The sequence below is a fragment of the Curtobacterium sp. UCD-KPL2560 genome, from assembly GCF_001705035.1.
In the GTDB taxonomy this organism is placed as follows: Bacteria; Actinomycetota; Actinomycetes; order Actinomycetales; family Microbacteriaceae; genus Curtobacterium.
Window position 1 is genome coordinate 1 of record NZ_MCIG01000011.1, and the last position, 57,671, is coordinate 57,671.

At 71.7% G+C, this 57,671-nt stretch carries 48 protein-coding genes (1 of these 48 running past the window's edge); 42 read left to right on the top strand and 6 right to left on the bottom strand.

Features of this window, described 5'->3' with window-relative positions:
* Together BEP24_RS04805 and BEP24_RS04810 are read right to left on the bottom strand one after the other, a co-directional pair.
* Window positions 1–1,022: protein kinase (locus BEP24_RS04805; RefSeq protein WP_141693352.1), on the bottom strand; the 1,022-nt coding region annotated here is incomplete at its 3' end.
* Window positions 1,023–1,151: 129 nt separating this feature from the next.
* A complete protein-coding gene (locus BEP24_RS04810; protein WP_253181571.1) occupies window positions 1,152–2,453 on the bottom strand; it encodes a LysM peptidoglycan-binding domain-containing protein in 1,302 nt (433 codons plus the stop codon).
* A gap of 171 nt (window positions 2,454–2,624) precedes the next feature.
* Here BEP24_RS04810 and BEP24_RS04815 point away from each other — a divergent pair, with 171 nt between their 5' ends.
* Window positions 2,625–2,981: an Rv2175c family DNA-binding protein gene (locus tag BEP24_RS04815; RefSeq protein ID WP_253181572.1), complete on the top strand. Its 357-nt coding sequence runs from the start codon at window positions 2,625–2,627 to the stop codon at window positions 2,979–2,981.
* 169 nt (window positions 2,982–3,150) lie between these two features.
* Here BEP24_RS04815 and BEP24_RS04820 read toward each other — a convergent pair whose 3' ends face one another.
* On the bottom strand, window positions 3,151–4,269 hold the full coding sequence (locus tag BEP24_RS04820; RefSeq protein ID WP_065960844.1) for a polyprenyl synthetase family protein: 1,119 nt from the start codon (window positions 4,267–4,269) through the stop codon (window positions 3,151–3,153).
* A 192-nt stretch (window positions 4,270–4,461) separates the two neighbouring features.
* On the opposite strand from BEP24_RS04820, the gene BEP24_RS04825 reads away from it, so the two are divergent.
* From BEP24_RS04825 to BEP24_RS04945, 25 genes are all read left to right on the top strand, one after another.
* Window positions 4,462–4,863: a DUF3040 domain-containing protein gene (locus BEP24_RS04825; RefSeq protein ID WP_065960846.1), complete on the top strand. Its 402-nt coding sequence runs from the start codon at window positions 4,462–4,464 to the stop codon at window positions 4,861–4,863.
* Between the two features lie 359 nt (window positions 4,864–5,222).
* Entirely contained in the window at window positions 5,223–5,654 is a 432-nt protein-coding gene (gene mraZ / locus BEP24_RS04830) for a division/cell wall cluster transcriptional repressor MraZ (protein WP_065960850.1), read from the top strand.
* 107 nt (window positions 5,655–5,761) lie between these two features.
* On the top strand, window positions 5,762–6,718 hold the full coding sequence (gene rsmH, locus BEP24_RS04835) for a 16S rRNA (cytosine(1402)-N(4))-methyltransferase RsmH (RefSeq protein ID WP_065960933.1): 957 nt from the start codon (window positions 5,762–5,764) through the stop codon (window positions 6,716–6,718).
* Between the two features lies 1 nt (window position 6,719).
* Entirely contained in the window at window positions 6,720–7,433 is a 714-nt protein-coding gene (locus BEP24_RS17410; protein ID WP_065960852.1) for a hypothetical protein, read from the top strand.
* Window positions 7,434–7,505: 72 nt separating this feature from the next.
* Window positions 7,506–9,275 (top strand): penicillin-binding protein 2, encoded by a 1,770-nt coding sequence (locus tag BEP24_RS04845; protein ID WP_083230083.1) that lies wholly within the window; start codon window positions 7,506–7,508, stop codon window positions 9,273–9,275.
* 14 nt (window positions 9,276–9,289) lie between these two features.
* Complete coding sequence (locus BEP24_RS04850) at window positions 9,290–10,918, top strand: UDP-N-acetylmuramoyl-L-alanyl-D-glutamate--2,6-diaminopimelate ligase (RefSeq protein WP_065960937.1); 1,629 nt, start codon at window positions 9,290–9,292, stop codon at window positions 10,916–10,918.
* Window positions 10,915–12,411 carry a UDP-N-acetylmuramoyl-tripeptide--D-alanyl-D-alanine ligase gene (murF, locus tag BEP24_RS04855; RefSeq protein WP_065960854.1) on the top strand — a complete coding sequence of 499 codons (1,497 nt, stop codon included), beginning with the start codon at window positions 10,915–10,917 and terminating at the stop codon, window positions 12,409–12,411. Before BEP24_RS04850 ends, murF begins: the two co-directional genes overlap by 4 nt.
* Window positions 12,408–13,511: a phospho-N-acetylmuramoyl-pentapeptide-transferase gene (gene mraY / locus BEP24_RS04860; RefSeq protein ID WP_065960856.1), complete on the top strand. Its 1,104-nt coding sequence runs from the start codon at window positions 12,408–12,410 to the stop codon at window positions 13,509–13,511. The genes murF and mraY overlap by 4 nt, the downstream gene beginning before the upstream one ends.
* Entirely contained in the window at window positions 13,504–15,030 is a 1,527-nt protein-coding gene (murD, locus tag BEP24_RS04865) for a UDP-N-acetylmuramoyl-L-alanine--D-glutamate ligase (RefSeq protein WP_065960860.1), read from the top strand. Before mraY ends, murD begins: the two co-directional genes overlap by 8 nt.
* Window positions 14,999–16,354 carry a putative lipid II flippase FtsW gene (ftsW, locus tag BEP24_RS04870; RefSeq protein WP_083230084.1) on the top strand — a complete coding sequence of 452 codons (1,356 nt, stop codon included), beginning with the start codon at window positions 14,999–15,001 and terminating at the stop codon, window positions 16,352–16,354. The genes murD and ftsW overlap by 32 nt, the downstream gene beginning before the upstream one ends.
* Entirely contained in the window at window positions 16,351–17,454 is a 1,104-nt protein-coding gene (locus BEP24_RS04875) for a UDP-N-acetylglucosamine--N-acetylmuramyl-(pentapeptide) pyrophosphoryl-undecaprenol N-acetylglucosamine transferase (RefSeq protein WP_065960862.1), read from the top strand. Before ftsW ends, BEP24_RS04875 begins: the two co-directional genes overlap by 4 nt.
* A complete protein-coding gene (gene murC / locus BEP24_RS04880; protein ID WP_065960864.1) occupies window positions 17,451–18,854 on the top strand; it encodes a UDP-N-acetylmuramate--L-alanine ligase in 1,404 nt (467 codons plus the stop codon). Before BEP24_RS04875 ends, murC begins: the two co-directional genes overlap by 4 nt.
* Entirely contained in the window at window positions 18,851–20,155 is a 1,305-nt protein-coding gene (locus BEP24_RS16880) for an FtsQ-type POTRA domain-containing protein (protein WP_139197485.1), read from the top strand. Before murC ends, BEP24_RS16880 begins: the two co-directional genes overlap by 4 nt.
* 284 nt (window positions 20,156–20,439) lie before the next feature.
* The gene (gene ftsZ, locus BEP24_RS04890; RefSeq protein WP_065960866.1) at window positions 20,440–21,603 is read left to right on the top strand and encodes a cell division protein FtsZ; all 1,164 of its coding nucleotides are present in this window, start codon (window positions 20,440–20,442) and stop codon (window positions 21,601–21,603) included.
* Between the two features lie 6 nt (window positions 21,604–21,609).
* A complete protein-coding gene (locus BEP24_RS04895) occupies window positions 21,610–22,371 on the top strand; it encodes a YggS family pyridoxal phosphate-dependent enzyme (RefSeq protein ID WP_083230085.1) in 762 nt (253 codons plus the stop codon).
* Window positions 22,372–22,414: 43 nt separating this feature from the next.
* Entirely contained in the window at window positions 22,415–22,981 is a 567-nt protein-coding gene (sepF, locus tag BEP24_RS04900; RefSeq protein ID WP_065960868.1) for a cell division protein SepF, read from the top strand.
* 73 nt (window positions 22,982–23,054) lie between these two features.
* Window positions 23,055–23,351 carry a YggT family protein gene (locus BEP24_RS04905; protein WP_253181573.1) on the top strand — a complete coding sequence of 99 codons (297 nt, stop codon included), beginning with the start codon at window positions 23,055–23,057 and terminating at the stop codon, window positions 23,349–23,351.
* 182 nt (window positions 23,352–23,533) lie between these two features.
* Window positions 23,534–24,226 carry a DivIVA domain-containing protein gene (locus BEP24_RS04910; protein WP_065960870.1) on the top strand — a complete coding sequence of 231 codons (693 nt, stop codon included), beginning with the start codon at window positions 23,534–23,536 and terminating at the stop codon, window positions 24,224–24,226.
* Between the two features lie 2 nt (window positions 24,227–24,228).
* The gene (gene lspA / locus BEP24_RS04915; RefSeq protein ID WP_253181574.1) at window positions 24,229–24,978 is read left to right on the top strand and encodes a signal peptidase II; all 750 of its coding nucleotides are present in this window, start codon (window positions 24,229–24,231) and stop codon (window positions 24,976–24,978) included.
* A complete protein-coding gene (locus BEP24_RS04920; RefSeq protein WP_065960878.1) occupies window positions 24,975–25,907 on the top strand; it encodes an RluA family pseudouridine synthase in 933 nt (310 codons plus the stop codon). Before lspA ends, BEP24_RS04920 begins: the two co-directional genes overlap by 4 nt.
* Before the next feature lie 645 nt (window positions 25,908–26,552).
* The gene (gene dnaE / locus BEP24_RS04925; protein ID WP_083230087.1) at window positions 26,553–30,086 is read left to right on the top strand and encodes a DNA polymerase III subunit alpha; all 3,534 of its coding nucleotides are present in this window, start codon (window positions 26,553–26,555) and stop codon (window positions 30,084–30,086) included.
* Between the two features lie 7 nt (window positions 30,087–30,093).
* Window positions 30,094–31,164, top strand: a complete 1,071-nt coding sequence (locus BEP24_RS16415) for a hypothetical protein (RefSeq protein ID WP_141693353.1) — start codon at window positions 30,094–30,096, stop codon at window positions 31,162–31,164.
* A complete protein-coding gene (hisD, locus tag BEP24_RS04935) occupies window positions 31,161–32,471 on the top strand; it encodes a histidinol dehydrogenase (RefSeq protein WP_065960880.1) in 1,311 nt (436 codons plus the stop codon). The genes BEP24_RS16415 and hisD overlap by 4 nt, the downstream gene beginning before the upstream one ends.
* A 32-nt stretch (window positions 32,472–32,503) precedes the next feature.
* Complete coding sequence (gene nrdR, locus BEP24_RS04940; RefSeq protein WP_083230089.1) at window positions 32,504–33,088, top strand: transcriptional regulator NrdR; 585 nt, start codon at window positions 32,504–32,506, stop codon at window positions 33,086–33,088.
* Window positions 33,085–34,161, top strand: coding sequence for a quinone-dependent dihydroorotate dehydrogenase (locus BEP24_RS04945; RefSeq protein ID WP_065960885.1), 1,077 nt, complete (start codon window positions 33,085–33,087; stop codon window positions 34,159–34,161). Before nrdR ends, BEP24_RS04945 begins: the two co-directional genes overlap by 4 nt.
* Before the next feature lie 908 nt (window positions 34,162–35,069).
* Here the strand turns inward: BEP24_RS04945 and BEP24_RS04950 are convergent.
* A complete protein-coding gene (locus BEP24_RS04950) occupies window positions 35,070–35,645 on the bottom strand; it encodes a DUF3043 domain-containing protein (protein ID WP_065960894.1) in 576 nt (191 codons plus the stop codon).
* A gap of 52 nt (window positions 35,646–35,697) precedes the next feature.
* Between BEP24_RS04950 and BEP24_RS04955 the strand changes: the two genes are divergently transcribed.
* The 6 genes from BEP24_RS04955 (at window position 35,698) to BEP24_RS04980 (ending at window position 42,833) form a co-directional block, all read left to right on the top strand.
* Entirely contained in the window at window positions 35,698–37,242 is a 1,545-nt protein-coding gene (locus BEP24_RS04955; protein ID WP_141693355.1) for a dipeptidase, read from the top strand.
* A 228-nt stretch (window positions 37,243–37,470) separates the two neighbouring features.
* Complete coding sequence (locus BEP24_RS04960) at window positions 37,471–37,845, top strand: iron-sulfur cluster assembly accessory protein (RefSeq protein WP_065960895.1); 375 nt, start codon at window positions 37,471–37,473, stop codon at window positions 37,843–37,845.
* 326 nt (window positions 37,846–38,171) lie between these two features.
* Entirely contained in the window at window positions 38,172–39,074 is a 903-nt protein-coding gene (coxB, locus tag BEP24_RS04965; RefSeq protein WP_065960903.1) for a cytochrome c oxidase subunit II, read from the top strand.
* Window positions 39,075–39,085: 11 nt separating this feature from the next.
* A complete protein-coding gene (gene ctaD, locus BEP24_RS04970; protein ID WP_065960904.1) occupies window positions 39,086–40,822 on the top strand; it encodes a cytochrome c oxidase subunit I in 1,737 nt (578 codons plus the stop codon).
* Window positions 40,823–40,826: 4 nt separating this feature from the next.
* Window positions 40,827–41,243, top strand: coding sequence for a cytochrome c oxidase subunit 4 (locus tag BEP24_RS04975; RefSeq protein WP_065960907.1), 417 nt, complete (start codon window positions 40,827–40,829; stop codon window positions 41,241–41,243).
* A 216-nt stretch (window positions 41,244–41,459) separates the two neighbouring features.
* The gene (locus tag BEP24_RS04980; RefSeq protein ID WP_065960909.1) at window positions 41,460–42,833 is read left to right on the top strand and encodes a glucose-6-phosphate dehydrogenase; all 1,374 of its coding nucleotides are present in this window, start codon (window positions 41,460–41,462) and stop codon (window positions 42,831–42,833) included.
* Between the two features lie 69 nt (window positions 42,834–42,902).
* Here BEP24_RS04980 and BEP24_RS04985 read toward each other — a convergent pair whose 3' ends face one another.
* A complete protein-coding gene (locus BEP24_RS04985) occupies window positions 42,903–44,792 on the bottom strand; it encodes a glycoside hydrolase family 15 protein (RefSeq protein WP_083230090.1) in 1,890 nt (629 codons plus the stop codon).
* A 175-nt stretch (window positions 44,793–44,967) separates the two neighbouring features.
* Window positions 44,968–46,032 carry a phosphatase domain-containing protein gene (locus BEP24_RS04990; RefSeq protein WP_065960911.1) on the bottom strand — a complete coding sequence of 355 codons (1,065 nt, stop codon included), beginning with the start codon at window positions 46,030–46,032 and terminating at the stop codon, window positions 44,968–44,970.
* Between the two features lie 190 nt (window positions 46,033–46,222).
* Between BEP24_RS04990 and BEP24_RS04995 the strand changes: the two genes are divergently transcribed.
* The 10 genes from BEP24_RS04995 to leuS all read left to right on the top strand — a co-directional run.
* Window positions 46,223–46,870 (top strand): TetR/AcrR family transcriptional regulator, encoded by a 648-nt coding sequence (locus BEP24_RS04995; protein WP_065960913.1) that lies wholly within the window; start codon window positions 46,223–46,225, stop codon window positions 46,868–46,870.
* 273 nt (window positions 46,871–47,143) lie between these two features.
* Entirely contained in the window at window positions 47,144–48,058 is a 915-nt protein-coding gene (locus tag BEP24_RS05000; RefSeq protein ID WP_065960916.1) for an ATP-binding cassette domain-containing protein, read from the top strand.
* Complete coding sequence (locus BEP24_RS05005; protein WP_065960919.1) at window positions 48,055–48,780, top strand: ABC transporter permease subunit; 726 nt, start codon at window positions 48,055–48,057, stop codon at window positions 48,778–48,780. The genes BEP24_RS05000 and BEP24_RS05005 overlap by 4 nt, the downstream gene beginning before the upstream one ends.
* A complete protein-coding gene (locus tag BEP24_RS05010; RefSeq protein WP_065960921.1) occupies window positions 48,777–49,517 on the top strand; it encodes an ABC transporter permease in 741 nt (246 codons plus the stop codon). Before BEP24_RS05005 ends, BEP24_RS05010 begins: the two co-directional genes overlap by 4 nt.
* Window positions 49,514–50,449: an ABC transporter substrate-binding protein gene (locus BEP24_RS05015; protein WP_065960922.1), complete on the top strand. Its 936-nt coding sequence runs from the start codon at window positions 49,514–49,516 to the stop codon at window positions 50,447–50,449. The genes BEP24_RS05010 and BEP24_RS05015 overlap by 4 nt, the downstream gene beginning before the upstream one ends.
* A gap of 274 nt (window positions 50,450–50,723) precedes the next feature.
* Window positions 50,724–52,136: a cytochrome ubiquinol oxidase subunit I gene (locus BEP24_RS05020; protein WP_065960924.1), complete on the top strand. Its 1,413-nt coding sequence runs from the start codon at window positions 50,724–50,726 to the stop codon at window positions 52,134–52,136.
* 19 nt (window positions 52,137–52,155) lie between these two features.
* Entirely contained in the window at window positions 52,156–53,160 is a 1,005-nt protein-coding gene (gene cydB / locus BEP24_RS05025; RefSeq protein ID WP_065960925.1) for a cytochrome d ubiquinol oxidase subunit II, read from the top strand.
* Between the two features lie 13 nt (window positions 53,161–53,173).
* The gene (gene cydD, locus BEP24_RS05030) at window positions 53,174–54,862 is read left to right on the top strand and encodes a thiol reductant ABC exporter subunit CydD (protein WP_065960926.1); all 1,689 of its coding nucleotides are present in this window, start codon (window positions 53,174–53,176) and stop codon (window positions 54,860–54,862) included.
* The gene (cydC, locus tag BEP24_RS05035) at window positions 54,859–56,568 is read left to right on the top strand and encodes a thiol reductant ABC exporter subunit CydC (RefSeq protein WP_065960927.1); all 1,710 of its coding nucleotides are present in this window, start codon (window positions 54,859–54,861) and stop codon (window positions 56,566–56,568) included. The genes cydD and cydC overlap by 4 nt, the downstream gene beginning before the upstream one ends.
* A gap of 227 nt (window positions 56,569–56,795) precedes the next feature.
* On the top strand, window positions 56,796–57,671 hold the 5' end (the start) of the coding sequence (gene leuS / locus BEP24_RS05040) for a leucine--tRNA ligase (protein WP_065960948.1). 1,686 nt of this gene lie beyond the right edge of the window; only the first 876 of its 2,562 coding nucleotides appear in the window; it begins with the start codon at window positions 56,796–56,798; its stop codon lies beyond the right edge, outside the window.

The following is a 57,671-nucleotide window of genomic DNA, read 5'->3' on the forward strand; positions in this document are numbered from 1 at the left end:
GGAGCACCGCGACGGACCGGGGCGGACGGGGCGGACGGGGCGTCGGCGGTGGCGCGGGGGATGACGCTCGTCGCGTCGCCCGAGTCCGGCGCGGAGCCGATCGAGGACGGCGAGACGGCACCGGCCGGGAGGATCGCGGTCGCGTTCTCGGGGCGCAGCACGGCCGTGCGGTACTGCCCGGTCGCGCGCTGCTGGACGCCCGACATGTGGTCGAGCATCTCGCGGGCGTCGCGCGGTCGGTCCTCGGGGTCGCGGGCCGTCGACCAGGCCACGAGGTCGTCGAGCTCCGGCGGGATCCCGGGCGTCGACGCGCTCGGGGCCGGCACGGTGTCGTTGGCGTGCTGGTAGGCGATCTGCATCGGCTGGTCGCCCTTGTAGGGCTGCTCGCCGGTGAGCATCTCGTAGAGCATGATGCCGAGCGCGTAGATGTCGCTGCGCGAGTCGGCGGACCCGCGGGTGACGAGCTCGGGGGAGAGGTAGGCGATGGTGCCGAGGAGCGCCGCGCCGGTCGCGGTGTTCGCGGTCGTCGCACGGGCGAGCCCGAAGTCGCCGAGCTTGATGCGCCCGTCGTCGGCGAGCAGGACGTTCTCGGGCTTGAGGTCGCGGTGCACGATCCCGGCGCGGTGCGCCGAGGCGAGACCGGCGAGGACGGCCCGGAGGATGTCGGTCGCCTGCTCGGGCGTGAGCGCGTGGTGCTCCTGCAGGAGGTCCCGGAGCGTGATGCCCGGGATGTACTCCATGACGATGTACGCGGTGTCGTCCTCGGCACCCTGGTCGTAGACGCCGACGAGGTTCGGGTGGGAGAGCCGGGCGGCCGACCGGGCCTCCTGGATGAAGCGCTCCCGGAACGCCTGGTCGTCGGCGAGGTGTCCGTGCATGATCTTGATCGCGACCCGGCGCTCGAGCCGGACGTCGGTCGCGAGGTACACCGTGGCCATGCCGCCGCGGGCGATCCGCGAGCGCACGCGGTACCGCTGGTCGATCATGCGACCGATCATGGGGTCCGTGGCGTTGGTGGTCATCGGCGGCATTCTACGAAGCCGTCCTGGTCGGGCCCGCGCTGACGCACCGGTCGTTACCCGATCTCGATCTCGAGGATGAGTCGGGTCGGCCGACCGACCGGCTGCGCGTGTCCGCTACGGACGTCGGGGTCAGAGCGTGGCCAGGAGCGACTTCGCGGTCTGTTCCCACTTCGCGTACTCGCCCGGGTACGCGGAGACCTGCACGGCCTGCGCTGCGTCGGTCAGGGCCATGCCCGACCAGTTCGGGATCGCGAGCAGGCCGCGGGTCTTGCCCGGGTTGCCCTTGAAGAAGAGGCGCGTGGCCGAAGCCGGGTCCTGCAGCGTGGCCTTGTCGCCCCAGCCCTGGCTCGGACGCTGCTGGAAGAGGCCGACCGAGTCGCGGTCGCCGTTCGGCAGGTTGCGCAGGCTCGACTCCTGGAGCGCGGCGGCGAGGGCGATGACGATCCCGCGCTCCGGCACCCCCATGGACCGACCGACCGAGACGATCGTGGCCGCGTTCGCGCGCTGCTCGGCGGAGAGCGCGACCCCGTTGACGCTGGACTGGACGGGGCCGGCGACGGCGACGGTCGTCGGCGCGGACGCCGTCACGGTGGACGCCGGGAGCACGAGGGTCTTGCCCGCGTAGATCGTGCTCGTGTAGGTCAGGCCGTTCGCCGACAGGAGCGCCTTCACCGACACCCCGTTCGCCGTGGCGATCGCGGCGATGGTGTCGCCGGTCCGGATCTGGACGCTGCCGGCCCGCGCCGGAGCGCTCGCGGCGGCCGGTGCTGCGGTCGCCGCCGGAGCCGGGGTGGCCGAGACCGGCGCCGGGGCGGACGCGCCCGGGACGGTCAGGGTCTGGCCGGGGTAGATCGTGGAGCGCTGCGACAGGTTGTTCGCGCTGAGCAGCGCCGAGGTGGAGACCCCCACGCGCGCGGCGATCGCGGACACCGTGTCGCCCTGCTTGACGTGGTAGCTGCCCGTGGCGCTCGCGGTCACGGTGGACGCCGGGCGGGCCGGCGCTGCTGCCGGGGCCGCGGGCTGCGACGCCAGGTGCAGGGTCTGGCCCGGGTGGATGATCGTGTTCCAGCCGAGGCCGTTGCGCACGAGGACGTCCTGCGCGGACAGCCCGAAGCGGGACGCGATGCCGGAGATGGTGTCGCCCTGGCGGACCGTGTACGTGGTCGGCGCCGCCGACACCGACGCGACCGTGGAGACGGTGGCCTGGCCGGGGCGCGCGACCGCGGTGCCGAAGACCGGGCGGTCCCCGACGTTGCGGTCCTGGTCGACCTGCCGCTTCTTCGCGGCGTCGTCGTCGTGTCGGGGCTCGGCGTGGGCGATCGGACCGGTGAGGCCGGCCGTCACCGCGATCGTGCCCGCGAGGACGATGGGCATGGTGGCGAACCGGGCGGATCGTGCGCGCCGGGCGACTTCGTCTGCAGCGTTGTCCACGGGTTTCTCCTGTCTGGGGTGAGCCGTCCTCGCGCGTGCGAGCACTCACAGGTGACTCCACGCTGGCATGGCGTGATTCCCAAGTCAACCAGAGAGTCGAGTGGGGTGCATGTGACTCGTGTGACGAACGAGACCGACGGCACCGGGCGTCTCCTCTGGCACGATGGGTCCGTGAGTGCTGCACCGATCGACGACACGACCCTCTCCGAGCGCTGGCTGACGGTCCCCGACCTGGTGGACATGCTGAGCACCAGCCCGGGGCGCATCCACCGCCTGTTCGAGCAGAAGACTCTGCTCGCCGCCCGGGTCGGTGGTGTCCTCCGGGTCCCGAGCGAGTTCCTGGACGGCCGCGAGCCCCTGCCCGAGCTGCGCGGGACGCTCGTCGTCCTCGGCGACAACGGCTTCACCGACGACGAGGCCGTGCGCTGGATGCTGTCCGAGGAGCCCGCCCTGGGGACCTCGCCGATCGCGGCGCTGCGCGCCGGCCGCAAGGCCGAGGTGCGCCGCGTCGCCCAGTCGCTGCTCTGAGGGACAGTCGCTGCTCTGACGGGCAGTCGCTGCCCTGACGGGCAGTCGCTGCTCTGACGGGCAGTCGCTGCCCTGACGGACCGACCGAAGACGGACGGGAGGCGCGTGGCGACCTCGCCACGCGCCTCCCGTCCGTCGGTGGGTCGCGTCCCGGGCCGCGCGTGCGTCGCTAGGCGACCCGGCGGCTGACCGTGTCGGCCAGCGCGAGGAGCTGGTCGCGCGCGGACGGCGTGAGCGGGGTCGCCTCGAGCGCGGTCTTCGCGCGGTGCACGTGCCGTTCGATCGAACGCTCGACCGCGGCGACCGCGCCGGACTCGGTGAGCGTCGCGCGGAGCATCTGCACCTGCGCCTCGTCGAGCTCCGGGTCGCCGAGGAGCTCGTCGAGGAGCTGCCGTGGGCCGGAGGACAGCGCCTTGCGGGCCGAGGCGATGAGGACGGTGCGCTTGCCCTCGCGGAGGTCGTCGCCCGCGGGCTTGCCGGTCACCTCGGGGTCACCGAAGACGCCGAGCAGGTCGTCCCGCAGCTGGTACGCGACGCCGAGGGGGAGGCCGAACGAGCGGAGGCCGTCGAGCTGGGCCTCGGACGCACCGGCGACCAGGGCGCCGATCACGAGCGGGGCCTCGATCGAGTACTTCGCCGACTTGAAGACGATGACGCGTTGGGCGCGGACGAGGTGCTCGGACTCGTCGATCGACGGCCAGGCGGTCTCCTCGTGGACGTCGAGGTACTGACCGGCCGTGACGTCGAGCCGCATCGCGTGGAACTCCCGCCGCACGATCCGGGCACGGGCGGGGTCGAGCAGGGCCAGGCCCTCGTCGAAGACCGCGTCGCTCAGGGAGAGCAGCAGGTCGCCGAGCAGGAGCGCGGAGTTCGTGCCGTAGAGGGAACGGTCACCGGCCCAGCCGGACTCGGCGTGCAGTGACTCGAACCGGCGGTGCGCCGCGGGGCGCCCGCGACGGGTGTCGGAGCGGTCCATGATGTCGTCGTGCACGAGGGCTGCGGCGTGGAAGACCTCGAGCGCGGCGGCGACGGTGACGATCGCCTCGGCGGTGGTCTGCCGGGACCCCTCGGCCAGGGGGTCGAAGGAGCCCGACCGGCCCGCCACCGACTGCCATCCCCAGTAGCAGAACAGCGCCCGGAAGCGCTTGCCGCCGGACAGCAGGTCCCGCGCGTACCGGTCGAACGGCGCGAGGTCCGGGCTGATCGCGAGGAGCCGCTCACGCTGCTCGTCGAGGGCCCGTTCCACCCGTGCCGAAACGAGGTCCACTAATCGCGTACTCTCAGCCACGGTCCCTACCCTAGTGGAGCGGCTGAGACGTAGACTCGGTCCACTTCCGGCGGTGGTGCCGACCTGACTCCACCGACCCGCACGAACGGGCCGTGACCTCGGTCGAGCCGGAGCAACCAGTGCCCGTCACGACCGGTGCGAGCACGACCAGCGGTCACCAGGACAGCATCCCCAGGAACAGAGGGAAACAAGATGCCACTCTCGGAGCAAGAGCAGCGCCTCCTCGAGGAGATGGAGCGTAGCCTCTACCAGAACGACTCCGACTTCGTGGCGCGCGTCACGCGTCGCCAGGGCCGTCCGAGCTACACGACGATCACCATCGGGGTGCTCGGTGCCCTCGTCGGGATCGCCGTCCTCGTCCTCGCGCTCGTCCTCAAGCAGCCGTTGCTCGGTCTGCCCGGCTTCGTCGTGATGCTCGCCGGCGTGCTCTACGCGCTGCGTCCGGGCATGCGCATGCCGAAGGCCGGGGCCGGTGCGCCGCGCGCCGGGTCCTCCGCGCCGGGTCGCCCCGCGCGTCCCGCATCGTCGGGCGGGTCCTTCATGGACCGGCTCAACGAGCGCTGGGACAAGCGCAACGATCCCGGGCAGCAGTAGCCGCTCCTCCACACGCCTCCACGGGGCCGGTCCTTCGGGACCGGCCCCGTTCGTCGTTCCCGGGGGTGGGGTGACGGACGGGAGGCGCGGGGCGGGGCCGACCCGCGCCTCCCGTCCGGCGCGCCCTCCGACCGCCACCGACCTGTGGAAGTCCTCCACTTCCCTCCACGCGCGCCACCGCGCGCCCGATCGCCGTGTCTGCGCGGATCGGTGCCGCTCGTCCCCACCGCCGGGGCGCTCCAGGGGCCCCCAGAACGGGGGATCCGGGCAGATCGGGGAGCCCTGACCGTTCCGCGGGGAGCGAAGTGGAGTAAAGTGGGGAACACGACGGTCCGGTGGAGCGGAGGGGAGGCCCCGACGTGTTGCTCGGTACCCATGCCCCGAAGCTCGACGAGAAGGGTCGCGTGATCCTCCCCGCCAAGTTCCGGGACGAACTGTCCGGCGGGCTCGTGATGACCCGTGGACAGGAGCGTTGCGTCGTCGTCTACAGCGCGGACACGTTCGAGCAGCTGCACGAACGGATCCGCACCGCACCGATGACGTCGAAGCGCACCCGGGACTACATGCGCCTGTTCCTCTCCGGAGCGAGCGCGGAGACCCCGGACAAGCAGAACCGCGTCACGATCCCGCAGAACCTCCGCGAGTACGCGGGGCTCGAGCGGGACCTCACGGTCATCGGCAGCGGTGACCGTGCCGAGATCTGGTCGACCCCCGCGTGGGAGGCCTACTACGCAGAGGTCGAAGAGGGCTTCGCCGACAACGACGAGGAGGTGATCCCGGGGATCTTCTGATCCGCGGATCGGGACTCCCAGCCGTGGTGCCCTGACACACCTTCCCCGGTGTCAGGTCGCATGGATGGGGATCCGGGTGCGTGGCCCAGGAGGCCGAGGGGCTGCACATGGCCGAAGACCAGCCGAAGTTCCCGCACACGCCGGTGATGCTGCAGCGCATCGTCGACCTGTTCACACCGACCCTCGAGGGGCCGGGCAAGGTCGTCGTCGACGCCACGCTCGGCATGGGCGGACACTCCGAGGCGCTCCTCGAGCGCTTCCCGGAGCTGACCCTGATCGGGCTCGACCGCGACACCGACGCCCTCGGCATCGCGGGGGAGCGGCTCGCCCGCTTCGGCGACCGCGTGCGCCTCGTGCACACGGTCTACGACGGCATCGTCGACGCGGTCGAGGGTGAGGGGTTCCGCGAGGTCGACGGCGTGCTGTTCGACCTCGGCGTCTCGTCGCTCCAGCTCGACCGGGCGGAGCGCGGCTTCGCCTACAGCCAGGACGCACCGCTCGACATGCGCATGGACCGGACCGAGGGGCAGACCGCCGCCGACGTCCTGGCGACCTACGACGAGGGCGAGCTGCGCCGCATCTTCCAGCGCTACGGCGAGGAGAAGCTCGCCGGGCGGTACGCCAAGGCGATCGTCGCCCGTCGAGCCGAGCGGCCGTTCGAGATGTCCGGTGACCTCGTCCAGGTCCTGCACGACGCCACCCCGGTGGCCGTGCAGCGCCAGGGACACCCGGCCAAGCGCGTCTTCCAGGCGCTCCGCATCGAGGTGAACGCCGAACTGGCCGTGCTCGAGCGGGCGATCCCGGCGGCGCTCGACACGATCGCGGTCGGTGGTCGGATCGTCGTCGAGTCGTACCAGTCGCTCGAGGACCGCCTGGTGAAGCGAGCGCTCGTCGCCCGCACCACCTCGAGCGCGCCGGCCGACCTGCCGGTCGAGCTCCCCGAGCACGCCCCCACCTTCTCCCTGGTCGTCAAGGGCGCGGAACTGGCCGACGAGGCCGAACGCGCCGCCAACCCCCGTGCCATCCCCGTGCGCCTGCGCGCGGCCGAGCGGATCCGGAAGTGACATGAGCACGAACCTCGCACTCGTCGACCCTGTCGTCGCCCCGTCGCGTGCCCCGCGCCCGTCCCGCCACGACCGGCCGGAACTGGTCGAGGTCGCGCCCACGAAGGCCCAGCGCCGGGCACGGCCGCGCATCGCGTACGCCGTGGTCGCGGTGGCGTCGCTCGGCATCCTGCTGCTCGCGCAGCTCGGCATCAGCATGGTGCTCAGCCAGGGCGCCTACACGCTGTCCTCGCTCGGCGCCGAGCAGACGAAGCTCTCGCGGACGCAGCAGTCGCTGTCCGAGGACCTCCGGGTGCTCGACTCGCCGCAGAACCTCGCCCGCAACGCGCAGGCCCTCGGGATGATCGCGAACTCCACGCCGGTGTACCTCGACCCGAAGACCGGGCAGGTCTACGGGACGCCGACCCCGGCCGCCCCCGACGAGGCGACCGCGAGCACGGCGAACCAGGTGCCGAACGCACTGCTCGACCCGGTGCCGCTCGCCGCGGGCAAGGGCGACACCGCCACGAGCAAGGAGAACGGCGACGCCGCACCGGCGCCGACCGACGCCGCGACGACGGGCACCACGGGCTCCGCCGCCGGGACCGCCTCCGGCGCCGGCGCCACGAGCGGTGCCGCTGGGAAGACCGCGGGCGCCAGCGCGTCGGGCGGGGCATCGTCCGCGCCCGACGTAGAGTCCGACCCGAACCAGCTCCAGGCGCCCTCGACGCGGTGACCTGCGGCCCGGGACACGCCGTGACGTGGACCCCGGGCACCCTGACGCACCACACGGGAAGGACCGCACCGCGTGACCAAGACGATCCGCAGCCGACGACTGCGCTACAGCGTCGTGATGATCGCCGTCATCGCCCTCGTGGCGGTCTTCGTGATCCGCCTGGTCGACATCCAGGTCGTCCAGGCCGCCGACCTCAACGAGCAGTCGAAGGCCAAGCGCAGCATCCCGGTGACCATCTACGGCACCCGTGGCGAGATCGTCGACCGCAACGGCGTCGAGCTGGCCGACAGCGTGAACCGCTACAACATCACGACCGCACCGCGGCTCGTCAAGGACTTCCGGGGGACCCTCGGCGGCACCCGCGTCAAGGACGTCACGGTCGACGAGGCCCTGCGCGCGATCGCGAAGGCGTCCGGCGGCGACGTCGCGACCATGCAGAAGAACGTCGCGGCCGACCCGCGGTCCGACTTCGCCTACCTGGTCAAGGGCCTCGACGTGAAGCGGTACGAGGCGGTGCGCGAGCTCGAGGTGCCCTGGGTCTACCCGGAGCAGCAGTCGGCCCGCATCTACCCGACCGGCGCGACGGCCGGTGCCCTGACCGGGTTCATGGGGACCGACGGCGCCCAGGCCGGGCTCGAGTACTCCTACAACGCGTGCCTCGCGGGGCGCAACGGCTCCGAGACCTACGAGCGCGGTGAGGACGGCGTCCAGCTGCCCGGCAGCACCGTGACGAAGACGCAGGCCAAGGACGGCGGCACGCTGCAGACCACGATCGACAGCGACCTGCAGTACATGGCCCAGCAGACGATCGCGTCCGCCGCCAAGGACCTGCAGGCCGAGTCGGCGACCGCGACCGTCACGAGCGTGAAGACCGGGGAGCTGCTCGCCGTCGCCGACTACCCGACGGTGGACCCGAACGACGTCGACGCGACGAAGGACACGGGGGCGTACGGCTCCCGCGCGCTGACCGCCACGTACGAGCCGGGATCGACCATCAAGGCCGCGATCGCCGCGGCGCTCATCAACGAGGGCAAGTCGAGCCCGACCGACCGTGCGGTCGTCCCCTACTCGCGTTCGTTCCCGTGGGGTGGCAAGATCCAGGACTCGGAGTTCCACCCGACCGAGAACCTGACGCTCACCGGCATCCTGCAGAACTCGTCGAACGTCGGCATCACCGAGCTCGGTGAGCGCCTGTCGCAGCAGCAGCGCTACGAGTACATGAAGAAGTTCGGGCTGTTCGAGCCCGAGTCGGCCATCCAGTACCCGGGCCAGCCGTCCATGCAGTACGGCGCGAGCCCGGACTGGAGCAGCCAGACGAACATCAACTCGATGTTCGGCCAGGGCATCTCGACGACCGCGGTCCAGGTGGCGAGCGTGTTCCAGACGCTCGCGAACAACGGGGTCCGGATCCCGCTGCACATGGTCAAGGGCTGCCAGACGGCCGACGGCAAGACCATCGACGCGCCCGACGTGCAGGGCCAGCAGGTCGTCTCGCCTGCGGCCGCGAACCAGACCGTCAAGATGCTGCAGAGCGTCGTCACGGGCGGCACGCTCGTCGGCATGAAGCCGATCTCGGGCTACAACGTGGCCGCGAAGACCGGTACGGCCGAGGTCGCCGAGGGCTCGAAGGGCTACGGCGGTCAGCGCATCACGTCGGTGGCCGGAATGGCACCCGCCGAGGACCCCCAGTATGTTGTCACGGTGACGTTCACGAAGCCGCAGACCAACAAGTGGTCCAGCGGAGCGGCTCCGGCGTTCCGAACTCTCATGTCCCAGGTGCTCGAGAAGTACCGAGTAGCCCCCTCCACGGCCGAGGCGCAGCTGTACCCGTCCACGTGGTGAGGAAGAAGGAGCACTTGTCCGCACGGATCCCCCCGGTCCTCCGACCCGAACACCCGACCCCGAGGAGCGTGGCCGAACTCGCGAACGCGTTCGGCATGCGCGTCGTCGGCACGGTCGACGCCGTCGAGGCGACGGGCGTCACCCTGAGCGCCGCCGAGGTGCAGCCGGGTGACCTGTTCGTCGGTGTGCACGGTGCGAACCGGCACGGCGCGCAGTTCGCCGCCGAGGCCGCCGAGCGCGGTGCCGTCGCCGTCCTGACCGACGCCGAGGGCGTGGCACTGGCCGAGCCCGCGGGCCTGCCGGTGCTCGTGGTCGAGGACCCCCGTGCCGCACTCGGCGACGTCTCGGCCTGGGTCTACCGCACCCACCCGGACGAGGCCACCGACCTGCCGCAGCTGTTCGCCACGACCGGCACGAACGGCAAGACGAGCACGTCGTACATCCTCGAGGGCATCCTCAAGCAGCTCGGCCTCGTGTCCGGCCTGAGCTCGACCGCGGAGCGTCACATCGGGTCGCTCAGCGTGACGAGCCGGCTGACCACGCCCGAGGCGAGCGAGATGCACGCCCTGCTCGCCCGCATGCGCGAGTCCGAGGTCCGCGCGGTCGCCGTCGAGGTGAGCGCCCAGGCCCTCAGCCGGCACCGCGTCGACGGCATCGTCTTCGACGTCGCCGGGTTCACCAACCTGTCGCACGACCACCTCGACGACTACGCCGACATGGAGGAGTACTACCAAGCGAAGCTCCCGCTGTTCCAGCCCGAGCACGCCCGTCGCGGCGTCGTCTCGCTGGACACCGACTGGGGCCACCGCGTGGTGCAGGACTCCCGCATCCCGGTCACCACGATCACGGTGCACCCGGACGTCGAGGCCGAGTGGCACGTCGACATCGTCTCGGCGCAGGCCGCGTACACCGAGTTCCGCCTGACCGGGCCCGAGGGCCGCGCGCTCACCACGCGGGTGCCGCTCATCGGCTGGCACATGGCCGCCAACGCGGCGCTCGCGATCGTCATGCTGGTCGAGGGCGGCTTCGAGCTCGGGGCGATCGCCCAGGCGCTCGAGTCGGGCCACCGCCGCTACCCGGACGAGACCGAGGACGGCCCCCGCGTCAGCGCGATCGAGTGCTACCTGCCGGGCCGCACCGAGCGCGTCTCGGGTGAGCACGGCCCGAGCGTGTACGTCGACTTCGGGCACTCGCCCGACGCCTTCGAGAACACCCTCGCGGCCGTCCGGCAGTTCACCCCCGGCCGGGTCCTGATGCTGTTCGGCGCCGACGGCGACCGCGACACGACGAAGCGCGCCGCCATGGCCCGCGTCGCCGCAGCCGGGTCGGACATCCTGGTCGTCACCGACCACCACCCGCGCTTCGAGGACGCCGCGAGCATCCGCAAGACCCTGGTCGACGCCGCACGCGAGGCGTTCCCCGACCACGAGACCTACGAGGTCAGCCCGCCCGAGGCCGCGATCCGCAAGGCCGTGAGCCTGCTCGGCGAGGGCGACTCGATCCTGTGGGCCGGACCCGGCCACCAGGACTACCGCGACATCCAGGGCGTCCGCACGCCGTACTCCGCCCGCGACGAGGCCCGCCAGGCGCTCCGCGAGGCCGGCTGGGAGCCGAACAGCGGCCCCACGGAGGAGATCCGATGATCGCCCTGACCCTCGCCGAGATCGCCGCCGCGATCGGCGGCGAGCTCGTCAGCGGTGCCCCGGAGCAGGTCGTCGACGGCAGCGTCGAGACCGACTCCCGCCTGGTCGGACCGGGCAGCGTGTTCTTCGCGCTGCTCGGCGAGGAGACCGACGGCCACCGCTTCGTCCCCGCCGCCGCGACCGCCGGTGCCGCCCTCGTCGTCACCGAGCGTGCCGTCGAGCTGCCCGAGGGCTCCGACACCGCCCAGGTCGTCGTGGCCGACGGCTACGCCGCCCTCGCCGCGCTCGCGCACGAGGTCGTCGCCCGCGTGCGCGCCTCGAGCGCCGACCGGACCGACGAGCACGGCGCCCCGGCACCGCTCCGCGTGGTCGGGATCACCGGTTCGAACGGCAAGACGAGCACGAAGAACATGCTCCGCACGATCCTCGCCACCCAGGGTGAGACGGTCGCGCCGCAGGGGTCGTTCAACAACCACGTCGGCGCGCCGATCTCGATGCTCGGGATCACGCACGACACGCGCTTCCTCGTGGTCGAGATGGGCGCGAGCGGCAAGGGCCACATCGCGAAGCTCGTGTCGATCGCCGAGCCCGACGTCGGCGTCGTCCTCAAGGTCGGACTCGCGCACGCCGGTGAGTTCGGCGGCATCGAGGCGACCCAGCGCGCCAAGTCCGAGATGGTCACCGACCTGCCGGCCACCGCGACGGCCCTGCTCAACGTCGACGACGACCGTGTCGCGTCCATGCGCGCGGTCACCGACGCCCGTGTGGTCGGCTTCGGCACGTCCGCCGGGGCGGACTACCGCATCGGCGGCATCGAGACGGACCGCAGCGGCACCCGCTTCACGCTCACCGCGCCTCCCGTCCCGTCGGAGGCCGCGGCAGACCACCCGGCCGACACGGCACCGGTCCCCGAGACCGTCGACGTCCGCCTCGCCATCCTCGGCGAGCACCACGCGATGAACGCGTCCGCCGCCCTGACCGTCGCGCACCTGTGGGGCGTGCCGCTCGCCGAGGGTGCTGCGGCGCTCGCGTCGATGACGCGCGCCGAGCGCTGGCGCATGGAGCTGCTCCGGGGCGGCCCCGAGGGCGTGACCGTCATCAACGACGCCTACAACGCGTCGCCCGACTCGACGGCGGCTGCACTGCGGACCCTCGCGCAGGTCGTGCGACCGGGGGAGCGCTCCGTCGCCGTGCTCGGCGAGATGGCCGAGCTCGGCGAGTTCTCCGTCGAGGAGCACGACCGCATCGGTCGGCTCGTCGTGCGGCTCGGCATCGGCCAGCTCGTGGTCGTCGGCCGCGGCGCGCTGCCCATCCACCAGGCCGCCACCCTCGAGGGATCGTGGGACGGCGAGTCCGTGTACGCCGAGGACGTCGACGAGGCCGTCCGCACCCTGCAGGACATGCTGCGTCCCGGTGACGTCGTCCTGGTCAAGTCCTCGAAGTCCGCGGAACTGCGATTCCTCGGCGACCGCCTCGGAGGTGTCACCGAATGATCGCGCTCCTGATCGCCGGCGCCGTGTCGCTGGTGTTCACACTGCTGCTCACGCCGTTGTTCATCAAGCTGTTCCACCGTCTCGGGTGGGGGCAGTTCATCCGCGACGACGGCCCGCAGTCGCACCACACCAAGCGGGGCACCGCCACCATGGGCGGCATCGTCCTGATCCTCGGCGCGGTGCTCGGCTACTTCGTCGGGCACCTCGTCGGCCGTGACTCGGTCACGCTCTCCGGGCTGCTCGTGCTGTTCCTCATGGTCGGCCTCGGGTTCGTCGGGTTCATCGACGACTTCCTCAAGGTCCGCCGCCAGCGCAGCCTCGGGCTCGGTGGCTGGGCGAAGGTCCTCGGGCAGGTGATCGTCGGCGTCGTGTTCGCGACGATCGCGCTCGTGGTCCCGACCGGCAACGGCAAGCCCCCGGCGTCCACGATGATCTCCGCGATCCGGGACGTCCCGTGGCTCGACTTCATGGCGCTCGGCACCGTGATCGGCACGATCCTGTTCCTCGCGTGGATCGTCCTGCTGACCGTGTCGACCTCGAACGGCGTCAACGTCGCCGACGGGCTCGACGGCCTGGCGACCGGGTCGAGCATCCTCGCGATCGGGTCCTACGTCATCATCGGGTTCTGGCAGTCGAACCAGATCTGCGGCGGCATCCGGCTCGACGAGACGACGCGCGCCGCCTGCTACAGCACCTCGGACCCGCTCGACCTCGCGGTCGTCGCGGCGGCCGTGTGCGGAGGCCTGATCGGCTTCCTCTGGTACAACACCTCGCCCGCGCAGATCTTCCTCGGTGACACCGGCTCGCTCGGCCTCGGCGGTGCCCTTGCCGGGCTCGCGATCCTCAGCCGCACCGAGCTCCTGCTCGTCCTCATCGGCGGTCTGTTCTTCATCGTCACCGGATCGGTCATCCTGCAGCGCGCGTACTTCAAGATCACGCACGGCAAGCGCATCTTCCGGATGAGCCCCCTGCACCACCACTTCGAGCTCAAGGGCTGGGCCGAGGTCACCGTCGTCGTCCGCTTCTGGATCATCGCGGGGCTGTGCGTCGCGGCCGGGGTCGGACTCTTCTACCTGGAATGGATCGCACGAGTTGGTTGACGCCCGTACGGAAGGTCTCGACAGCTGGTACGCCGAGGGGTGGAAGGGCCTGCGGGTCGCGGTCCTCGGGCTCGGTGCCACGGGCTTCTCGGTCGCGGACACGCTCGTCGAACTCGGCGGTGCCGTGACGGTCTACGCGCCGGACGGTCCCGCCGACACGGTCGAGCTGCTCGACGTGATCGGGGCGAGCTTCGAGCGCACCCCGCTCGACGCCGTGCCCGCCGCGCTCGAGCAGCAGGCGCCGGACCTGGTCGTCGTCTCGCCGGGCCTGCCGCCGCACAACGCCACCGTCCGGTGGGCCGTCGAGCACAGCACGGTCTGGGGCGACGTCGAGCTCGCCTGGCGCGTGCGCGACAAGGTCGTCCGCGGTCCGATCGCCGCGCCGTGGGTGACCATCACGGGCACGAACGGCAAGACCACGACGACGCAGCTCACGACCGCGATGTTCCAGGCCGCCGGGCTGCGCGCGGTCGCGTGCGGGAACATCGGGGTGCCGGTGCTCGACGTCGTGCGCGACCCCGAGGGCTTCGACGTCCTGGTGGTCGAGCTGTCGAGCCACCAGCTGCACTACATGCCGACGACCGGTGACGGCGCGGTCGTCCCGCTCGCGAGCGCCTGCCTGAACATCGCCGACGACCACCTCGAGTGGCACGGCTCCGCCGAGGCCTACCGCGCGGCGAAGGCCAAGGTCTACGAGCGCTCCGTGATGGCGTGCGTCTACAACACCGCGGACGCCGCGACCCGTCGCATGGTCGAGGAGGCCGACGTGGTCGAGGGCTGCCGTGCGGTCGGCTTCACGCCCGGGGTCCCCGCAGCCGGCGACGTGGGCATCGTCGACGACGTGCTCTGCGACCGGGCCTTCACCGAGGACCGGCGGAACAGCGCGCTCGAGCTGGCGACCGTCGCCGACCTCGAGGCCGCCGGGCTCGGGAGCCCGCACATGACCATGAACGTGCTCGCCGCGGCGGCCCTGGCCCGCGCGGCCTCGGTCGAGCCGGCGCACATCCGGTCCGCGGTGCAGGGTTTCCACGCCGACCACCACCGCACCGAGCACGTCGCGACCGCGGACGGCGTCACGTGGGTCGACGACTCGAAGGCGACGAACCCGCACGCGGCCACCGCGTCGCTCGCGTCGTTCGACACCGTCGTGTGGGTCGTCGGCGGTCTGTTCAAGGGCGTCGACGTCGGCGGGCTCGTCGAGCGCTTCGGCCCCGACGTCCGTGCGGTCGTCGTGATCGGCACCGACCGGACCCCCGTGCTCGAGGCATTCGCGCGACACGCGCCCGCGGTCCCGGTCCTGCAGGTCCAGGCGACGGACACTGATCAGGTCATGCCCGAGGCGGTCCGGCATGCCGCATCGGTCGCGCGACCGGGCGACACGGTCCTCCTCGCCCCGGCTGCGGCGTCGTTCGACCAGTTCGAGTCCTACGCCGACCGAGGGCGCCGATTCGCGGCGGCGGTCCACGAACACCTGGGAGGCACAGCCGATGGCGACCACGGATCTCCCGAACGGGCGTAGCTCCCGGCAGACGACGGCTCCGGGCACGACCGGTCGGCCGACGGGGACGGGTGCGTCCCGGCCCGCTGTCCCGTCCCGGTCCACGGGTGCCGGCTCCTCCCGGCGCCCGAACGGCGCGGTCGTCGCGGTCAAGAACGTCTTCGTCGCCGAGTCGAGCACCTTCTACACGATCCTCGGCATCACGCTCTTCCTGGTCGTCTTCGGCGTCGTGATGGTGCTGTCCTCGTCGAGCGTCGAGCAGTACGCCAAGACGCACGACTTCTTCGGGGCGGCCTCGCGCCAGGGTCTGTACGCGGTGCTCGGCGTCCCGCTCATGCTCGTCGCCAGCAGGGTCCCGGCCCGGCTGTGGCGCAAGTGGGCGATGCGCATCCTCGGTGCCGCGCTCGCCCTGCAGCTGCTCGTGTACACGCCCCTCGGCATCGAGGTGCAGGGCAACCGGAACTGGGTCGGCTTCGGCTCGTTCACCGCCCAGCCCTCCGAGGCGATCAAGCTCGCGCTGGCCCTCGGCATCGGCGCGATCATGTACGTCAAGCGCGACAAGCTCGAGGACTGGAAGGAGATCTTCGTCCCGGTCGGCATCGCCACGGTGCTGCCGCTCGGCATGGTCCTGCTCGGCGGCGACCAGGGCACGGCGATGATCATGCTCATCCTGGTGCTCGGCGGCCTCTACATCGGCGGCGCCCGTGCGCGGCACCTGCTCGTGATCCTCGGCTCGATCGCGGTCGTGCTGCCGTTCGTCACGATGGCGTCGGCCTCGCGCCAGACCCGCATCAGCGCGTGGCTCTCCGGCTGCACCGACTCGAACCAGTACCAGGACCTGTGCTGGCAGCCCGTCCACGGCATGTGGGCGCTCGCCTCCGGTGGCGTCTTCGGCGTCGGGCTCGGCAACTCGAAGGCGAAGTGGTCCTGGCTGCCCGAGGCGGACAACGACTACATCTTCGCGATCATCGGCGAGGAACTCGGTCTCGTCGGCGCGGTCGTCGTGCTGGCCCTGTTCGTGGTGCTCGCGGTGAGCATGGTCAAGGTCATCCGCCAGTCGAACGACCCCTTCGTCCGCACCGTCACGGGCGCGATCGTCGCGTGGATCATCGGCCAGGCGCTCGTCAACATCGCCGTCGTGCTCGGGCTGCTCCCCGTGCTCGGCGTGCCACTCCCACTCATCTCGGCCGGTGGGTCGGCGCTCATCATGACGCTCGCCGCCATCGGCGTCGTGCTGTCCTTCGCGCGTGACCTGCCCGGCAAGGGCCGGGGCACCGGGGCCAGCGGCACCGACCGGTCCCTGCCGTCGAACGGCTTCGCACCACAGAACGGAACGCTCCGGTGACCACCTACCTCTTCGCCGGCGGCGGCACCGCCGGGCACGTCAACCCGCTGCTCGCCGTGGCCGACCGCCTGACCGAGCGCGACCCGGACGCCCGCGTGCTCGTGCTCGGGACCGCCGAGGGCCTCGAGTCGCGGCTCGTCCCGATGCGCGGCTACGAGCTCCTGACGATCCCGCGCCTGCCGTTCCCGCGGAAGCCGAACGCCGCTGCGCTGCGCTTCCCCGGCCGGTTCGCCGCAGCCGTGCGGCAGACCGAGCGCTACATCCGCGAGCACGGGGTCGACGTGGTCCTCGGTGTCGGCGGGTACGCGGCCGCCCCCGCGTACGTCGCGGCCAAGCGCACCGGCACCCCGATCGTCGTGCACGAGCAGAACGCCAAGCCCGGCCTGGCGAACCGCCTCGCGGCCTTCCTGACGTCGCACGTCGGGCTCACCTTCTCGAACACCCGGCTCCGGCACGGCCGGGTCGTCGGCATGCCGCTCCGCCGCGAGATCGAGTCGCTGGACCGACGGGCGCGGCGCGACGAGGGCCTCGCCGAGTTCGGCCTCGACCCGGCCCGCCCGGTGCTGCTCGTCACGGGCGGGTCCTCCGGGGCGCGGAGCATCAACCAGACGGTGAACCGGTCGGCGGCGACGATCGTCGGCGCCGGGTGGCAGGTGCTGCACGTCGTCGGTGGGAAGTCGGACATCGGGCCGAGCGACCTCGACGGCTACCACGTGCTGCCGTACTGCGACCGGATGGACCTGGCGTACGCCGCGGCGGACTTCGTCGTCTCGCGCGCCGGTGCCGGGATGGTGTGCGAGCTCACCGCGGTCGGCCTGCCGAGCGTCCTGGTGCCGTACCCGGTCGGCAACGGCGAGCAGCGGCACAACGCGGCCGACGTCGTCGGGGCCGGGGGAGCGGTGCTCGTCGCGGACGGGGAATTCGACGAGGACTGGGTGACGTTCCAGCTGCTCGGCATCCTGCAGGACCGCGCACGCATCGCCGACATGGCGGTCCGCGCGGGCAGCGTCGGACACCGCGACGGTGCCGACCGGATGACCGACCTCGTCCGGGACGCCGAGCGCGCCTCGAGCACCACCAGCACCACGGAGGAACGATGACCATCAAGCCGGACCTGACCCAGCCGATCCCGGACGACCTCGGCACGGTCCACTTCGTGGGCATCGGTGGCTCCGGCATGAGCGGCATCGCACGCATGTTCCTGGCCGCCGGGCACCGCGTGACGGGCAGCGACTCCCGCGAGACCGCGACGACGGCCACGATGCGCGACCTCGGCGCCGAGGTGCACATCGGCCACGACGCGGCGAACGTCGGCGCTGCCGACACGATCGTCGTCACGAGTGCGCTCTGGCCGGACAACACCGAGCTGCTCGAGGCGCAGCGTCGCGGCCTGCCGGTGCTGCACCGGTCGCAGGCCCTCGCCGCGCTGATCGCCGAGCACCGCCTCGTCGCCGTCGCGGGTGCGCACGGCAAGACCACCTCGACGGGGATGATCGTGACCGCGCTCGTCGAGCTCGGCCTCGACCCGAGCTTCGTCAACGGCGGGGTCATCCAGTCGCTCGGCACGAGCTCCGCCCCGGGCAGCAGCGACCTGTTCGTGGTCGAGGCCGACGAGTCGGACGGCTCCTTCCTGCTCTACGACGTCGCGGTCGCACTCATCACGAACGTCGACGCGGACCACCTCGACCACTACGGCAGCGAGGAGGCCTTCATCGAGGCCTTCGTCACCTTCGCGGGCAAGGCGCGCGAGCGCATCGTCGTGTCGAGCGACGACGCGGGCGCGAAGCGGGTCACCGAGGGTGTCCGAGCGCTCGAGCACGCCCCCGAGGTCGTCACGTTCGGCGAGGCCGCCGACGCCGACGTCCGGATCGAACGCATCGTCGAGGCCGCGAGCGTCGAGGTGGACCTCCGTGCCGACGGCCGGAGCCACCACCTGACGCTCCGCGTGCCGGGTCGCCACAACGCCGTGAACGCGGTCGGCGCCTTCGCGGTGCTCACCGGACTCGGGGTGGCTCCGGCCGACGCGATCCGCGGCATCGAGGCGTTCGGCGGGACCGAGCGGCGCTTCGAGCTGCACGGTGTCGAGCGCGGCGTGTCGGTGTACGACGACTACGCGCACCACCCGACCGAGGTCGCCGCGGCCCTCCGTGCCGCGCGCAACGTCGTGGGCGACGGCCGGATCATCGCGATCCACCAGCCGCACCTGTACTCCCGCACCCGCCTGATGGCCGGCGACTTCGCGAAGGTCTACGAGGAGCTCGCCGACCACACGGTCGTGCTCGACGTGTACGGCGCCCGCGAGGACCCGGAGCCCGGCGTCACCGGTGCCCTCGTGCAGGAGCGCTTCGCCGACCAGTCGCGCGTCGAGTTCCTGCCCGACTGGGACGAGGCGGCGGCCCGTGCCGCCGCGGTCGCCCGTGACGGCGACATCATCATGACGCTCAGCTGCGGCGACGTGTACCGGATCATCCCCCAGGTGCTCGAGGCGCTCGGCAAGTGAAGCGTCCCGAGGGCTTCGACGAGCGTCCGGACCACCCGGACGCCCCGGCCGACGGTGCCGACGCGCCACGGCAGCGTCGTGGTCCCCGGATCCCGCGGCGTGCGTCCCGCGCGGTGCCGGCGGACGGCCGGGAGGCGCAGCCCGCTCCCGCCCCGTCAGCCGCGGTCCCCGAGACGGCGGGTCGACCGCCCGGTGCCGCACCCGACGCCGGGCACGACGAGCAGGCGTCGGCCGACGGCGGGTCGGTGCGGGACCGCGCCGGTGCCGCCGCGGGCGTCGCCGGCCGCCGGCTCGGCGCCGGGCTGTCCTCGGTCGCCGAACGACTCCGCGGGTACGCTCCCGACGAGGAGCACCGTCCCGCCGGGTCCGGCCGTGCCGAGCACGCCGACGACGACCGGGGCGACGGGGGACGCGACCACGTCGCGACCGTCACCGACGTGCTCGACGCGCACCGCGCCTCCCGGCCGTCCGACGACCACGAGGACCACGCGACCCCGATCGGTGCCGGTGTCCGTGCCGCCGAGACGGCGCGCGAGGCGCGCGTCGCGAAGCGTCGGCGCCGGCTGCTCGAGCGCAACGAGGTGCGCCGGTTCACCCGGCGCTCCCGGCACCGCCGCGCCGCCTGGACCACGGCGGCCGCGGTCGTCGTGGTCTTCGGCGCCTCGTTGCTCGTGGCGGTCTACTCGCCGCTGATGGCGTTGCAGACGATCGAGATCAAGGGGACGAACCGCGTCGACGAGACCGCGCTGCGCCAGGCGCTGTCCGCGCAGCTCGGCACGCCGCTCGCCCGCCTCGACCTCGGCGAGGTCAAGCGCGAGGTCGCCGGGTTCCCGCTCATCGAGAGCTACGTGACCGAGGAGGTCCCGCCGCACACGCTCGTGGTGACGGTGACCGAGCGCACGCCCGTCGTCGCGGTGCAGTCCGGCAGCGCGTTCGACCTGGTGGACCCGGCCGGCATCGTCGTGCAGTCGTCGCCCTCGCGGCCGGACGGGGTGCCGCTCGCCGACGTGTCGCGCGCGAAGCTCGGGTCGCCGGTGTTCCGCACGATGACCGAGGTGGTGCTCGCGCTGCCGTCGGCGGTGCGGTCGCAGGTGACCGACCTGCGCGCCTCGACGGCCGACGACGTGACGCTCACGCTGCGCGACGGGTCGAACGTCGTGTGGGGGAGCCCGGAGGACTCCGAGGCGAAGGCGGCGCTGCTCGCCGCGCTCGTCAAGGACCACGAGGGCCGCGCCCCGGGGACGCCGGTCGAGTACGACGTGTCCGCGCCGGACAACGGGATCGTCCGCGCGAAGCAGTGAGCCGGGCGACGGGATCGTCCGCGCGGAGCAGTGAGCCGGGCGACGGGATCGTCCGCGCGGAGCAGTGAGCCGGGCCGCACGGCCCGGGTGGCGGGGCGTGCGGCGGACCGACCGCTGGCGGCTGGTCCGGGTGCCGGAATTGCGGAACCCGAATGACGACACGCGGCGTGGCGGGGCGACAGGGCTCCCGGGGCACCCGTAGCGTCGTCGGAGCACCACATCTACCAGCAAGACCCCTGAACTTCAAGTAGAGGTTGAGGGTTTCGACCGGAGGCCCGACTGACGTGACCACGAACCACAACTACCTCGCCGTCATCAAGGTCGTCGGCGTCGGCGGCGGCGGCGTGAACGCCGTGAACCGCATGATCGAGCTCGGCCTCCGCGGCGTCGAGTTCATCGCGATCAACACCGACGCCCAGGCGCTCCTGCTCAGCGACGCCGACGTGAAGCTCGACGTGGGTCGTGAGATCACGCGCGGCCTCGGTGCCGGCGCGGACCCCGAGGTCGGCCGTCGTGCCGCCGAGGACCACGCCGAGGAGATCGAGGAAGCCCTCGCGGGCGCCGACATGGTCTTCGTCACCGCAGGCGAGGGCGGCGGCACCGGTACGGGTGGTGCGCCGGTCGTCGCGCGCATCGCGAAGTCGATCGGCGCGCTCACCATCGGCGTCGTCACGAAGCCGTTCAGCTTCGAGGGCAAGCGTCGCCAGTCCCAGGCCGAGAACGGCGTCGCCGGACTCAAGGACGAGGTCGACACGCTCATCGTCGTCCCGAACGACCGCCTGCTCGAGATCTCCGACCGCGGCATCTCCATGGTCGAGGCCTTCGCGACCGCCGACCAGGTGCTGCTCGCCGGCGTGCAGGGCATCACCGACCTCATCACGACCCCGGGTCTGATCAACCTCGACTTCGCCGACGTCAAGTCGGTCATGCAGGGCGCCGGTTCCGCGCTCATGGGCATCGGTTCGTCCCGCGGGGCCGACCGGGCGATCAAGGCCGCCGAGCTCGCCGTGGCCTCGCCCCTGCTCGAGGCCTCGATCGACGGTGCGCACGGTGTGCTGCTCTCGATCCAGGGTGGGTCGAACCTCGGCATCTTCGAGATCAACGACGCCGCGCGCCTGGTGCAGGAAGCGGTCCACCCCGAGGCCAACATCATCTTCGGTGCCGTCATCGACGACACCCTCGGCGACGAGGTCCGCGTGACCGTCATCGCCGCCGGCTTCGACGGCGGCGAGCCGAGCGCACAGCAGAAGGAGCGTCGCTCGAGCTGGGTCGACCCCGAGGGCGGCTCGTCCGCTCCCGCGTCCAGCGGTGCGACCGGTTCGATCGAGGACACCGCGACCAGCACGCCGTCGTGGGCCTCGCAGCAGCACGAGGCGCCGGCGCAGCGCGCCGCCGACCCGGCCTTCGACGGCGACGACGAACTCGACGTCCCCGACTTCCTCAAGTAAGGAACGATGGCAGCCGACTTGCGCCTCCCGTCCGCCTCGTCACCCGACGACGGACGGGAGGCGCGTGCTGTGTCCGGTGGTGACGACGCGCTCGCGACGCGGCTCGCGACGGTGCGCGGCAGCATCGCCGACGCGGCACGCGTCGCGGGACGCAGCGTCGACGAGCTGACGCTCGTCGTCGTCACGAAGTACCACCCGGCGTCGCTCGTCCGCGACCTGGCGGCGCTCGGCGTCACCGACGTGGGGGAGAACCGCCACCAGGAGGCGCAGGCGAAGGCCGCGGAGCTCGCCGACCTCGGGCTGACCTGGCACTTCGTCGGCCAGCTCCAGTCGAAGAAGGCGCGGCAGGTCCGCCGCTACGCCGACGTGGTGCACTCGCTCGACCGGGACTCCGTCGTCGACGCCTTCGCGCCGACCGAGGCCGAGCCCGACCCGCGCGTCGTCGACGGCTTCGTGCAGGTGAACCTCACCGACGACCCGGGCCGTGGCGGCGTGCAGCCCGACGCCGTCGAGGCCATGGTCGAGCGGGTGCTCGCGACCGGGACCGTCCGCCTGCGCGGTGTGATGGCGGTCGCGCCGCTCGAGGGGTCGCCCCGCGCCGCGTTCGCCCGACTGCGGACGATCTCGGAGCGGGTGGCGTCGCTGGCGCCCGGCGCGACCGACATCTCCGCGGGGATGAGCGGTGACCACGCCGAGGCGATCGCCGAGGGCGCGACACACCTGCGGATCGGGACCGCAATCACGGGAAACCGACCGGTCGCGCCCTAGCCTCGTGGCAGGGCACCCACGAGCAAGCACGACCGGAGGAACCATGGCCAACCCGCTCAAGAAGACGATGGTCTACCTCGGCCTCGCCGACGAGGAACTGTACGAGGACGAGCAGCAGGAAGCTCCCGCGCAGCAGCGGCAGCACGCCGCTCCCGCCCCCGCCGCAGCTCCGTCGGTGGCGCCCGTGCAGGAGACCCCGGCACCCGCGGCCGCTCCGGCAGCGGCACCCGCGGAGCCCAAGACGCACACCCACCAGCGCGGCGCCCAGGTCACCCCGCTCCGCCGCTCGCACACGACCGCACAGAAGGCGACCCCGGTCCAGGAAATGAACGAGATCCTCACCGTCCACCCGCGCGAGTACAAGGACGCCCAGTCCATCGCCGAGAGCTTCCGCGACGGGATCCCCGTCATCATCAACCTCTCGCAGATGACCGAGACCGACGCCCGCCGCATGATCGACTTCGCGTCGGGGCTGTCCCTCGGGCTGTACGGCAAGATCGAGCGCGTGACCAACAAGGTCTTCCTGCTGTCGCCCGCCCACGTCGCGGTGAGCGGCGAGCCGGCTGAGGTAGAGTCCGACATCGAGGCGTCCTTCTTCGCCCAGTCCTGAGCCGGCCCCCGGTTCACCCGCCCCCGTGCGGCCGTCGGTCTGACGGGCGCACCCGAGCCGAGCGAGCCCCATCGTGTCACTGGTCTTCGGGATCCTGTCCTTCGCCCTCCTCCTCTACTTCTTCGTGATGTGGGGCCGGTTCGCGCTCGACATCGTGCAGGCGTACAACCGGTCGTGGCGTCCCCGGGGCGGCGTGCTCGTGCTCTCGGAGTTCGTGTACACCGTGACCGACCCGCCGATCCGGGCCGTGCGCAAGCTCCTCCCGCCGTTGCGGATGGGGCCGGTCGCACTCGACTTCGGGTGGACCATCGTCATGCTCGTCGTGATCATCCTCCGGGTGATCGTCGGCACGCTCGCCCGGTCGTTCTGACCGGATCGGTCCCGACACGCGCCACGCCGGGGCCCGGACACCGTTCCGGGCACGGTGTCGGTGTACGGTGGTCGGGATCGAGGCCCGCTCCGGCAGGCCTCCGCACCACTCGGCACGGCTGGTAGGTTCGGTCGTGACGCAAGTGGTTCCACACGTTCAGCAGTTCTATCGAGGTGACGGCAATGGCTTTGACGCCGGAAGACGTAGTCAACAAGCGGTTCCAGCCGACGAAGTTCCGTGAGGGCTACGACCAGGACGAGGTCGACGACTTCCTGGACGAGGTCGTCGTCGAGCTCCGTCGTCTGACGGCCGAGAACGACGAGCTGCGCCAGCGCCTGCAGTCGGCCGAGTCCGCGCCGAAGCTGGCGAAGGACGAGCAGTCGGCACCGGCCTCCGCTCCGGAGCCCGAGCCCACCCCGGCCCCCGTCGCCGCAGCACCGGAGCCCGCTCCGGTCGCCGCCGCCGCGCCGGCCCCGTCGACGGTCCCCGCCGACGAGGACACCGAGGGCACCACGAACCTCCTCACGCTCGCTCGCCGTCTGCACGAGGAGCACGTCCGCGAGGGCGTCGAGAAGCGTGACGCGCTCATCGCCGAGGGCACCGCGCAGGCCGCCCGCCTGGTCTCCGAGGCCGAGGCGAAGCAGCGCCAGATCATCGCGGACACCGAGAACACCAACCGCCAGCGCGTGCAGGTGCTCGAGCAGGAGCAGCGCCAGCTCGAGGGCAAGATCGACGAGCTCCGCACGTTCGAGCGCGACTACCGTGCGCAGCTCAAGAGCTACATCCAGGGGCAGCTCGCCGAGCTCGACGGTTCGGGCTCCGAGCAGTCCGGCCTCACCCCCGCGCCGGCATCGGCGCAGGGCTTCGGCAACTGACGTTGGTCCGACCAGCACCATCGGCGAAGGTCAGTGCCCGCGCTATCGCGGCACTGGCCTTCGCCGCTGTCGTCGTGGTGGCGCTCGACCAGGGCGTGAAGGCCCTCGTCGTCGCGAACCTGCCGTACGGCCAGCCCGTCGCCGTCCTCGGGGACGCCCTGCAGTTCTTCTACGTGCGGAACCCCGGCGCCGCGTTCTCGTTCGCGGTCAACATGACGTGGGTGTTCTCGATCGTGTCGACGGCCGTGGTCGTGGCGATCATCGTCTTCGCGCGGCGCATCCGGTCGATGTGGTGGGCGCTCGTCCTGGGCATGCTGCTCGGCGGCGCGCTCGGCAACCTGCTCGACCGGCTCTTCCGTGAGCCCGGCTTCGGTCGCGGGCACGTGGTCGACTTCATCTCCACGCCGTGGATGATGCCGGCGATCTACAACATCGCGGACGCGTTCATCTGCGTCAGCATGGTCGTGTTCGTGCTGCTCGTCGTGTTCGGGGTCAACCTCGACGGGACGCGCACGCCGTCGGCGAAGCAGCAGCGCGCCGACGCCGCGGCCGCCGCCTCGTCGTCCGACGACGACGTCGAGCGCGTCGCGCACCGCGTCGCGGACGACGGGACCGCCGCCCGTGACGCAGCCGTCCCGACGACCGCGGCCGACGCTGCGGACGCGGGTCGCGCCTCCCGGCCGGCCGACCGCACCACGGACCCGCGCGGGCCGCACGACCTCCGCGACGCGCTCGGACACGACGCGACGTGAGCGTCGAGTCCCGGTCCCTGCCCGTGCCGGACGGGCTCGCGGGCGAGCGCGTCGACGCCGCCCTCGCGAAGCTGCTCGGCTTCAGCCGGTCGTTCGCGGCCGACGTCGTCGCCGCGGGCGGCGTCAGCGTCGACGGCGTGACGGTCGGCAAGTCCGATCGGCTGCACGCCGACTCCTGGCTCGAGGTGTCGTGGTCGCCCAAGGAGCCGCCGCGGATCGTCCCGGTCGAGGTGCCGGGCATGACGATCGTCCACGACGACGAGGACATCGTCGTCGTCGACAAGCCAGTCGGTGTCGCCGCGCACCCGTCGCCCGGGTGGGACGGCCCGACCGTCCCCGGCGGGCTCGCCGCCGCGGGATTCACGATCGCGACCTCCGGCGCCGCCGAGCGTGCGGGCATCGTGCACCGGCTCGACGTCGGGACGTCCGGGCTCATGGTCGTCGCGAAGACCGAGACCGCGTACACGCACCTGAAGCGGGCGTTCAAGGAGCGGACCGTCGAGAAGGTCTACCACGCGCTCGCGCAGGGGCACCCCGACCCGAGCTCCGGCACGATCGACGCGCCCATCGGACGGCACCCGTCGAGCGACTGGAAGTTCGCGGTCACCGCGGACGGCAAGCCGAGCGTGACGCACTACGAGACCCTCGAGGCGTTCCGTGCCGCGTCGCTGCTCGAGGTGCACCTGGAGACCGGGCGCACCCACCAGATCCGCGTGCACATGGCCGCCACCCGGCACCCGCTCGTCGGGGACACCACGTACGGCGCCGACCCGGTGCTCGCCGGGGAGCTCGGGCTGACGCGGCAGTGGCTCGACGCGGTCCGGCTCGGCTTCGCGCACCCGCGCACGGGGGAGTGGGTGTCGTTCGAGGCGTCCTACCCCGAGGACCTGCAGGTCGCGCTCGACCGGATCCGGGCCGCGTCCGCCTGACGGCGACCGCCGCCGGGCCACGCGCCGCCGGGCGGGCGGCGCGTGGCAGCGTGGCGGCGCCGCCCTGGCCGAGCGGGCCCGATCCGTCCCACTCGGTGCGTCCGCCCGACGGTCCGCACCCGCTCGGCGAACACCGCGCGGCGTGTCCCGCGCGTTCGTTCGGCGCCGAGCCAGTCCACGCCCGGACGGGAGGCGCGTTGCGGCGCCGCCACGCGCCTCCCGTCCGGCACCGGGTCGCGTCCACCGTCGGCCCCCGAGCGCGCACGTTCCGTCTCGATCGGCGCCATCAGGCGACGTGTACCGCCCGCTCCGCGGAACGCGCGCGGCATGTCCTGTCCGCTCGGCAGGGCCGGCCCGCCCGGCGAGCCGAGCGGCGAGGGCCGCTCGGCAGGGCCGGCCCGCTCCGCGAGCCGAGCGGGCCTTCTCCGTCACGGTGGGCGGCATCGAGCGACGCGAACCGCCCGATCGGCGCAACGCCCGTGGCGTGTCCTGCCCGCTCGCGGGGCGGGCAGCGCCGGACGCCGGTCGGCGCTCGCGTCGGACACGCGCGGGAACGTCTGCGGTCACGTCGGACACGCGCGGGAACGTCGCCGGTCGCGGTTAGGCTGTTCCCGCCCCGCAGCAGACCGTCGAACCGGAGGTACCGTGTCGGACACCGACTCCTTCGTCCACCTGCACGTGCACAGCGAGTACTCGATGCTCGACGGCGCCGCGCGACTCACCGACCTCGTCGCCGAGACCGCCGCGCAGGGGATGCCGGCGGTGGCCGTCACCGACCACGGCAACATGTTCGGCGCGTTCGAGTTCTGGAAGGCCGCGAAGGCCGGCGGCGTCAAGCCGATCATCGGGACCGAGGCGTACATCACGCCGCGCACGCACCGCACCGACAAGACGCGTGTGCGCTGGGGCGACGGCGGGGGCGACGACGTCTCGGGCTCGGGTGCGTACACGCACATGACGATGTTCGCCGAGAACACCGCGGGCATGCACAACCTGTTCCGGCTGTCGTCCCGCGCCTCGATCGAGGGCTACTACTTCAAGCCCCGCATGGACATCGAGCTCCTCGACCAGTACCACGACGGCATCATCGCGACGACGGGGTGCCCCTCGGGCGAGATCCAGACCCGACTCCGTCTCGGCCAGTACGACGAAGCGCTCAAGGCCGCCGCCGACTACCGAGACATCTTCGGCAAGGACAACTACTTCGCCGAGATCATGGACCACGGCCTCGAGATCGAGCGCCGCGTGATCGAGGACGTCGTCCGCATCTCGAAGGACCTCGGCATCCCGCTCATCGGGACGAACGACCTGCACTACACCCACGCGCACGACGCGAAGTCGCACGCGGCGCTGCTCTGCGTGCAGTCCGGGTCGACGCTGAACGACCCGAACCGCTTCAAGTTCGACGCCGACGAGTTCTACCTGAAGACCCCGCAGCAGATGCGCCACGTCTTCCGCGACCACCCCGAGGCCTGCGACAACACGCTCCTCATCGCCGAGCGGTGCGAGGTCGAGTTCGACACCGCGGCGAACTACATGCCGAAGTTCCCGGTGCCCGAGGGCGAGACCGAGCACTCGTGGTTCGAGAAGGAAGTCGCGAAGGGTCTGGAGTACCGGTACCCCGAGGGCATCTCGCGCGAGGTCCAGGAGCGCGCCGACTACGAGGTCGGGATCATCAACCAGATGGGCTTCCCGGGGTACTTCCTCGTCGTCGCCGACTTCATCAACTGGTCGAAGAACAACGGCATCCGCGTCGGACCGGGCCGTGGTTCCGGTGCCGGCTCGATGGTCGCGTACGCGATGCGCATCACCGACCTCGACCCGATCCGTCACGGCCTCATCTTCGAGCGATTCCTCAACCCGGACCGCGTCTCGATGCCCGACTTCGACGTCGACTTCGACGACCGGCGCCGTGGTGAGGCGATCAAGTACGTCACCGAGAAGTACGGGTCGGAGCGCGTCGCCCAGATCGTCACGTACGGCACCATCAAGGCGAAGCAGGCGCTCAAGGACTCCTCCCGCGTGCTCGGCTTCCCCTTCGGCATGGGCGAGAAGCTCACGAAGGCGATGCCGCCGCCCGTGATGGGCAAGGACATCCCGCTGACCGGGATCTTCGACAAGGACCACCCCCGCTACAAGGAAGCCGTCGACGTCCGCACGGTCGTCGAGACCGACCCCGAGGCGAAGACGGTGTTCGACACCGCGCTCGGGCTCGAGGGGCTGAAGCGCCAGTGGGGCGTCCACGCCGCCGGCGTCATCATGTCGAGCGAGCCGCTCATCGACATCATCCCCGTGATGAAGCGCGAGCAGGACGGCCAGATCGTCACGCAGTTCGACTACCCGGCCGCGGAGTCGCTCGGCCTGATCAAGATGGACTTCCTGGGGCTCCGGAACCTCACGATCATCAGCGACGCCCTCGACAACATCAAGAGCAACCGCGGCATCGACCTCGACCTCGAGACGATGGGGCTCGAGGACGAAGAGGCCTACGCGCTCCTGCAGCGCGGCGACACCCTCGGCGTGTTCCAGCTCGACGGCGGCCCGATGCGCGGTCTGCTCCGCCTGATGAAGCCGGACAACTTCGAGGACATCTCCGCGCTCATCGCCCTGTACCGTCCGGGGCCCATGGGCGCGAACTCGCACACGAACTACGCGCTCCGCAAGAACGGCGAGCAGCCGATCACGCCGATCCACCCGGAACTCGAGGAACCGCTCCAGGACATCATCGGCACGACCTACGGCCTGATCATCTACCAGGAGCAGGTCATGGCCATCGCGCAGAAGGTCGCGGGCTTCTCCCTCGGCCAGGCGGACATCCTCCGCCGCGCGATGGGCAAGAAGAAGAAGTCCGAGCTCGACAAGCAGTACGCGGGCTTCCAGAAGGGCATGCAGGACAACGGTTACTCGGCCGCTGCCATCAAGACGCTCTGGGACATCCTGCTGCCGTTCTCCGACTACGCGTTCAACAAGGCGCACTCGGCCGCGTACGGCGTCGTGTCGTTCTGGACCGCGTACCTCAAGGCCCACTACCCGGCCGAGTACATGGCGGCGCTGCTCACGAGCGTCGGTGACGCCCGCGACAAGCTCGCGCTGTACCTCAACGAGTGCCGACGCATGGGCATCAAGGTCATGCCCCCGGACGTCAACGAGTCGATCGGCTTCTTCGCGGCCGTCGGGGACGACATCCGCTTCGGCATGGGTGCGATCCGCAACGTCGGCTTCAACGTCGTCGACGACATCGTGCAGGCGCGCACCGAGAAGGGCGCGTTCGAGTCGTTCCACGACTTCCTGCGCAAGATCCCGATCTCGTCGGCGAACAAGCGGACCGTCGAGTCGCTCATCAAGGCCGGCGCGTTCGACGAGTTCGGCGACACCCGGCGCGCCCTGGTCGAGATCCACGAGGGCGCGGTCGAGGGCGCGGTCAAGGTCAAGCGCGACGAGGCCCACGGCAACGTCGGCTTCGACTTCGACTCCCTGTTCGCCGAGGTCGCCGAGGAGCAGCCGTCCTCGGCCCCGGTGTCGCAGGTCCCGGACCGTCCGGAGTGGTCCAAGCGCGACAAGCTGGCGTTCGAGCGCGACATGCTCGGCCTCTACGTGTCCGACCACCCGCTGGCCGGCCTCGAGATCGAGCTCGCGAAGCACCAGTCGATCACCATCGCCGACCTGCTCAGCGCCGACGACTCGATCGAGGGCGAGACCGTCACGGTGGCGGGCCTGCTCACGAGCGTGCAGCACCGGGTCGCGAAGTCGAGCGGCAACCCGTACGGCATCGTCCAGATCGAGGACTTCGGCGGCGAGATCGGGGTCATGTTCCTCGGCAAGACGTACCAGGAGTTCGGCTCGTCCCTCGTCGCCGACTCGATCGTCGTGCTGCGCGGCCGGGTGAACGTCCGCGACGACGGCAAGGCGCTGCACGCGGTGAGCATGTTCCAGCCGAACGTCGGCGACGCGATGGGCTCCGGCCCGCTGACGCTGTCGGTGCCGGAACGTCAGGCGACCACCGAGATCGTCACGGAGCTGGCCGCGGTGCTCGGTCGGCACAGCGGCGAGACCGAGGTGCGGCTCAAGCTCGTGAAGGACTCCGTCGCGCGCACGTTCGAGCTGCCGATGCCGGTGAACCTGACGCCCGACCTGTTCGGCGAGCTGAAGAGCCTGCTCGGCCCGCGCTGCCTGGTCTAGGCACGGCGTGACCGACCCCGGAGCGCCACGGCCGTCGGCCGCGGTGCTCCGGGCGTTCGGGGCCGGTGGCCGCACGCCGGTCCGCCTCGACGGTGGGCGCGGGGAGACGTGGCGCGCAGGTGACGTCGTCCTGCGTCCGCACGGTGACGTCCGGGAGGCGCGGTGGCGGTCCGACACGCTGGCCCGGCTCCCGCACACGGCTGCGTTCCGGACGCCCCGCCCGGTCGCGGCTGCGGTCGGCGGAGGCAGGTCCGTCGGCGCCGGGGCCGTCGCTGTCGGCCCCGCGGGTGTCGACCGCGCGGGTGTCGACCGCCGGGCCGTCGACCCGGGGCCCGTCGACCCGGGGCCCGTCGACCCGGGGCCCGTCGAACCCGGGTCGGGCGACGCGCGGTCGGCCGGTCCCTGGTTCGTCGACGGGTGGGAGGCGTGGGAGTGGCTCGACGGTGCGACGGACCCCGCGCGCGTCGAGGACGTCGTCCGCGCCGGGTCGGCGTTCGAGGCAGCCCTGGCGGGCCTCGGCCGGCCCGCGTTCCTCGACCTGGTCGACGACCCGTGGAGCCGCGCCGACCGCGTGGTGTGGGCCGCCGGGCCAGCACAGCCCGACACTCCGGGGGACCGCGCACCGCGCACCGACCCGCCGCCGCGCACCGACCCGCCGCCGCGCACCGACCGGCTGCTCCGCACCGATCCGCTGCTGCGCCGCCTGGCCGGATCGTTCCGGTCCGTCCGGACGCCCGAGCAGCCGGTGCACGGCGACCTGCTCGGCAACGTGCTGTTCGCGCAGGGGCAGCCGCCCGCGGTGTTCGACTGGGCGCCCTACTGGCGACCGGCGGGGTACGGTGCCGCGGTCGCCGCCGTGGACGCTGTCTGCTGGCACGGTGTCCCGCTCCGACGGCTCGGGCCGCTCGGGGAGCTCGCCGCCGCGCCCGAGTGGCCGCAGCTGCTCGTCCGTGCGCTCGCGTTCCGGGTCGTCACGCTGCACCTGCTCGGCGCCTGGGACGCCGGATCGACCGCCCGGCACGGGCCCGTCGTCGACGCGCTCCTGTCGGGTGCCGCCGGTACGCTGGACCCCTCATGATGCAGCGAATCGACCTCCGCGGCGGCCTGCCCGCCCGTGCCGAACTCCTCCGTCTCATGCCGCGCGCCGCCGGTGACGTCTCGTCCGCCGTGGCGTCCGCGCGCGAGCTCGTCGACGCGGTCCGACACCAGGGAGCCGACGCGCTGCGCGACCAGGCCGAGCGGTTCGACGGGGGAGCGCCCGAGCACGTGCGGGTGCCCGCCGCCGAGATCGCCGCGGCCGTCGCGGGGCTCACGCCGGAGCTCCGGGCCGCGCTCGACGAGGCCATTCGCCGCGTCCGTGCCGCGAGTGCCGCGCAGGTGCCCGCCGGATCGGTGACGACCCTCGCCGACGGCGCCGAGGTGCACCAGCGCTGGCAGCCGATGCGCCGCGTCGGGCTCTACGTCCCCGGCGGCAAGGCCGTCTACCCGTCGAGCGTCGTGATGAACGTCGTCCCGGCCCAGGTCGCCGGCGTCGGCTCCATCGCGCTCGTGTCGCCGCCCCAGCGCGACCACGGCGGCCGGGTCCACCCGACGATCCTCGCCGCGGCGGGGCTGCTCGGCATCGACGAGGTCTACGCCATGGGCGGTGCCGGCGCGGTCGGTGCCCTCGCGTACGGCGTCGCGTCGATCGGCCTCGAGCCGGTCGACCTCGTCACCGGTCCGGGCAACAACTACGTCGCCGCGGCCAAGCGCCTCGTGCGCGGCGTCGTCGGCATCGACTCCGAGGCCGGGGCGACCGAGATCCTCGTGATCGCCGACGACACCGCCGACCCGGGCTTCGTCGCCGCCGACCTGGTGAGCCAGGCCGAGCACGACGAGCAGGCCGGCAGCGTGCTCGTGACGACGTCCGAGGCGTTCGCCGACGCCGTGGAGGCGGCCATCCCGGAACGGGTGGCTGCGCTCGGGACGGCTGCGCGCCTCCAAACCGCCCTGGACGGACCGCAGTCGGCGGTCGTGCTCGTGGACTCGCTCGCCGACGCCGCGACCGTGAGCAACGCGTACGGGCCGGAGCACCTCGAGGTGCAGACCGCCGACGACGACGCGGTCCTCGCCGACATCGACGCGGCCGGTGCCGTCTTCGTCGGACCGAGCACGCCCGTGAGCCTCGGGGACTACCTGGCGGGGTCGAACCACGTCCTGCCGACAGGGGGTCAGGCGCGCTTCGGGTCCGGGTTGTCGGCGTCCACGTTCCTCCGCCCGCAGCAGGTGATCCGGTACTCGCCGACAGCGTTGGCAGAGGTCGCTCCGCACATCGTGGCGCTGGCGACCGAGGAGCAGCTCCCCGGTCACGCCGCCGCGGTGACGGAACGCACCGGCCGGGCCTGACGGCAGCCGGGAGCCGGTAGCCTGGGACGGCCATGTTCTGCCCCTTCTGCCGCCACCCGGACTCCCGCGTCGTCGACTCCCGCACCAGTGACGACGGGACCTCGATCCGTCGCCGTCGTCAGTGCCCGAACTGCGGACGGCGGTTCTCGACGACCGAGACCGCCTCGCTGAACGTCGTGAAGCGCAACGGCGTCACCGAGCCGTTCAGCCGCGACAAGATCGTCTCCGGTGTGCGCAAGGCGTGCCAGGGCCGGCCGGTGACCGACGGCGACCTCGCCGTGCTGGCCCAGCGTGTCGAGGAGACGGTCCGTTCCTCGGGGTCGAGCCAGATCGACGCGAACGACATCGGCCTGGCGATCCTGGCGCCGCTGCGCGAGCTCGACGAGGTGGCGTTCCTGCGCTTCGCGAGCGTGTACCAGGCGTTCGAGTCGCTCGAGGACTTCGAGGACGCCATCGGTCAGCTGCGGATCGACCACCGGGACGCTGCGCAGGCAGCCGGGACGGTCACGGCCGGGGCTGGCGCCTCGGGGTCGGGTACCGCCGGTTCGGGCTCCTCGGGGTCGGGCTCCTCCGGTTCTGGCTCTTCCGGTTCCGGCGCCTCGGGCTCGGGCGCATGAGCGGCGTCGCCGAGCGGCTCGTCCGCGCCGGGTACGCGGTCGTGTTCCGGTCGGTGTTCGCGAACATGGACCCGGAGCGGGCGCACCACATCGCCTTCGCCGTGATCCGCGCGCTCCCGAAGGTCCCGGTCCTCGGCGGCGCGGTCGAGCGGTACTCCCGCCCGGCCGCCGAGGACGGCGTCACGACCATGGGCATCCACTTCCCCTCGCGCTTCGGCCTGGCCGCCGGGTTCGACAAGGACGCGCGCGGCATCGCGGGGCTCGGGCTCCTCGGCTTCGGACACGTCGAGGTCGGGACGATCACCGCGAAGCCGCAGCCGGGCAACGAACGTCCGCGTCTGTTCCGCCTCATCGCCGACCGGGCACTGATCAACCGCATGGGCTTCAACAACCACGGTGCCGCCCGAGCCGCACGCCGCCTGGAACGTGCGCGCCGCAACCCGGGTCGCCCGGTGATCGGCGTCAACATCGGCAAGAGCCGGGTCGTCGCGGTCGAGGACGCCGTCGACGACTACCTCGAGTCCACGCGGCTGCTCGCGCCGTTCGCCGACTACCTGGCGGTCAACGTCAGCTCGCCGAACACGCCCGGACTCCGCGGGCTGCAGGAGCTGGACCAGCTGCGTCCGCTGCTGTCGGCCGTGCGGGACGCCGCCGGACGGACGCCCGTGCTCGTGAAGATCGCCCCGGACCTGACCGACGAGCAGATCGACGCGATCGCCGGGCTCGCGGTCGACCTCGGGCTGTCCGGGATCATCGCGAACAACACGACGATCGCGCGGACCGGACTGCGGACCCCGGCCGCCGAGGTCGAGGCGATGGGCGCAGGCGGACTCTCCGGTGCGCCGGTCGCGGAGCGGTCCCTCGAGGTCCTGCGCCGCGTCCGTGCTGCCGTGCCCGACGACTTCTGCGTCGTGGCCGTCGGGGGAGTGACCTCGGAGCAGGACGTCCAGGACCGCATCGACGCGGGTGCGACGCTCGTGCAGGGCTACACCGCGTTCCTCTACGAGGGGCCGACCTGGGCAACGCGGATCAACCGGCTGCGGCGGCGGCGTCTGCGGCGCGCAGCGCGCTGACCTCGTCGCGCGGGCGCTGACGTTCGTGCTGTCGCACCGGCGTTGACGCGGCGTCTGTTGCGTCGGTGGTCGACGCGGTGCCTGTTGCGCCGGCGGTTGATGCGGCGGTGTCGTGGCGGCGCACAACGGAAGGCACCTCGCGCCGCGGTTCGCCGTGGTGCGACGTGCTTTCCGTTGTGCGGGGGCAGGTCGTGCCTCGGCGACGCCGCGGTACCGCCGCGGCGGCGGCCGCCGGGCCGGCGGGACCGCGGGAAGGGAGGCGCGCCTCCCGCTGGCACTGTGCCTCCCGTCCTCCCGTCCTCCCGTCCTCCGCCCAACCATGAGTACGTCGCGCCACGCTTCGCCGTGGCGCGACGTGCTTCCGCTTGTGCGAGGGCACGTTGCGCCGCGCCTGGTCTGCGCTTGGCCGCCCGCGGTGCGCGGGCCGGACTGAGGAAGCGTCGGACGGAGGTGTAGCTCCCGCTGGCACCGTGCCTCCCGTCCTCCGCACCACCGCGGGCACGTCGCGCCGCGGTTCGCCGCGGTGCGACGTGCTTTCCCTTGTGCCGGGCAGGTCGCGCCCCTGTCTGGTCCGCGCTTGGCCGCCCGAGGTGCGCGGGCCGGACTGAGGAAGCGTCGGACGGGAGGCGCGGCTCCCGCTGGCACCGTGCCTCCCGTCCGGCGGGCGGGCGCCCCGGACGGCGCGCCCGGATGCTGACGCCGAGTGGGCTGTTCCTGTCGTTCCGGGCGCGCGAGCGTGACGGATCGTGCTCCCTCGGCGCTCCGCACGCGGCGCGTCCTGCCTGCTCGCGACTCCGCGCGAGGCCGGGCCCGCGCCCGCGCCCGCGCGAGGCACGCGCGCCGCCGCACGGGAACGACGAAGCGCCACCCGGCGAGCCGGGTGGCGCTTCGAGGGACTGGAGCGGGCCCTACAGCGTCGGGTACTGCCCGCGCCGGACCTGCGGCTTCGGCAGGCGCAGGAAGCGCAGCTGCCACGCCCGGGTCAGGATGTAGAGGAAGGTCCCGCGCTGCGTGCTCCCGAACTTCGCGGAGAGCTTCTTGCGGAGCGACAACCAGAGGATCACGCAGTCGAGCACGAACAGCGCGACGAACGCCCACACCATGAGCAGCGAGTACGAGGCCAGGGGAGTCTGCGCGGCGGCGAACCCGACGACCAGGAACAGGACGAGGACGGGCATCATGACCTCGCCCACGTTCCAGCGGGCGTCGATCCAGTCGCGCACGAACTTGCGCTGCTCGCCCTTGTCCTTGGCCGGGAGGTAGCGTTCCTCGCCGTTCGCCATGCCCACGCGGGCCTTCTCGCGCTCCGTGGTCAGACGGGCGCGGGCGGCCTTCTTGTCCTGCGGGCTGTTGCCCACGAGCGGGCGGCGGTTGGCGGCCTCGCGCTCGCGACGCGACGGCGTCGGACGACCCTTGCCCTGCTCGAGGAGTTCTTCCTCGGAGGGGTTCACGGTCGTGTTGGTCTTGGGGGCTGCCTTCGCCACGGTGCGTTCCTGACTGCGGTTGCGTGCTGGATCGTCCTCTAGATTACGGGACATGACCGACACCGACCAGCACAGCCCCGCGACCGACCCCGCGCTCCTCGACGCCCTGCGCGAACACGTGCAGGGCGCGCTGCCGACGACGATCGCGGACCTGTCCGCCCTGGTCCGGTTGCCGTCGGTGTCGTGGTCGGCCTTCGACCCGGCGAACGTGCAGGCCAGTGCCGAGGCCGTCGCCGACCTCGCCCGGTCGACCGGCGTCTTCGCCGACGATGCCGTGCGCATCGTCCGGTCCGCGGTCGAGGGCGACACCCCGGCCACCGACGCCCCGACCACCGACGCCCCGGCCGCCGGCACCGCGGTCAGCGACACCCCGTCCGGCGACGCCGCGGCCACGGACGCCGCGCCCTCCGACACCGCGGCCGCCGCCGGGGTCGAGCTCGGCCAGCCCGCCGTCCTCGCGGTCCGCCCGGCGCGCAACGGCAAGCCGACGGTGATGCTCTACGCCCACCACGACGTGCAGCCCCAGGGCGACGACGCGCTGTGGGAGACCCCGCCCTTCGAGCCGACGCTCCGCGGCGACCGGCTGTACGGCCGTGGCGCCTCGGACGACAAGGCGGGCGTGATGACGCACATCGCCTCGCTCCGGGCCCTGCACGCGCAGTTCGGCGACGACCTCGACCTCGGTGTCGTGCTCTTCGTCGAGGGCGAGGAGGAGTTCGGCTCCCGCTCGTTCCGCACGTTCCTGCGCGAGCAGAAGGAGCACCTCGCCGCCGACGTCATCGTCGTCGCGGACAGCGACAACTGGTCGGTCGACGTCCCGTCCATCACGGTGTCGCTCCGCGGCAACGTCACGTTCAAGGCGACGCTGACGACGCTCGAGCACGCCAGCCACAGCGGCATGTTCGGCGGCGCGGCCCCCGACGCGATGATCCCGATGGTCCGCCTGCTCGCGTCGCTCCACGACGACGACGGGTCGGTGGCCGTCGAGGGCCTCACCGCGTACGAGGCCGACGTGCCCGAGCGCTCCGAGGCCGAGCTCGCGACCGACGCCGCGCTGCTGCCCGGGGTCCGGCCGGTCGGCACCGGCCCGGTGCTGTCGCGCATGTGGTTCCAGCCGTCGCTGACGGTGACCGGCATGGACGTCCCGAGCGTCGCGAACGCCTCGAACACGCTGCTGCCCTCGGTCGCGGCCCGCATCTCGGTGCGCGTCGCGCCCGGGCAGTCGGCCACCGATGCGTACGCCGCCGTCGAGCGGCACCTGCGTGCGAACGTGCCGTTCGGTGCGCAGCTCGAGATCACCGAGGTCGACACCGGCGACGGTTTCCTGGTCGACACCGCCGGCTGGGCCGTCCAGGAGGCGCGCACCGCCATGCACGAGGGCTGGGGCGCCCCCGCGGTCGAGCAGGGCATCGGCGGGTCCATCCCCTTCGTCTCCGACCTGGCCGCCGAGTTCCCCGAGGCGCAGATCCTCGTCACGGGCGTCGAGGACCCCGACACCCGCGCACACAGCCCGAACGAGTCGCAGCACCTCGGCGTGCTGCACCGCGCGATCGCCGCCGAGGCGATCCTGCTCGCGCGGCTCGCGACGCGCGCCTGACGGCGCGATCCGGACGGGAGGCGCGGTGCCGGTCGGCATCGCGCCTCCCGTCGCGTCGACGGTCCCCTGGGGCGAGCGCGGTCGCCTGCTGTGAGCGCGGTCGCCCACAGCGCGCGCGGTCACCCGTGGAGCGCGGTCTCCTGTGGAGCACCACCCACTCCGTCGGCGGCAGTGCTTACAATCAACGACAGGCGCGGTGATCGACACCGCCCGGAGGGAGACGCGCGGATGAGCGACACCATCACCGACAACGCACCGTCGACGGACGCCCGTACCCACGGCGTCGCACTGAGCGACACCGCGGCGGCGAAGGTGGCGAGCCTGCTCGAGCAGGAGGGCCGCGACGACCTGCGCCTGCGCCTGGCGGTCCAGCCCGGCGGATGCTCCGGGCTCATCTACCAGCTCTACTTCGACGAGCGTCTGATGGACGGCGACGCCACGGCCGAGTTCGGCAGCGGCGTCGAGGTCGTCGTCGACAAGATGAGCGTCCCGTACCTGGACGGCGCGACGATCGACTTCGAGGACACGATCCAGAAGCAGGGCTTCACGATCGACAACCCGAACGCGCAGGGCAGCTGCGCCTGCGGCGACAGCTTCCACTAGGAGCGAGCGCTCCGCCACGGGGGAGCGCACGGCGTCCGTTGCACGGACCCGACCGACACGCGAGCGGGGAGCGGCCGATCTGGCCGCTCCCCGCTCGTCGTCCGTCCGACTCCTCGTCGTCGGCGGACCCGCACGACCGGGGGAAAGGCTCGTCCTCCGCCCCGCTCGAGGGCGGGAACCGACGCGTGGACCGACCCGAACCGGGGGTCGTGTGCGCGAGTGTCGGTGAGCTGCGAGTAAGCTAGGAGTGTTCCAACCAAGCTGGGAGCCAGCAATGTGCGGCCTTCGTGCCGCCGGCTCCCTGCCACGTCTTCCGAGAGGTAACAGTGCGTTCGAATCGCCGTATACGTTGGGCGGCCGTCCCGGTGGCCGTCGGTCTGGTCATCGCACTGGCTGGCTGCACGCAGCAGCAGATGAACGGATGGCTCCCCGGCACGGAGCAGACGAAGGACGTCACGAACCACACGAGCCGCATCGTCGGCCTGTGGACCACCAGCTGGATCGTCCTCCTCGCGGTGGGTCTCATCGTCTGGGGCCTCATCATCTGGGCCGCGATCGTCTACCGCCGCCGCAAGGGCCAGACCGGCCTCCCGGTGCAGATGCGGTACAACATGCCGCTCGAGATCTTCTACACGATCGTGCCGCTCATCCTGGTGCTGGGCTTCTTCGCCTTCACCGCCAAGGACCAGTCGGCCATCGAGAAGCCCTTCGAGAACCCCGACGCCACCGTGCACGTGTACGGCAAGCGCTGGGCTTGGGACTTCAACTACATCGACCAGTCCAACCCCGAGGACAGCGTCTACTACCAGGGCATCCAGGCGCAGGAAGAAGAGAACGGCAAGGGTGCGATCGACGAGTCGCAGCTGCCGACGCTGTACCTGCCGGTCGACAAGAAGGTCAAGATCGAGCTGTCGTCCCGCGACGTCGACCACTCCTTCTGGGTCATCGACTTCCTCTACAAGAAGGACATGCTCCCGGGCAAGACGAACTACGAGTACTTCGTCCCGCAGAAGATCGGCACGTACCAGGGCAAGTGCGCCGAGCTCTGCGGTGAGTACCACTCGCTGATGCTCTTCCAGGTCAAGGTCGTGTCGGACTCCGACTACAAGGCCTACCTCGAGACGCTGCGCGACCAGGGCAAGGTCGGTCTGCTCGGCAACGAGTACGACACCAACACGAACGAACCGAACAACCAGGCGCCGGCAGAGGCGTCCAGCGCGAAGAAGTAGGGGCTCGTCAGATGACAACGTCACTCGTCGGCCAGCCGACCAGGCCCTCGACGCCGGACTTCCAGGCGTCGAAGGTCGGTCGGAAGGGCAACATCATCGTCCGGTGGATCACCTCCACCGACCACAAGACCATCGGGTACATGTACCTGATCGCCTCGTTCGTCTTCTTCCTGCTCGCAGGTGTGATGGCGCTCGTGATCCGCGCACAGCTCTTCGAGCCCGGCCTGCAGGTCGTCGCCACGAAGGAGCAGTACAACCAGCTGTTCACCATGCACGGCACGATCATGCTGCTGATGTTCGCGACGCCGCTGTTCTCGGGCTTCGCGAACGCGATCATGCCGCTGCAGATCGGTGCTCCGGACGTCGCGTTCCCGCGTCTGAACGGGTTCGCCTTCTGGCTCTACCTGTTCGGCTCGCTGATCGCCGTCGGTGGCTTCCTCACCCCGCAGGGTGCCGCGTCCTTCGGCTGGTTCGCCTACGCGCCACTGAGTGACACGACGTTCACGCCGGGTCTCGGTGGGACGCTCTGGGTCTTCGGCCTGGGCATGACCGGCTTCTCGACGATCCTCGGCGCGGTGAACTTCATCACGACGATCATCACGATGCGTGCCCCCGGCATGACGATGTTCCGCATGTCGATCTTCACGTGGAACACCCTCGTGACGTCGCTGCTCGTGCTGATGGCCTTCCCGGTCCTCGCCGCGGCGCTGTTCGGCCTCGGCCTCGACCGCGTGTTCGACGCGCAGATCTACAACCCGGCCAACGGCGGTGCCCTGCTCTGGCAGCACCTGTTCTGGTTCTTCGGGCACCCCGAGGTCTACATCATCGCGCTGCCGTTCTTCGGCATCGTCTCCGAGGTCTTCCCGGTCTTCAGCCGCAAGCCGATCTTCGGGTACAAGACCCTCGTCTACGCGACCATCTCCATCGCGGCCCTCTCGGTCACGGTGTGGGCGCACCACATGTACGTCACCGGTGGCGTCCTGCTCCCGTGGTTCTCGCTCATGACGATGCTCATCGCGGTCCCGACCGGCGTGAAGATCTTCAACTGGGTCGGCACCATGTGGCGCGGTTCGGTCACGTTCGAGACGCCGCTGCTCTGGGCCCTCGGCTTCCTCATCACCTTCACGTTCGGTGGTCTCACCGGTGTGATCCTGGCGTCGCCGCCGCTCGACTTCCACGTGTCCGACTCGTACTTCGTCGTCGCGCACTTCCACTACGTGGTCTTCGGCACCGTCGTGTTCGCGATGTTCTCCGGGTTCTACTTCTGGTGGCCGAAGTGGACCGGCAAGATGCTCAACGAGCGTCTCGGCAAGATCCACTTCTGGCTGCTGTTCATCGGCTTCCACACGACGTTCCTCATCCAGCACTGGCTGGGCGTCATCGGCATGCCGCGTCGCTACGCGACCTACCTGCCGAACGACGGCTTCACCTGGATGAACCAGCTGTCGACGATCGGCTCGATGATCCTCGCGATCTCGTTCCTGCCGTTCATCTTCAACGTCTACGTGACCGCTCGGAACGCTCCGAAGGTCGCGGTGAACGACCCCTGGGGCTACGGCCGCTCGCTCGAGTGGGCGACCAGCTGCCCGCCGCCCCGCCACAACTTCACGTCGATCCCGCGGATCCGTTCCGAATCCCCGGCCTTCGACCTGAACCACCCGGAAGCGGGTGTGCCGATCGGTGTGGGTCCTGCGAAGGACGCACCGGACGCTCCGACCTACGACGCCGCGAAGGGCGAGGTGAAGTAAGCCGATGCGCGCCAACACCAACCTGTTCTGGATCCTCTTCGGGTTCTTCATCCTCGCGGACGCCGCGTACACGATCTGGGCACTGATCTACTACGGTCGCCCGGAGTGGGTCGGCACGGTCGCGATCGGCCTCACCGGGATCATGTCCGCGTTCATCGCGTTCTACCTCGGCAAGGTCATGTCCTCGCAGGGCGGCGTGCTGCCCGAGGACCGTCCGGACGCCAACATCGAGGACGGCGACGCCGAGCTCGGGCACTTCAGCCCGTGGTCGTGGTGGCCGATCCTGCTCGCCGGTTCCACTGCCCTGTGCTTCCTCGGTCTCGCGGCCGGTCTGTGGATCGTCCCGATCGGGCTCGCCATGGTCACCGTGACCCTCGTGGGCTGGGTCTACGAGTACTACCGCGGCAACTTCGGACACTGATCTCCACGCTGCAGCGCACCTGACACCCTCGGGCGGCACCTCATCCGGTGCCGCCCGACGTGTGTCCGGAGCAGGTCGAGCACCCCTCATCGTCCCGGCACCCGTACCCCACCCCGACCGAACACTCGGTCCGGACCGGGTATCCCGGGAATCAACCGGCCCGCACGCGGCTTGAGCCCGAGCGGACCCTCCCACCAGCGAAAGGAGTCACCTCCGGTGACCGACAAGCGCACCCTCATCATCTTCGGCGCGACGGGCGACCTCGCCTCCCGCCTGCTGCTGCCGGGCCTCGGCACGTTCCTGCAGAGCGGTCGAGCGGTTCCCGTCCAGCTGATCGGCACCGGCCGCAGCGCCCGCAGCGAGGAGCAGTGGAAGGACGTCGTCACGAAGTCCTTCGCCTCGCAGGACGTGCACGGCGCCGAGGTCGACGCGACCCTCGAGTCGACCCGCTTCATCCAGGGCGACCCCACCGACCCCGAGCACCTCAAGGCGCTCCTCGACGCCGCGGAGTCGGAGCCGATCCTCTACTTCGCGCTCCCGCCGCAGATCGCGTCCGACATCTGCGAGGCCCTGCAGCAGGTGGAGCTCCCCGAGGGCACCACCCTCGCGTTCGAGAAGCCGTTCGGCACCGACGTCGCCAGCGCCCGGGCCCTCAACGAGACGGTCCTCAAGCTCGTCCCCGAGGAGCGCGTGCACCGCACCGACCACTTCCTCGGTCGCACGACGGTCCTCAACATCATCGGTCTGCGTTTCGCGAACCGACTGTTCGAGCCGATCTGGAACGCGGACAACATCGAGAAGGTCGACGTCTTCTACGACGAGACCCTCGGCCTCGAGAACCGCGCGCAGTACTACGACGAGGCCGGTGCGATGGTCGACATGATCCAGTCGCACCTGCTGCAGATCCTCGGGCTCGTGACGATGGACGCCCCCGCGGCCATCGACTCGGTCGAGTTCCGCTCCTCGCTCGCCCGCGTGCTGCGCTCGACGCGCCTCAAGGGTGACGACGCGACGATCGCGTCCCGTCGTGCCGTCTACACGGCCGGCACGATCGACGGCAAGGAACTGCCGTCGTACCAGGACGAGGACGGCGTCGACAAGTCGCGCGAGACCGAGACCCTGGCCGAGATCGAGGTCGAGGTGGACACCGCGCGCTGGAAGGGCGTGCCGTTCACCCTCCGTTCCGGCAAGGCGCTCGGCGCCAGCCGCAAGGAGGTCCTCATCACCTTCAAGCCGGTGCCGCGTCTGCCCTCGGGCCTGTCCGGTCGCCCGAAGGCCGACACGCTCCGCATCGTCCTCAACCCGGACGAGATCGAGCTGTCGGTGTCGGCCAACGGCGGCGGCAACCCGTTCGAGATGGGCCAGGTCACCCTGTCGTCCTCGTTCGACGACGGTGAGCTGACGCCCTACGGCGAGGTCCTCAACGGCATCTTCCACGACGACCCGCTGCTCTCGATCCGCGGCGACGTGGCCGAGCGCTGCTGGGAGATCGTCGAGCCCGTCGTCGCCGCCTGGAAGGCCGGCGACGTCCCGCTCGAGGAGTACCGCGCCGGTTCGCGCGGTCCGGCCGAGTGGGTCTCGTCGTCCTGACGGACGTCACCCCCTGACGGACGGGAGGCGCGGTGCCGGCTGGCACCGCGCCTCCCGTCCGTCACGGGGTCAGGACGGTGAGCCGGCGCGCGTCCCCTCGCCGGTCCAGGACCGCGTGCCGCCGTCGTGGACGGCGAGGCGCGTGCGGTGGCCTGAGGCCTCGCCGCGTGCGCGGGCGATCGCGTCGGCCGCGGACACGAGGGTCAGGTGCGACAGCACCTGCGGGGTGTTGCCGATCTGGTGTCCGGTGGCGACGTCGACCTCCTCGGACAGCATGCCGACGTCGTTCGCGTAGCCGACGAGCACGTCCATGAGGCGTTCGGCGTCGTCGACGCGACCCGATGCGGCGTACTGCTCCACGAGCCAGAACGAGCACGCCAGGAAGGGGTGCTCGCTGCCGGACAGCCCGTCGAAGCCGGCGCTCGTGCGGTAGCGCAGCACGAGTCCGTCGTCGCCGACGCGGAGGTTCTGTTCGATAGCCGCCACGGTGCCGGTCATGCGCGGGTCGTCGGCCCGGCAGTACCCGACCTGCGGGAGGACGAGCAGGCTCGCGTCGACCTCGTCGGTGTCGTAGTGCTGGCGGTAGGCGCCGCGCTCCGCGTTCCAGCCGTGCTCCTCGATCTCGGCGCGGACCTGGTCGCGCAGGGTGCGCCAGCGGTCGACGGGGCCCTCGAGCCCGAACTCCTCGACGGCGGCGACGCCCCGGTCGAACGCGGCCCAGATCATCGCGCGCGAGTGGGTGAAGTGCCGGCGGGGTCCGCGCATCTCCCAGATGCCGTTGTCCGGTTCCTGCCAGTGGTCCTCGACGTAGCCGAGCAGCGCGCGCTGGAGGGCCCAGGAGTCGGCGTTCTCCTCGACGCCGAGCTCGCGGGCGTCGTGGAGCGCTGCGAGCACCTCGCCGAAGACGTCCCCCTGGTACTGCGTCGACGCGCCGTTGCCGACCCGGACCGGCGTGGAGCCGAGGTAGCCGGGCAGCTCGTCGAGCGTCCGCTCCGGCAGTTCGCGCTCCCCGGCCACCCCGTACATGATCTGCACGTCGGCGGGGTCGCCGGCGATCGCGCGGAGCAGCCAGCCGCGCCAGTGCGTCGCTTCGTCGCGGTAGCCGTGCGCGATGAGGGACGCGAGAGCGAGCGAGGCGTCGCGGAGCCAGACGTAGCGGTAGTCCCAGTTGCGTTCGCCGCCGGGGTCCTCCGGCAGGCTCGTGGTCGCCGCGGCGACGACCCCGCCCGTCTCGCCGTGGGTCATCGCGCGCAGCAGGAGGAGCGACCGGCGCGACGCCTCCGCGTACGGGCCCTCGGTGTGCGCGGTCGCCGACCAGTCCCGCCACCACCGGGTGGTGTGCGCGAGGGCCGCGTCCACGTCGAGCGGCTCCGGCGGCTCGCGGTGCGACGGGTACCAGGTGAGCACGGTGTCGACGACGTCCCCGTCGTGGACGGTCGTCGTCGCGGTGTGGCGGTGGTCCTCCGCGTGGAAGCGCACGCCGCGGACGACGACCGATCCCGGACCGGCGGTGGCGAGCAGCGACGGGTCGTCGTCGTCGCCGATCTGCCGGACCCAGGGGAGCGCACGGGCGTAGTCGAACCGGATGCGCAGGGTCTGCTGGACCTCGACGGACCCCTGCAGGCCCCGGACCCGTCGGACGATCGCCGCCCGGTGCGCGCCGACCGGCATGAAGTCGGTGACCTCGACGACGCCGGTGTCGGTCGTCCACACCGTCGACAGGACGAGCGTGTCCGGCAGGTGCCGTCGGACGGCGGTGGCGCCGGGGGCGGCCGGGCGGAGCGTCCAGTGGCCGTGGTCCTCGTCGCCGAGGAGCGACGCGAAGGTCGACGGGCTGTCGAACCGCGGCAGGCACGCCCAGTCGATCGTGCCGTCGCGGCCGACCAGCGCGGCCGTGCCCGTGTCGCCGATCAGGGCGTGGTCCTCGATGCGGTTCGGCGGCGGCGTCGCGTGGCTCATGGTGGCGATCCAACCACCGGTGGCCGTGGACGACGGTCGGGGGACTGAGGGTGTGCTCAGCGCCGTGGGAGCGGTTCGGAGCGGGGACGGGCCAGGGCCGGGCGGCCCGGCTCCGGAGCCGCGCGGCGGCTCGGCACGGTGTGGCTCGGAGCGGTCCCGCTCGGAGCCGTGCTGGTCAGAGCGGTGCGGAGGAGTCCGCCTCGGTGATGCCGACGCGGGAGAGCTCCGACCAGAGGCCGGCGCCGTCGGGGGCGTACACCCACGGCGACGAGGAGTCACGCGTGCGCTCCTGGCCCCGCGACCGACCACCGGCGAGGACGGCCTCGCTGGTGGAGAGCTGCCGGATCGCGACCCCGGCGACGTTCTCCGGGTGCTCCCGCGCGAACTCGCCGTACAGGGCCTCGTCGTGCTGCCCGTCGTCGCCGACGAGCAGCCACTGCACGTCGGGGAAGTCCGCCGCGAGGCGCCGCAGGTTCTCCTGCTTGTGCAGCTGGCCGCTCCGGAAGAACCGGTCGTGGGTGGGGCCCCAGTCGGTCAGCAGCAGGGTGCCGGTCGGGTACATGTTGCGCGTCAGGAAGCGCTGGAGGGTCGGTGCGACGTTCCACGCCCCCGTGGACAGGTAGACCGTCGGGGCGCCCGGGTGCTGGGCGAGCACGCGCTCGTACAGCACGGACATGCCCGGGACGGGGCGGCGGGCGTGCTCGGTGAGGACGAAGGAGTTCCACGCCGCCAGCATCGGGCGGGGGAGCGAGGTCACCATCACGGTGTCGTCGATGTCGGACAGCAGCCCGAAGCGGGTGTCCGGGTCGACGATGAAGACGTCCGCCTCGACGTCACGCATCCCACCGGCCGAAAGGCGCACGGTCTGCCACCCCGGTTCGAGGGTGATCGGCACCTTGACGTCCACGACACCGCCGCGGTCGGACTGCACCACGTGGGTCGTCCCGCCCGCGGTGACCGTGACCTCGGCGTCGTCGACCGCGACGCTCGTGAAGCTCTTCCACCCGCGCACGCCGTAGAACGAGGCGTCGGAGGCCAGGCCGCGGCGGGTGAGCAGCACGCGGCAGAGCACCCGGATCCACCCCGGAGCGCCGTAGCCGGTGTACGGCACGACGGTCGGGACGAGGCCCCGGCGTCGCGCGCGGTGCTCCCGGAACTCCTGGACGGCATCCTCGATGCGGGCCGCACGGTGCAGGATCGGCTCGGCCAGCGACAGCTCGTGGGGCTTCGGGTCGGGCATCTGCCCACTATCCCACGCCGGGCCGTGCGGCGTCGGACCACGCTCGGGAGGGCCGCGCGACCCGGCTCTCCTGTGGTGAGTCGCAGCGACGTTCCAGCCGTGCTCTGCGAGCATTGCCCCGTCACGCAAGACGACAGCGTCCGGAAGGACGCCCACCTGATCGCGCCCACGTGGTGCAAGAGGAGAACACGTGCTCGTCACCGAGGTATCGAACGCACTGCCGGGGGGATCATCACTGCTCAGGAACGAGCCGGTCCAAGCCCGCAGTTCGGCGCGCCTCGCGGGCCTCCTCGACGCTGCTGCGGCGGTGATCGACGAGATCGGCTTCGAGCGCCTGACCACCGCGATGGTCGCCGAACGTGCCGGTGCGTCCATCGGCACGGTCTACCGCTACTTCCCGGACCGCATCGCCGTGGTCGAGGCGCTCGCGATCCGCAGCACGCAGCGGCTGGCCGAACGCTTCCTGACGGCGCTCGACGAGAGCGACGCCGAGACCTGGCAGGACGCCTGCGACGCGCTGATCGACGCCACCGTCGCGATGTACCGCACCGAGCCGGGCTTCCGCGCGATCCGCTTCGGCGACGCCGCGGACACCGGCACCGGAGACCCCGAGGACCGCATGGGCGCGCTGGGGGCGGCCGTCGCACAGGTCCTGCACGACCGGTTCGGCTTCCCGACCGGTGAACGGGTCGAGCGCACCTGGGTCGTGCTCGCCGAGTCCGCGCACGCCGTCATCGCCCGTGCGACCGCGGACCGCAGCAATCCCGACACCGCCCTCATCGACGAGTACCGCACGATGAGCCGCGCACACCTCGAAGCGGTGGTCGCCGCCGCCTGACGGCCACGACCCGCCCGGGTCGACGACGGAGTGCGGGCATCGTCGCGTCCGCGGCCGTCCGCGGCCGTCCGCGGCTGTCCGCGGCTGTCCGCGGCCGTCCGCGGCCGTCCGGCGCCGTCCGCCGCCCGGTCCGGTGCCCGACGGTCGCTGGGTGCGCGTCCAGATCGTCCGTTGTCCGCATGCCGTCATGGATCGTCACCACGGAACACCGCCCGGGGCACACGGGTAGGGTCACTCGGAGTCGGGCTACCTCCGAACCGAAGGGCACCCACCATGATCGAGTTCCGCTCCGTGCGCAAGACGTACCCGGACGGCACCACCGCGGTCGACGACTTCAGCCTCGTCATCCCGTCCCGCACCACGACCGTCTTCGTCGGGTCGAGCGGCTGCGGCAAGACCACCCTGCTCCGCATGATCAACCGCATGGTCGACCCCTCGTCGGGCACCGTGGAGATCGACGGCGAGGACGTCGCGGGCGTCGACCCCGTGCAGCTCCGCCGCCGCATCGGCTACGTGATGCAGAGCGCCGGTCTGCTGCCGCACCGGAAGGTCGTCGACAACATCGCGACCGTGCCCCTGCTCACGGGCGTGTCCAAGGCCGAGGCGCGTGCGCGTGCCCTCGAGCTGATGGACACCGTCGGGCTCGACCGGGCGTTCGCCGACCGGTACCCCTCGCAGCTCTCGGGTGGGCAGCAGCAGCGCGTCGGCGTGGCACGAGGCCTCGCGGTGGACCCGAACGTCCTGCTCATGGACGAGCCGTTCGGCGCCGTGGACCCGCTGGTGCGCAACGACCTGCAGGACGAGCTCATCCGACTGCAGCGCGAGCTCGGCAAGACCGTGGTGTTCGTCACGCACGACATCGACGAGGCGTTCAAGCTCGGCGACCAGGTCGTCATCCTCAAGAAGGGCGGCGAGATCGCGCAGCTCGGCACGCCGGCCGAGATCCTGTCGGAGCCGGCCGACGACTTCGTCGCGAACTTCATCGGCGCCGGACGCGGCCGACGGGCCCTCCGGGTCGAGCAGACGCCCACCGGGCCGATCGTCGTCGACGGGGACGGGCGCGCCGCGGGCGTGCTGACCGGCCCCGTGCAGGTGGTGGACGCTGCGGCATCGGTGCCGCACGCAGCAGAGGCCGGGGCGCGTGACACCGCCGCGGGTGCTCCGGCGCAGGGTGGGAGCGACCGGTGAACTGGGTCACGGGGAACCTCGACACCATCACGTCGAACCTGGTCGCCCACATCTGGTTGTCGGTCCCGCCGATCGTCCTGAGCTTCCTGTTGTCGGTCCCGATCGGGCTGCTCATCAGTCGGCTCCGTCGCCGCCCGAACCGGGCCGCGCGGGCGACCGGATCGGCCTTCGTCGTCGTCACGAGCCTGCTCTACACGATCCCGGCGCTGCCGCTGTTCCTGGTGCTCCCGGCGATCATCGGCACGAGCTACCTCGACCCGGTGAACGTGGTCATCGCGATGACGATCTTCGGCGTCGCGCTGATGGCCCGGTCCGCGGCCGACGCCGTCGACGCCGTCGACGCGGACGTCGTCGGAGCCGCCGAGGCGCTCGGGTACTCCGCGTCGCAGCGGTTCTTCAAGGTGGAGCTGCCGCTCGCCGGGCCGGTCCTGCTCGCGGGCATCCGCGTCGTGTCCGTCTCGACGATCAGCCTCGTGACGGTCGGTGCGCTCATCGGCATCCCGAACCTCGGCTTCCTGCTGACGGACGGCCTGAAGCGCGCCATCAGCGTGGAGATCCTGACCGGCATCGTGCTCACGATCGTCCTGGCCCTGGTCTTCGACGTCCTGCTGGTGGCGCTCGGCCGGTTGCTCATGCCCTGGACACGGGGCAACGGACGCGTGGCGCGTTCCGCCCGTCGTGCCGGCACCGACGGCGTCCGCCGGAGCGAGGTGGCAGCGTGAACCTCTTCGCCCAGGGCATCGCCTGGATCTTCGACCCCGCGAACCACGTCGGACCGGACGCCATCGGTGTCCGGCTCTGGGAGCACGTCTGGATCACGCTGCTCGCGGTCGGCATCGCCGTCGTGATCGCGGTCCCGATCGGTCTGCTCATCGGCCACACCGGCAAGGGCCGCTCGATCGCGGTCGGTGTCTCCGGCGGCATCCGGGCACTCCCGACGCTCGGGCTGCTCACGCTGCTCGCGCTCTGGATCGGGCTCGGCGTCCAGGCTCCGCTCATCGCCCTCGTCGTCCTGGCGATCCCGTCCGTCCTCGCCGGCGCCTACTCCGGCGTGGAGGCCATCGACCGGGTCACGATCGACGCCGCACGCGCCCAGGGCATGACCGCCTGGCAGCTGCTCGTCCGTGTCGAGGTCCCGCTCGCGCTCCCGCTGATCGTCGGGGGCATCCGCGCCGCCGTGCTGCAGGTCGTCGCGACCGCGACCCTCGTGGCCTACATCAACGCCGGAGGGCTGGGCGGCTACGCCTTCTCCGGCATCGCCAACTCGGACTACGCGGAGGTGCTCGGCGGCTCGATCATCGTGATCGCGCTCGCGATCGCCTTCGAGGTCCTCTTCGCCGCGCTCCAGCGGCTCGCCGTCCCCGCGGGTGTCTCCGCCGGGTCCGCGGGCCGCGCGCGTCGGAACACCCGTCGCTCGGCACCACGAGCAGCAACCCCTGTGGAAGGAACCCACCCGTGATCACAGCACCCACCAAGCGGCTCGCCGCGGCCGTCGCCGTCGCCTCCGCCGTCGCCCTCACCCTCGCGGGCTGCTCCTCGAGCGACCCGCTGTCGTCCGGCTCGGGCTCGGGGGACTCGAAGACGATCGTCGTCGGCTCGCAGGCGTACCCCTCGAACGAGATCATCGCCGAGCTGTACGCGCAGGAGCTCGAGCACGAGGGCTTCACCGTCACCAAGAAGCTCAACATCGGTCAGCGCAAGGCGTACTGGCCCGAGATCGAGAAGGGGAGCATCTCGGTGTTCCCCGAGTACAACGGCAACCTGCTGAACTTCCTGCTGCAGGAGGACGGCAAGTCGACCACCACCGAGACGACGACCGACGGCATCAACTCGGCCCTCTCGTCGGCGCTGCCCTCCGGGGTCAAGGCGCTGCCGTCCGCGGACGCGTCGGACGCCGACACGTACACCGTGACGCAGGAGACGGCGGACAAGTACGGCCTGAAGTCGATCGCCGACCTGTCGAAGATCGGCGGGACGATCTCGATCGCCGCCAACCCCGAGTTCGCGACGGCCGCCTACGGCCCGAAGGGACTGAAGGAGAAGTACGGCATCGACGGCACGGTGAACCAGCAGAACGACTCGGGCGGCCCGCTCACGATCAAGGCGATCCAGGACGGCGACGCCCAGGTCGCCGACATCTACTCCGCGAGCGCCTCGATCAAGACCGAGAAGCTCGTGACCCTCGAGGACCCGAAGCACCTCGTTCCCGCGAACAACGTCACGCCCATCGTGTCGAAGGACCTCGACTCGAAGGCCGCCGACGCGATCGAGAAGGTGAACAAGCTGCTCACCACCGACGTGCTGATCGAGCTGAACCGACAGAACTCGGTCGATCAGAAGTCGGCGTCGTCGGTCGCGAAGGCGTTCCTGCAGGACAAGGGCCTGCTGTAACGACCCGGTACGGAAAGAACGACAGGCGTCGGGCTTCGAGCCCGGCGCCTGTCGTCGTTCCAGCACCCGGACAATGCACGCTCGTTCCGCACGCTTGTGCCGATCACGCCCCCTGCACGTTCGTGCAGAGCGCCTTTCTACAACTTGTCGAAGCAGGTGTCCGAGCAGTAGCGTGGAGGTGTCCCAACGGAGTGTGACAGCAGAAGTTCCCCCTTCCACAGGAAGCAACTGACGTGCACGAACAGCGCGCGGCGGCCCGGCAAGGACACGCCGCATGAACGACCTCCTCGATCCCCTCGTCCTGTCGCGGTGGCAGTTCGGTCTCACGACCATCTACCACTTCCTCTTCGTCCCGCTGACGATCGGCATGGCCCTCGTCGTGGCCGTGTTCCAGTCCGCGTGGGTCCGCACCGGCCGGCCGCACTACCTGCAGCTGACGCGGTTCTTCGGACGGATCTTCCTCATCAACTTCGCGATGGGGGTGGTGACCGGCATCGTGCAGGAGTTCCAGTTCGGCATGAACTGGTCGAACTACTCCCGCTTCGTGGGCGACGTGTTCGGCGCCCCGCTCGCGCTCGAGGGCATCCTCGCCTTCTTCTTCGAGGCGGCCTTCATCGGGGTGTGGATCTTCGGCTGGGACCGTCTGCCGAAGGCGCTGCACCTGGCGAGCATCTGGTGCGTCAGCGTGGGCACGATGCTGTCGGCGTACTTCATCCTCGCGGCGAACGCGTTCATGCAGCACCCGGTCGGCTTCGCGATCAACCACGCCAAGGGCCGGGCCGAGCTCACCGACATCTGGGCCGTGCTGACCAACAAGGTCGCCCTCGCGGCCTTCCCGCACACGCTCTTCGGCGCGTTCATGGTGGCCGCGTCGGTCATCGTGGCGGTCGCTGCCTACCACCTGGCGCGGAACCAGCACCTCGAGACGATGCTGCCGGCCCTGAAGTTCGGCATGTGGACCATGCTCGCGTCCGGGGCGCTCACCGTCCTGTCCGGCGACCAGCTCGGCCTGACGATGGTCGACACGCAGCCGATGAAGATGGCCGCGGCCGAGGCGCTCTACAACACCTCGACCGGCAAGGACGCGTCGTTCTCGATCTTCACGCTCGGGACGCCGGACGGGGTGCACGAGCTCTTCTCGATCCGCATCCCGTACCTGCTGTCGTTCCTGTCGACGCACACCTTCACGGGGACCGTCGAGGGCATCAACGACCTGCAGGGGCAGTACTCCACGGTCTACGGCCCGGGCGACTACAAGCCGATCATCTGGGTGACCTACTGGTCCTTCCGCTGGATGATCGCCCTGGGGGTCGGTGCGGTGCTGGTGTCGGTCGTCGGGCTCTGGCTGACCCGCGGCGGTCGGCTGCCCGTCAAGCGCTGGATCTGGCGCGTGGCGACCTGGTCGGTCCCGCTGCCCATGGCCGCGATGATCATGGGCTGGGTCTTCACCGAGATGGGCCGGCAGCCGTGGCTGGTCTTCGGGCTGCTCCGGACGGCGGACGGCGTCTCGCCGAACGTCACCGGGCTCGAGGTCCTCATCTCGCTCGTGGTCTTCACGCTCATCTACGGCGCGCTCGCGGTCGTCGAGTTCCGACTGATCAAGAAGGTCGCGCAGGAGGGCCCAGCCGCCCCGGCGGAGGTCGACGAGGAGACCGGCGAGGTCAAGCACGAAGTGACGGTCTACTAGTGATGGGAACCGTGTAGCCATGGACCTGCCAGTGCTCTGGTTCGCGATCGTCGGCGTGTTCTTCGTCGGGTACTTCGTCCTCGACGGGTTCGACTTCGGCGTCGGGATGTCCCTGCCGTTCCTCGGCCGCGACGACACCGACCGCCGCGTCCTCATCAACACCATCGGCCCGGTGTGGGACCTCAACGAGACATGGGTCATCGTCGCCGGGGCCTGCCTCTTCGCAGCCTTCCCGGAGTGGTACGCCACGATGTTCTCGGGGTTCTACCTGGCGCTGCTGCTCATCCTCGCGGCGCTCATCGCCCGCGGCGTCTCGTTCGAGTACCGCCACCAGGAGAAGCACCTCGCCTGGAAGCGCCGCTTCGACCTCATGATCGTGGTCGGCAGTGCGGTGCCGGCGTTCCTGTGGGGCGTCGCCTTCGGCAACGTCGTCCGCGGCATCCCGATGGATGCCGGGCACAACTACACCGGGACGCTGTTCGACCTGCTGAACCCCTTCGCGCTCCTCGCCGGCCTGGCGACGCTGACGGTGTTCTTCACCCACGGCGTCGTGTTCGTCACGCTGAAGACCGAGGGCGAGATCCGGGAGCGGGCGAAGCGCCTGGCGACGCGTGCGGGCATCGTCACGATCCTCGTCGCGGCGGCGTTCCTGGTCGCGATGGCCGTCGTCCGCGCGACCCCGGCCAGTCTCGTCCTGTCCGTCGTCGCCGCCGTCGCACTCGTCCTCGCGGTGCTCTGCTCCGCGTGGGGCAAGGAAGGACGTGCGTTCGCGCTCATGGCCCTCACGATCGCGGCCGTCGTCCTGGCGATGTTCACGGCGGTCTTCCCCGACGTGATGCCCGCGTCGAACGACCCCGCGAACAGCCTCACGGTCGCGAACGCCAGCAGCGGGACCTACACGCTCACGGTGATGAGCTGGGTCGCACTCGTCTTCCTGCCGCTCGTGCTCGCCTACCAGGCGTGGACGTACTGGGTGTTCCGCAAGCGGGTCTCCCGCACACACGTCGCGCAGGCCGCGCACTAGGACGGACACGACGATGAAGCCCCTCGACCCGCGGCTCCTCCGGCTGTCCCGCACGGCGCGCGGCTTCCTCGTCGCGTCGGCCGCGACCGGGCTCGTCCGCACGGCGGCGACGATCGGCATCGCATGGGGGATCGCCGCCGCGGTCACCCTCGGGGTCGGCGCCGTCCGTGCCGGCGTGGTCCCCGCGGCACTGACCCCGACGCTCGCGCTGCTCGGTGCGGCCTTCGTCGTGCGGGCCGCAGCGGCGTGGGCGACCGACGACCTCGCGGCACGCGCCGGCGCCCGGGTGAAGAGCGAACTCCGCACCACGGTGCTCGAACGGGCGGCGGCGCGCGGACCGGCGTGGCTCGCCGGGCGCTCGACGGCGGGCTTCGCCACCACGCTCGGACCGGGGCTCGACGCGCTCGACGCGTACTTCGGCCGGTACCTGCCCCAGCTCGCGCTCACGGCGGTCGCGACGCCCGTGCTGCTCCTCGCGATCGGGGCCGCCGACCTGACGAGCGGCCTCGTGATCCTCCTCGCGATGCCGGTCATCCCGGTGTTCATGGTCCTCATCGGCCTGGCGACCCAGACGTTGCAGCGTCGGCAGTCGGACGCGCTCGCGCGGCTCGGTGCGACGTACACCGAGGCCGTCGAGGGACTCGCGACCCTCAAGGTCTTCGGGCGGGCGCGACGCCAGGTCGGGCGCATCGGCACCGTGACCGACGAGTACCGCCGCGGCACGATGGGCGTCCTGCGGCTCTCCTTCGTCAGCGGCTTCGCCCTCGAGCTCGCCGCCAGCCTGTCGATCGCCCTCGTCGCCGTCTCGATCGGCGTGCGCCTGGTCGACGGGTCGCTCGGGCTCGGCGCCGCGATGTTCGTCCTCGTCCTCGCCCCGGAGGCGTTCGCCCCGATCCGACAGGTCGGCGCGGACTTCCACGCCGCCCAGGACGGCGTCGAGGCGTCCGGCGCCGTCCTCGACGTGCTCGACGACCGCGCCCCTTCCACCACGACCACCGACACCGACACCGACACTCACGCGGTCACCGCCATGGGCACGACCGACCCCGTCGGCACCGACCTGGTGCTCGACGGCCTCACCGTCCGCCGTCCCGACGTCGTGGTCGGCCCGCTGCACCTGCGTGCCGCATCCGGCACGGTCGTCGCCCTCGCCGGCCCGAGCGGCGCGGGGAAGTCCACCCTCCTCGCCGCGATCCGCGGCGTCCTGCCGCACGAGGGCACCGTGCAGGTCCCCGGACCCGGCGGCACGCCGCGCGCCGCGCGGACCACCTGGGCCGACCAGCGCCCGCGTCTCGTGCGCGGGTCCGTCGGCGAGAACGTCGCCCTGCACACCGAGCCCGTCGACGCGGACGTGCGCCGCGCCCTGGCCGCCGTGGGGCTGGGACTCGACCCGCGCCTCCCGGTCGGTTCCGGCGGCACCGGCCTGTCCGGAGGACAGGCGCAGCGCGTCGCGGTCGCCCGCGCCCTGTACCGCGCCGACCGCACCCACACCCCGCTCGTCCTGCTCGACGAGCCGACCTCGGCGCTCGACGCCGAGGCGGAGCAGCAGGTCGTGCGCGCCGTGCGCGCGCTCGCCGACGGCGGCGCGGTCGTCGTCGTGGCCAGCCACCGCCCAGCCCTGCTCGCCGCGGCCGACGTCCGCGTCGACGTGCGACCCGACGGCTCGACGGCGGTCACCCGGCTCGCGCAGGTCGGCGCATGACCGCCACGACACGGCGGGCCGGCCGGGAGGCGCGACCCACCTCCGTCCTGCGGCTCGCCCTGCCACGCGGGGCGGGTTGGACGCGCGCGCTGGTCGCCGGGACCCTCAGCGCGCTGTGCGCGGTCGCCTTGCTCGCGGCGAGCGGGTACCTCATCACCCGGGCGGCGGAGCACCCGCCGATCCTGTACCTGACGCTCGTCATGGTCGGCGTCCGCGCGTTCGCCCTCGGTCGGGCCGCGCTGCGGTACGTCGACCGGCTCGCCGGGCACGACGCGTCCTTCCGCCAGCTCGCGGTCGTCCGGACCGAGACCTACCGCCGGCTCGCGTCCGTGGCACCGGCCGGTCTCGGCCAGACCGGGCGCGGTGACCTGACCACGCGGCTCGTCACCGACACCGACCGCCTGCAGGACCTGCCCATCCGGGTGGTCGGCCCGCTGGTGTCCGCGGGCGTCGTGGCGCTCGCCTCGGTCGTCGCGGTCGCGCTCGTCTCGGTGCCCGCCGCGCTCGTGCTCGTCACCGCGCTCGTCGTCGCGGCCCTGGTCGGGTCGATAGTGACGCTCGCGGTCGCCCGCCGGTCGGACCGGGAGACCGCCGCGGAGCGCGGGCACGTCGCCGACCTCGTGCTCGACACCGTCCGCACCCTCGACGTCTTCACCGCCTACGGCACCCTCGACGACCGTCTCGCACACGTGGCCGCGCTCGACGCCCGGGTCACCCGTGCGGTCCGACGCCGAGCCGCGGTCGAGTCCCTGGTCGGGGCGCTCGTCGGCCTGGTCGGCGGCGGTGCGGTGGTGGGGATCATCGCGGTCGGTGCCCCGGCCGTGGTGTCCGGTGCCCTCGACGGCCCGCTCTGGGCCCTCGCCGTGTTCGTCCCGCTCGCCCTGTTCGAGGTCGTCGGGGGTGTCCCGCTCGCGGTCCTCACGTACCGCCGGGTCCGGGCCGCGGCCGAGCGCGTCGAGCAGGTCGTGCCCGCCGAGCTGCCAGCCGGCATCGTGCCCGAGCCGGACGAGCCCGCAGACGCCCGGGACCTCGTCGTCGACGGGCCCGTCACGGTCCGGGTGCGCGACCTCACCGTGCGCTGGCCCGGAACGTCCATGCCCGCGGTCGACGGGGTGTCGTTCGACCTGCTCCCCGGCGAGGTCGTCGTGCTCGAGGGGCCGAGCGGCGCGGGCAAGTCGACCCTCGTCGACGCGCTCGTCCGGTTCGTCGACCACGAGGGCTCGTACACGCTCGACGGCGTCGAGACGCGGACGATGCACCCCGACGCGGTCCGGGCCCGGGTCGGGCTGATCGAGCAGGACCCGTTCGTCTTCGACCAGACCGTCCGGCAGAACCTCCTGTTCGCCCGGGACACCGCGAGCGACGCCGAGCTGCTCGCGGTGCTCGACCGGGTGGGACTCGGGGAGTGGGCCGCGCGTCGTGGTGGTCTGGACGCGCCCGTGGGGGAGCGCGGTGGGCTCGTGTCCGGCGGACAGGCGCACCGGCTCGCCCTCGCGCGGGCGCTGCTGCACGCGTTCCCCGTGCTCGTGCTCGACGAGCCGACGGCCGACGTCGACCCGGACCTCGGCGACGCGGTCCTGTGCGACCTCGTCGGGGTCGCCCGTGCCGCCGGGCGCTCCGTGCTCGTGGTGTCGCACGTGCCGGTCGCGGCCGACCTCGTCGACCGCACGCTCCGGATGCGTGCGGGGCGGCTCGTCACGGCGTGAGTGGATGGTTCGTGTCGGCCTGATCGTCCGGCCCGAGCGTGCGCGGTGGTGACCGGGCCGCCTGCCGGACGCGGGCGGGCCGACGGGGCCGGACCGGGCCTCCAGGCCCCGCGAGACCGGGCGGCGGGTCACCGGAGCGACCCGTCGAGCGTGAGCGGGCCACCTGCCGGACGCAGGTGGTCCGACGGGGCCGGACCGGGCCTCCAGGCCTTGTACGCTGGGTGACCGTGACCACCGAGCACCCCACCGAGCCCGCAGCCGTCGACCCGGACGCCTACGACTTCCGCCGAATCCAGGAGAAGTGGCAGCCCCGGTGGGAGGAGCTCGGGCTCTTCACGACCGACCTCGACGACACGCGACCCCGCAAGTACATCCTCGAGATGTTCCCGTACCCGTCCGGCGACCTGCACATGGGGCACGCCGAGAACTGGGCGCTCGGCGACTTCGTGGCGCGCTACTGGCGGCAGCAGGGCTTCAACGTCCTGCACCCGATCGGGTGGGACTCCTTCGGTCTGCCCGCCGAGAACGCCGCGATCAAGCGCGGCGTCGACCCGGCGGAGTGGACCTACGCGAACATCGAGCAGCAGAAGGCGTCCTTCAAGCGGTACGCGCCGTCCTTCGACTGGACGACCGAGATCCACACCTCGGACCCCGAGTACTACAAGTGGAACCAGTGGCTGTTCCTGAAGATGTACGAGAAGGGCCTGGCGTACCGGAAGGACAGCTGGGTCAACTGGGACCCGGTGGACCAGACCGTGCTCGCGAACGAGCAGGTGCTGCCCGACGGCACGTCCGACCGCTCGGGTGCCGTCGTCGTCAAGAAGAAGCTGACGCAGTGGTACTTCGCCATCACGAAGTACGCCGACCGGCTGCTCGACGACCTCAACCAGCTCGAGGGTCGCTGGCCGGCGAAGGTGATCGCGCAGCAGCGCAACTGGATCGGCCGGTCCGTCGGCGCCGACGTCGACTTCGTGATCGAGGGCCGCGACGAGCCCGTCACGGTGTTCACGACGCGTCCGGACACGATCCACGGCGTGACCTTCCTGGTCGTGGCACCGGACTCCGACCTCGCTGCGTCGCTCGTCGAGTCCGCTCCCGACGAC

Coding starts and splice junctions, on each gene's coding strand:
- BEP24_RS04825 (WP_065960846.1), top strand. CDS start 4,462: ATGCCACTCTCGGAGCAAGAGCAGCGCCTCCTCGAGGAGATGGAGCGT.
- rsmH (WP_065960933.1), top strand. CDS start 5,762: ATGGCCGAAGACCAGCCGAAGTTCCCGCACACGCCGGTGATGCTGCAG.
- BEP24_RS17410 (WP_065960852.1), top strand. CDS start 6,720: ATGAGCACGAACCTCGCACTCGTCGACCCTGTCGTCGCCCCGTCGCGT.
- murF (WP_065960854.1), top strand. CDS start 10,915: ATGATCGCCCTGACCCTCGCCGAGATCGCCGCCGCGATCGGCGGCGAG.
- mraY (WP_065960856.1), top strand. CDS start 12,408: ATGATCGCGCTCCTGATCGCCGGCGCCGTGTCGCTGGTGTTCACACTG.
- ftsW (WP_083230084.1), top strand. CDS start 14,999: ATGGCGACCACGGATCTCCCGAACGGGCGTAGCTCCCGGCAGACGACG.
- murC (WP_065960864.1), top strand. CDS start 17,451: ATGACCATCAAGCCGGACCTGACCCAGCCGATCCCGGACGACCTCGGC.
- BEP24_RS04895 (WP_083230085.1), top strand. CDS start 21,610: ATGGCAGCCGACTTGCGCCTCCCGTCCGCCTCGTCACCCGACGACGGA.
- sepF (WP_065960868.1), top strand. CDS start 22,415: ATGGCCAACCCGCTCAAGAAGACGATGGTCTACCTCGGCCTCGCCGAC.
- BEP24_RS04910 (WP_065960870.1), top strand. CDS start 23,534: ATGGCTTTGACGCCGGAAGACGTAGTCAACAAGCGGTTCCAGCCGACG.
- hisD (WP_065960880.1), top strand. CDS start 31,161: ATGATGCAGCGAATCGACCTCCGCGGCGGCCTGCCCGCCCGTGCCGAA.
- nrdR (WP_083230089.1), top strand. CDS start 32,504: ATGTTCTGCCCCTTCTGCCGCCACCCGGACTCCCGCGTCGTCGACTCC.
- BEP24_RS04945 (WP_065960885.1), top strand. CDS start 33,085: ATGAGCGGCGTCGCCGAGCGGCTCGTCCGCGCCGGGTACGCGGTCGTG.
- BEP24_RS04955 (WP_141693355.1), top strand. CDS start 35,698: ATGACCGACACCGACCAGCACAGCCCCGCGACCGACCCCGCGCTCCTC.
- BEP24_RS04960 (WP_065960895.1), top strand. CDS start 37,471: ATGAGCGACACCATCACCGACAACGCACCGTCGACGGACGCCCGTACC.
- ctaD (WP_065960904.1), top strand. CDS start 39,086: ATGACAACGTCACTCGTCGGCCAGCCGACCAGGCCCTCGACGCCGGAC.
- BEP24_RS04975 (WP_065960907.1), top strand. CDS start 40,827: ATGCGCGCCAACACCAACCTGTTCTGGATCCTCTTCGGGTTCTTCATC.
- BEP24_RS04985 (WP_083230090.1), bottom strand. CDS start 44,792: ATGAGCCACGCGACGCCGCCGCCGAACCGCATCGAGGACCACGCCCTG.
- BEP24_RS04990 (WP_065960911.1), bottom strand. CDS start 46,032: ATGCCCGACCCGAAGCCCCACGAGCTGTCGCTGGCCGAGCCGATCCTG.
- BEP24_RS05000 (WP_065960916.1), top strand. CDS start 47,144: ATGATCGAGTTCCGCTCCGTGCGCAAGACGTACCCGGACGGCACCACC.
- BEP24_RS05020 (WP_065960924.1), top strand. CDS start 50,724: ATGAACGACCTCCTCGATCCCCTCGTCCTGTCGCGGTGGCAGTTCGGT.
- cydB (WP_065960925.1), top strand. CDS start 52,156: ATGGACCTGCCAGTGCTCTGGTTCGCGATCGTCGGCGTGTTCTTCGTC.
- cydD (WP_065960926.1), top strand. CDS start 53,174: ATGAAGCCCCTCGACCCGCGGCTCCTCCGGCTGTCCCGCACGGCGCGC.
- cydC (WP_065960927.1), top strand. CDS start 54,859: ATGACCGCCACGACACGGCGGGCCGGCCGGGAGGCGCGACCCACCTCC.